Here is a 55,475-nt window from a genome sequence, read left to right as displayed (position 1 = left end):
CCCCGGCACCTCCACCGCGTCCGCGGCATCGGCGCCCCACGCGGCGAAGAAGATCACGGTGTCCAGTCCGGCCTTCGACGCCGGCGGGACCATCCCGCGCCGCTACACCTGCGACGGCGAGAACGTGTCGCCGCCGCTGGACTTCTCCGGTGTGCCGGGCGACGCCGCCGAGCTGGTGGTCCTGGTCGAGGATCCGGACGCCCCGCGCGGCACCTTCGTGCACTGGGTCGTATGGGGCATCGATCCCCACGCGACGGCGCTCGGTGCGGGTGAGGTGCCGAGCGGGGTCGTGGAGGGCCGTAACGGCTTCGGGAAACGCGGCTACGGCGGGCCCTGCCCGCCCAAGGGCACGCCTCACCGCTATGTCTTCTCGGTGTTCGCCGCCGACGGGAGACCGGCCCTCTCCGAGGACGCCTCGGCCGACGAGGTGAAGCACGCGCTCGCCGGACATGTCACCGGATCCGGCACGCTGGTCGGCCGCTACGGGCGGTGAGCGGCGCGGATCACCGGCTTCGTGTGACGCGCGTCGAACGGCATCGTCGAATGACGGCGTCGAATGGCCGGAGATGACCCTGGCCGCCCCGGACGCGCGTACGTACGATTCGGGCACCCCCGGTCTTCACGGCTCCTTCACATCCGGGGGTGAGATGCGCATGTCTGCTTGTCATGCGCATGCATAAACGAGCCACGCTTGATCCAACGCACTGGTCTGCGACGGCTCCCCGCCCACGCGGGGAACCGCACCCCCCATTTCACGGCGGCACACGCCCTGTGCTGCCGCCGGAACACCAACGCAACGGATTGGAGCACCATGGCTGGTGGGCTGCTTCTGGGTGGCGCGATCGCCGCCCTGTTCGCCTCAGCGTTCCCGGCTCAGGACCCGTCCTCCGGGTTCGTCGACCCGCCCCCGGACAAGATCGTCATCAAGGTCGCCACGGTGAACGGATCCGGCTGTCCCCAGGGGACCGCCGCTGTCGCGGTCTCCCCGGACAACACGGCCTTCACGGTGACCTACAGCGAGTACCTCGCCCAGGTCGGAGGCAATTCCGACCCCACCGCGTTCCGCAAGAACTGCCAGCTCAACCTGATCGTCCATGTCCCGCAGGGCTTCACGTACGCCATCGCCAGCGCGGACTACCGCGGCTTCGCCGCACTCCAGCGGGGCGCGAGCAGCACCGAGAAGGCCTCGTACTACTTCCAGGGCTCCCCGAACACGGCCGCCATCACCCACCCCTTCAGCGGCCCGTACAACGACAACTGGCAGTCCACGGACACCACCGACTGGGCTCAACTGGTGTGGGCGCCCTGCGGGGTTCAGCGGAACTTCAACATCAACACGGAGCTCCGCGTCAACGCGGGCACCTCCGCTCCCGGGAGCACCAGCTTCATGACCATGGACTCGACGGACGGCGACATCAGCACCATCTACCACCTGGCCTGGAAGGAGTGCCCCAGCTCCTGATCCACCCTTCCTGACCTGCGGTTCTCGACCCGCAGGTCCTTGACCGGCTCCTCCGCATCGGAGCCGGTCAAGCTAGGGAAGCAGTTTGTCGAGGGCCGCCGGTCCCTCTTCCTTCAGCTTGCGCTCGGCCCAGGCGAGGTTCGCCGGAGTGATGTCGCGCCCTGCGGCTAGCACCAGGTCCTCGGCGGTGAACTCGCCGTTGGCACCGGTGTGCAGCAGCGCGTCGGGGGTCACCGTGTCGTCGGACGGCGCGGGCGAATCGGGTTGGCTGGTTGACATGATCTCTCCCTGTTCCACCTGACCTGTTCTCACGCTACGGGCATTCCGCACACCCCGCGCGACACACCCCGCGCGACGAGTCGTGTGCCCAGGTGGTGTGCCCAGGTGCAGCTCAGGGGGTGGTCCTCGGCATGAGGGGCCCCGTTCGGGCGTACAGCGATGTCGGTCGCCGCTCGCGGAGGTGAAGGTGGAGGAATTCGCACCCCTGCGACTGATCGGAGCTTGTAATGCGTGTTCGTCTGATGGCCGCCGCCGGGCTGGCGGGCGTGGCCCTTCTGGCCACCGCCGGGACCGCTGCCGCCGCCGACCCCGACCCGGTCGGTGTCGCCGTGGACAGTCCCGGATTCGTGTCCGGCAACGTCATCCAGATCCCCGTCGACGTCGACCTCAACGTCTGCGGCAACACCATCAACGTGGTGGGTCTGCTGAACCCGGCGACCGACAACTTCTGCCAGAGCGACTGACCGCCGAGTAGCGCCGGGCAGGGCCGCGCCCTGCCCGGCGAACGGCCGGGATCTTCGGGATCCCCGTGATCACGGGGCCTCCGGGACGACCCGGTCGCTCACTCGTCTTCCCCGGTGAGCGGTGTGTTCGAGGGCGGGATGATCCGGGCCGTGAGGTCCGGTTCGGCCATGTCCGGGTCGAACGGGAACATGGGGCGGCGGATACGGCGGTGGCCCAGCCGGACCAGGTCCTGGTCGACGCCGCCCGGAGTGAGCGCCAGCTTCCAGCCGACGGACATGCCGAACAGTTCCGGTTCCAGATAGCCGATCTTGACGAGGACGATGTCCGCGCCGCGCGGGTCGAGCGCCAGATCGGTGAAGTCGTGCTCGTGGTGGTACGGCTTGCGGAGCCTGGTGATGATCACGTGCACGCTGCCCACCCGCAGGACGACCTCGGTCTCCGCGTCCCGGTCGCCGTGCCGGACCGCGTGTACGACCCCGGTCATGGTGAGCGGCCCGGCATGCCGGTCGTCCACCGCGGCACCGGCCGTGACGGTGACGGTCGCGCCCACTCCCGCCTTCTCCGCGGCTTCCACCGCGTCCGGGCCCGGCACCGAGGCGTAGATGACCGTCGGACCGGACGCCTCCTTGAACTCCGGCCGGGCCAGCACCCGTTCGAGCCCCCAGGTGACATCGCCGGCGCCGCCCGCTGTCGGGTTGTCGCCGGTGTCGCTGATGAAGTACGGCCGGGCGTCCGAGGCCAGAGCCTCGTCGAGGCACTCGTCCAGTGATCCGGTCGGCGCGACGAACGCGAACGCGTGCCGTGCCTCCCAGAACCCGCGGGCCAGCCGTTCGGCACCTGCGGTGACGGCGGCCTCGGACGGTCCGGTGACGACGACGGCGGCGCGGTTGCGCGGCTCGTCCGCCCACGCGTATCCGACCCAGACCGCCGCGTCGGTGACGCCGTCCGTCGCCTCCACGTCGTCGACCGCCGCGTAGACGCTCCTGGCCGGTTCGATCCGCGTAGAGGTCTGCTCGCCGGCCAGCAGCACGGGCACCGGGATCCAGGCCTTGACCGGCCGGGGCGCACCGGTCGTGAGCAGGTCCACGAGATGGCGCGCGGCCCGCTCCTTGGTCTCCTTGTGGTCCTCGTGCGGGGCCGTCCGGTAGCAGGTGATCAGGTCACTCATGTGGGCGAGTTCGCGCGAGACGTTGCCGTGCAGATCCATGGAGGTGGACACGATCACGTCCGGGCCGACGGTCGCGCGGATCCGGGCGAGCAGGACCGCCTCGGCGTCGTCGACGCCCTCCACCGTCATGGCGCCGTGGATGTCGTACCAGAGGCCGTCGAGAGGTGGCATCGCAGCGAGCCGCCCGACGAGTTCGTCGGAGAGCTCGGCGAACGCGGCGGCGGTCACCGTGCCGCCGGGCAGCGCCTTGCCGACGAGCGCGCCGCGCCACTCGGCGGCGTCGAGCAGCGGCGTCCCGGGCGCGAGGAACGGACAGCGCGTCAGGACGCCCGCGCCGCGCAGCGGATGGAACGCGGGGGCCTCGGTTCGCGCCGGCGAGAACGTCGACGACTCGATGCCGAGTCCGGCGATGGCGATGAGGGGGCGGGCGACAGCTGTGCGGGATTGCGGCATGACTCCTCCTTGCGGCATGGCTGCTCGTCTTCTTCTTGGCGCCCGGCTCGGCAACGGTGCCGTCGCGCTCGGCGCGGCGTTCCGTGCGCGGACGGAACTCGGTGCGATGGCACCGGCGTAGGGGGACCGACCAGGTTGCCCGCTGGACGTCGGGCTGACGACTGACGTCCATTCATTGGTCTGTACATGACCACCGCGGCGGGCCAGACTGTGCGCCGAACAGACACCCCCCACCGAGGAGCAGACCTCATGCGCATGCTCGCACGGCAACGTTGTCACGCGGTCCTGGCCGGTCTCGTCACGCTCGCCACGGCCGCCGTCCTCTCCGTCTCCACCGCCGCGCCCGCCACGGCCGCCGACACCTGGAACGAGGTGGGCTCGGACCGCGCCGACCCGCTCACCGAGAGCCAGGGGCTGACCTCGGTCGAGGTGCCGGCGGGAAGCGCCAACCGCTACACGGGCATCGGCACGATCCCGTCCAGCGTCAGCAGCCGCGGCTGGAACCATGTCGGCGACCCCGACGCCTCCTACGACGGCTACTACATCGAGCCGTACCAGGCCGACTCCGGCAGCGCGAAGATGTTCCGGGTGCAGGCGCCCGGCGGCGGCTGGTCGGAGTACGTCCACGCGCTGAGTGCGGGAGAGGCGCTGAACAACTCGTTCGTCACCATCTCGCCCGGCGGTACGTGGATGGTGTCCGGCGAGTACGGCACGATGAGCCGGCTGCTGGTGTTCCCGACCCCTGGCGTGAACCCGAGCACCTCGCCCTCGGCGAACCTCCCGCAGGCGTCCACCATCAACCTCGACCACGCCGTCCGCGACGTGCAGGGCTGCGACTTCGTCACCGCGACGCGGCTGCTGTGCTCGTCCGACGACCCGGCGGGCACGCTCTTCGGCATCACCAAGCCGCTGTTGCAGATCGACCTGTCCGGCGAGCCGAACGGCACGGCGGACGTGTCCGGCCATGTCACGGCGCTGCGCCAGCTCCCGCTGCGCAGCTCCTGCTCGGGCACCTTCGAGGCGGAGGGCATCGACTACGACCGGCGCACCGGCACTCTGCGGGTGATCGTCGTGTCGCCCGGTTTCTGCGTCCTGACCGACAGCAAGACCTACCGGTTCACCAAGAGCTGAGCACAGGCACCGCGGCGCGTGACTCGGAGAGTGACAGGCGCGTAGGCGTCCGACGGGGGTGAGGTCTAAGGTCGGAAGCAGAACCAGAGATACGGGGAGGCGGCCGATAATGGTGCAGGACGATGCCGTGATCGGCTGTACGGGGGAGCTGCTCATCGGCACACGGGGAAGCGCCGGCCCCGGCGAGATCCTTGTGCGGGTCAGAGGCGGATCCGAGACCTTCCTTGCCTGGTCGCAGGAGCCCCTGCCCATGGGGGCGACCGTGCTCGTGGTCGAATCCCGCGGATGCCGTGAGGTCGACGTCATCCGCTGGGTCGACCCGTTGGACGCGTTGGACGGCGATCCCGTCGACGCCGGTTAAGGAGAATCAGAATGTTCGGTTACCGCGTTCCCGCCCCCGACGAGGCGATGCTGATATCGGGAGGCAGGCGGGGACTGGGGGGCGCGCCGTTCCGAGTGGTGACGGGTCACGGAAAGTTCGTGCTGCCCGTATTCCGTAAGACCCGTTTCCTCACCCTGTCAATGTGCGAGGCCGAGGTCACCGAGACCTGTGTGACCAGGCAGGGCATCGCGCTGCACGTCCGCGCCGTGATCGCGTTCAAGGTCGGCAACGACCACGAGAGCATCATCAACGCCGGTCAGCGCTTCCTCTCCGACCAGGACCAGATGTCGGTGCTGACCGGCCGGATCTTCGCCGGTCATCTGCGCGCCATCATCGGCTCCATGACCGTCGAGGAGATCGTCACCGAGCGGCAGAAGCTCGCCGCGGAGGTTCTGGACACCTCGAAGGTCGAGATGGCGAAGATCGGCCTGATCGTGGACTCGCTGCAGATCCAGTCGATCGACGACGGCGACGTCGGCTACATCGAGGCCATGTCCGCACCCCACAAGGCGGCCATCCAGCGGCAGGCCCAGATCGCGCAGGCCCAGGCCACCCAGGCCTCGGTCGAGGCGGAGCAGGTGGCCGCGCGCAACCAGGCCGAGTACGCCCGGCAGACCGCGGTCGTGAAGGCGGAGTACTCGGCCGAGGTGGACCGCGCCCAGGCGCAGGCCGCCCAGGCCGGACCGCTGGCCCAGGCCCACGCCCAGCAGGAGGTCCTCGCCGCCCAGACCGAACTCGCCCAGCGCGCGGCCCAGTTGCGCCAGCAGCAGCTGGTGGGCGAGATCGTGAAGCCCGCCGAGGCCGAGGCGGAGCGGATCAAGGTGCTCGCCATCGCCGAGGCGGAACGCATGAAGATCCAGGCCGAGGCCGCGGCGTCGCACGACCGCGTCGCACTCGACCGGATGCTGATCGAGCAGCTTCCGCAGATCGTGAAGGAAGCGGCGGGCGGTCTCGCCGGAGCCAACGTCAACGTCCTCAACGGCGCGGACGGCCTCGGCGAGATCGCGGCCGGACTGGTCGCCCAGGGCCTGACGATCCTGGACTCGGTCCGGCAGAACCTGAGCGGCCAGAACTCCGACGGCCGCCCCGAGAAGGCCGGCGGTCTGCTCGAACTGCCGGGGTACCTGAGCACTCCGAAGAAGGACACGGACGGGGACGAGCCGAAGGACGACCGCGTCGGCGAGTGAACCTTCCGATGCGCGGTCCGGTAGTCCGCCCGAAGGATCCGGCGGACGGCCGGACCGCGCACCCGGTGGTCCGCATTCCGCAACACATGTCACTGCTGTGCCACGGCCCCTCGGGGCACCACAACTCCCTTGGCACGTCTCGTGTCGAACTGGGCGCAGGTGAAAGCAACTTGGCGTTTTCGCCGCATTCACCGACAAGCCCGGCTTTCGAGCTGACACGACACATCACCAACGGGGAGCACCACCATGACCAGCACCACTCGTTCGCGCCGCAGGACCGCCTCCGCCGCACTGGCCGCCGCCTCCTTCCTGCTGCTGGCAGGCCTCGGTATCGCCGCCGCGCCCGCCTCCTACGCGGGTACTCCCGGCGGCACATCTGCCCGTGACCGCAACTCCGACTTCGACGGCGACGGTTACGACGACATCCTCATCGGCGCGCCGGACGGCACCGTCGGCGGCAAGAAGGGTGCCGGATTCGTCACCGTCCAGTACGGAGCGCCCCACGGCATCGGCACCAACAACAGCGTCCCCAAGGGCCGCACCGCCCTCTTCAGCCAGAACACCGCCGGTGTCCCCGGCACCGCGCAGACCGGCGACTCCTTCGGCGCGGCCGTTGCCACGGGAGACCTCGACGGCGACGGCTACGACGACGCGGTCATCGGGGCGCCCGGCAAGGAGGCCGGTGCCCTGGAGGACGCCGGTCAGGTGACCGTCCTGTACGGCTCCAAGAACGGACTCGGTGCCGCCCGCAGTGCCGCCTTCGCGTCCGCCGCCCCGGCAGCCGGCGCCCGGTTCGGCCTCGCCGTCACCGCGGCGCGGCTGACGGGGGAGACCCCCGCCGACGTCGTCGCCGTACTCGACCAGCGCGGCGCGGAGTTGTTCACCTACAGTGGCGGCGCCCTGCGGCACACGGGCTCCCTGGACACCACCGCGCACCCCGCCGGCCGCGCCATCCAGCCCGCCTACCTGACCACGGGCGACTACGACGCCGACGGCTACGCCGACCTGGTCGTCTCCGGTTACAGCCCCGACGACGACTACGCCCAGGGCTGGTCGGCGGTCTACTCGGGCGGGGAACACGGTCTCACCCACCTGCGCGACCTGCGCGGCGGCATCTCCACCGCATCCGGCGACATCAACAAGGACGGCTACGACGACCTCGTCACCGGCCAGAACAGCAGCCCCGACGCCGAGGCGGAAGGCCTGACCGGCGGCCTGGTCGGCGTCTACTACGGCGGCGAGGAAGGCCCCAAGGGCCTGGAGAGCGAGGACGGCACACCTCAGTGGTGGACGCAGAACTCCCCGGGAGTGCCGGGCACCGGCGAGCACGGTGACGCCTGGGGCTCCGAGCTCTCCGTCGGTGACGTCGACGGCGACGGCTACGCGGATCTGGCGATCGGCGCTCCGGGCGAGAACATCGGTACGGTCGCGGACGCCGGCGCGGTGTGGCTGCTGCGCGGCTCGGCGGACGGCCTGACCGCGACGGGCGCGCAGTCCTTCGACCAGAACACCGCAGGCGTCCCCGGCACCGCCGAGTCCGGCGACCTGTGGGGCGCACAGGTCCGGCTCGCCGACACGGATCGCGACGGGCACGCCGAACTGCTGGCCGCCGCACCGGGCGAGGACACCCAGGACGGGGTGGTCTGGCAGCTGCCCGCGAGCACCAAGGGCCTGGTCGCGGACGGCTCCTGGCTCTACGGCGCGGGAGCGCTGGGCAACTCGGCCGGCACCGCCCGCTTCGGCGCCGCCATCGACGAGTGACCGCGCCGTGTCGGCGTGAAGACTCCCACGAGCAATGCGTGCCGCGTCGGTGTGAAGACGCCCCACGAGTGATCCGCGCCGCGCAGGCGTGAAGTCGGCCGCCGTCCCGCCCGGGCGGCGGCCGCACTCGCCGCGCCGCACTCGCCGCACCGCGCACGGCAGCGGCGGAACACGACCGTCGGTTCGCCATCACCGCGGTTCCGCTCCGCTCTCGAGAACCCTTCGCCACCACCGTGTCCCGCCCGGCTCACCGGAACCAACTGCCCTACACTCGGCGAACGTTGATCGCTTCATCCGGTCCGCCCCAGGAGGAGCGCATGCCCCGCACACCGTCGCGACGTACCGCACTGCACGGCATTGCCGCCGCCGGCGCCGCGGTGATCGGGTTCGATCCGTTCACCCGCAGCTGGGCGGCCACCGCGTCCGACCGTCCGCTCACCGGCCTTCCGCCGCTGGACGGAACCCTCCACACCGACGCGGCAGCGCTCGACGCCGACGCCGACGATTTCGGTCACATCGTCCACCGGCGTCCGGCCGCGGTCCTGCGACCCGGTTCCGTCAACGACATCGCCGCGATGATCCGCTTCTGCGCCGCGCACGGGCTGCGGGTCGCCCCCCGAGGTCAGGGCCACGCCACTCAAGGTCAGGCACAGGTCGACGGCGGCCTGATCATCGAGACCGCACCGCTCGCGGCCATCGGCCCCGTCGATTCACGGAGTGCGACGGTCACGGTCGGGGCGGGTGCCAAGTGGAGCGACGTCGCCAAGGCCACCCTGGCCCACGGCCTCACACCGCCCACGCTCACCGACTATCTCGAACTCTCCGTCGGCGGCACCCTGTCGGTCGGCGGTCTCGGCGGCCAGACCCACCGGCACGGTGCCCAGGTCGACAACGTCACGGAACTGCACGTCGTCACCGGCGCGGGCGAGTTCGTCCGCTGCTCGCCGACGCGCCACCGCGACCTGTTCCGCGCCGTACTCGCCGGTCTCGGCCAGTGCGCCGTCATCGTCGGAGCCACCCTGCGGCTGGTCCCCGCGCCCGAGACCGTACGCCACTACCTCCTCCCGTACGACGACCTGCGGACGTTCCTCGACGACCAGCGACTGCTGGTGCGCGAAGGCCGCTTCGCCTACGTCGAGGGCCAAGTCACCGCCGATACCGACGGAGCGTTCCGCGGCTACCTCCTCGAAGCCGTCGCCTACGGCCCGCCCGTCGGTCCCATCCCCGACGACAGCACCCTGCTGCGCGGACTGCGCCACGAACCGTCCGGTGTGCAGACGTCCGACCTCGCGTACTACGACTTCCTCGACCGGCTCGCCCCCGGCGTGGCCGCCCTGAAGGAAGCGGGCCTCTGGGCGTACGCCCACCCCTGGCTCAACCTGCTGCTGCCCGGCCGCTCCGTGGTCTCCGTCGCCGGATCCCTGCTGGACGACCTCACCGCGGCCGACCTCGGCCCGGGCGTCGTCCTTCTCTACCCGCTGCTGCGCGAGCGCCTTCACACGCCGCTGCTGCGCACTCCCGACGACCCCGTGCCCTACCTGCTGGCAGTCCTGCGCACCACCCCGCCCGACGACACCGCGACCATCGACCGTCTTCTGGCCGCCAACCGCACCGCCTACGACACCGTCCACGCGGCCGGCGGCACCCACTACCCGGTCGGCTCCGTCCCCTTCGGCCCGTCGGACTGGCGCGACCACTTCGGCTCCAGCTGGCGCCAACTGGCCACCGCCAGACACACCTACGACCCGCACGGCATCCTGGTACCGGGACAGGGCATCTTCTGACGGCGCTCCGATCCTGCCCCGCCGTCTACCAGCGCTGCGGTTCGCTGCCCACGATCGGCACCGACGGCTTGCCGTCCACCCCTTCCGGGACGTCGCCGGCGAGCATCACACGGTGCATGACCCGGGGGTGGTCGACATGCGCCGTGTCGCTGGGCGCCAGATGGATCGTGGCCCGGTTGTCCCAGAAGGCCACGCTGCCCGGCTCCCACCGGAACCGGACCGTGTACTCCGGCCGGGTCGCCTGCTCCAGCAGCATCTCCAGGAGTGCCCGGCTCTCCATCCGGGACACCCCCAGGATCTGCTCGATGTAGTAGCCGTTGACGAACAGCACCCGCTCACCCGTCTCCGGGTGCACCCGTACCAGCGGATGCTCGGAGGCGACCTGATGGTCCAGCAGATGCCGTACGTAGGCGTCGTCACCGGGCCGCGCCTGGTACCCGACTCCCAGCCGGTGTTCCGCGCGCAGCCCGTCGACGAAGTCCCGTACGGGCTGGGAGAGTCCCGCGTAGGCAACGGCCAGATTGGACCAGGTCGTGTCACCGCCGTACGGCGGCACGGTCTCGGCACGCAGGATCGTCGCGGCCGGCGGATCCACCCGCGCCCCGTGGTCGCAGTGCCACCCCCGCAGCAGCGAATGGCGGCGCCGGCGCAGCCACTCCTCGTGGTCCATGCCGTAGCGCCCGCCGAGCTCCAGCCGGTCGGCCGTCGTCTCGACCTCGGGGAAGTCCCGGGGCGACGCACTGCCGCGCGACCTCAGCCGGATCGGTTCGCCGAAGTGCCGCGCGAACGCGACATGCGAGGAGTGGTCCAGCCGCTGTTCGCGGAAGAACACCACCTTCCAGCGCAGCACCGCCGCCCGGATCTGGTCAACGACCTCGTCCTTCAACTCCTCGGCCAGGTCGACTCCCGTGATCTCGGCGCCGATATGGCCGGCGACCGGCTTCACTTCGAGACGGGTGACCTGGTCTGTCATGTGGGCTCCGTTGATCGTGCGGTCGGCTCGTCGGGGTCCAGCATGGCCGTTGGGCCCGCCTCACGACAGGGCGCATCGCTGCGGGTGACGCGGATCTTCGACTGGCCGTGCGGCAGTTCCTCCCAGTCGGCCATGAAACGCGCCGTCAGACCATGCTTCTCTGCGAGGTCGACGAGCGTCTCGGTGCGGTAGTAGAAGTCCTCCCGCAGGACGTGGTGCTCCTTGCCCTCGGTGCGGTCGAAGGTGAAGTCGAACCAGCCGCCGGGTGCCAGCACCCGGCCGATGTTGGCCAGACACTCCTCGATGACGGGCAGCGGGGAGTGGGAGAAGACGCTGTGCGCGTGCACCACGTCGAAGTGGGCGTCGGGCAGGAAGCGCAGGGTCAGATCGTGGACCGGGGTGAGCGTGGGGAGCCGTTTCTGCAACCCCATGCGCACCATTGTGTCCTGCGCGGCGATGAGGATGTCCGGGGAGATGTCGATGCCGTAGTAGTGCCCCGGGTCCAGATGCCGGATGAACCGCCAGCCCGCCCGCAGGTTGCCGCACCCGATCTCCAGCATCCGGTGCTCGGGGCGCAGACCGTGGCCGAGCAGATAGTCGAACTGCATGGCCCCCAGCGCCAGCCACCGCTCATGCGTACGGCTGCCGACCGCCGCGTCCGGGTCGGTACGGGTGTCGGACCGCATCACCGCGCGGTAGTACGCGATGTGGTCCGGCCAGCGGTGACGAAGCCACGCGTCCCGAGTGGCGCGGACCAGATGGCGGGGCACCCGCCCGGGATGACGCAGCGCGTAGGCGATGCGGTGCCCGAGGGCGGACCGGTTGACGGTGACGTTCTTGGCAGGCACGCGGATCTGTCCTCCTCGTTCGGCGAGGGCGCCGCGGCCGGGCCGCCGCGCCTCGCGGGTCTGGCCCCCAGCCTCGGCGCACGAGCGGGGGCCCGACGTGGCCGACCGGCCCCGATGCGGAGGCGGTTCGGGGGACGCCGATGTCAACCGATCGGATGATGCGCCGCCGCGCCGGGGACGCTGGACTGTCGAACGAGAAGAGGCCGGTTGGGGCGAGCGAGGGGGCCGTCGGTGCGACAGGGTGAACGGTCACGCGGGGGCGTGCGCCCTGTGACGGCGGCGATCGGGCGGGGGGACGCGCTGGACGGCGAGCGGTGTGAGCGGGACGGGCGCGGTCGGGTGGAGGGGCAGCTGGGCCATCGGGACGGGCACGACCTGCTGGAGGGCGAGCTGGGCCATCGGGACAGGGGCGACCAGCGGGAGGCCGAGCTGGACGATTGCGTCGGGCGCGACCGGGTGGAGGGTGATCCGGACGGGCGCGAAGCGCGCGACCAGCGCAAGGGCGAATTGGGCGATCCGGGTCGGCGCCACCGGGGCGACGGTCAGTCGGCCGATCCGGACGGGCGGTGGCTGGCGGTGGTCATGCACGCCGCGTTCTTCCTGCTGCTCGGTTCCTCGCTCGCCCGCTTCCTGACCCGGGACCAGAGCGGCACGCGCACCGCCTGGGTCATGGCGTTGTTCGCCCTCTTCTGGCTGTTCTACGTCCTCGGGCGGTGGTGGGCCCCCGCGCCGCGTCCGGGCGGCCGGCCCACCGCCCGGCACCTGGCGTGGCTGGGGTCGGTCTCGGCCGTCTGGATCGTGCTGCTCGCCCTGGCGCCGAGCGCCACCTGGTGTGCCATGCCGTTGCTGTTCGCCGGACTGCACACGCTGCCCGCACGGATCGCCGTGCCCGTGGTGGCCGGGCTCACCGCGCTGGTCGTAGTCTCCGAGATACGGGTGTCGCACGGCACGCTCAACCCCAACATGGTGGTCGCCCCACCGGCCATCGCCGCGGTCGCCACCGCCGTACTGGTCCATCTGCAACGGCAGGCGGCCCGACAGCGCGTCCTCATCGACGACTTGGTCCGCACCCGACGGGACCTGGCCGCCACCGAGCGGCGCGCGGGCATCCTCGCGGAGCGACAGCGGCTGTCCACGGAGATCCACGACACGCTCGCCCAGAGCCTGTCCAGCCAGCAGATGTTGCTGCAGGCCGCCGACCGCATGTGGCAGGCGGATCCCGACGCGGCCCGCGGACACATGAGGGACGCGGCCGAGATCACCTCCCGCAGTCTCGTCGAGGCGCGCCGCTTCGTGCACGACCTGGCCCCGGCCGACCTCGCCGAGTGTTCGCTGGCCGAGGCGTTGAGCGTGCTCGCCGACCGGGAGAGCGGTACGGGGCTGGCCGTGGCCTTCCGGCTCGACGGCACCCCGGGCCCGTTGCCGGAGCGGGTCGAGGCGGCGCTGCTGCGCATCGCGCAGGGCGCGTTGGCCAATGTGCGCGAGCACGCCGCGGCGACACGGGCCGCGCTGACCCTGACGTGTCTGGACGATCAGATCTCGCTCGACATCGCCGACAACGGCCGCGGCTTCGACCCGGCCGCACTGGCTGCCCCCGAAGCGGACCGGTCGCGCGGACACGGGCTGCCGGCCATGGACATCCGGGCACGACAGTCGGGCGGCACACTCACCGTGGAATCCACGCCGGGCGAGGGCACGGTGGTCTCGGCGGCGATTCCCCTCACCTTTCTCGCCTCCAACACCCCGACGGAGACCGGCCCGTGAGCCCCCAGGAATCCCCCGCGCCGATCCGGCTGCTGCTGTGCGACGACCATGCGATGGTGCGTGCCGGGCTGCGCGCGCTGCTGGCCAGTACCGAGGGCATCGAGGTGGTCGGCGAGGCGGGCAGCGGAGAGGAGGCTCTCGCCGTGGCCGCCCGCGTCCGGCCCGACGTCGTCCTGATGGACCTTCAGCTCGGCGGCGGCATGGACGGCGTGACGGCCACCCGGCACCTGGTGTCGGGCGACGGCGAAGAACCCGGCGCGCCGGGACCCCGTGTGTTGGTGCTCACGATGTTCGACACCGACGCCGACATCTCCCGGGCCATCGAGGCCGGCGCCACCGGCTATCTGCTCAAGGCCGAGCGCCCGGAAGAACTCTTCGCGGCGATCCACAGCGCGGCATCCGGCCGCACCGCCCTGTCGGCTCCGGTCGCCGACCGGGTGCTGGCCCAGCTGCGCAGCCCGCGCCCCGCCCTGTCCGAACGCGAGTGCGACATCCTTGAGCAGCTGGCCCGCGGCCTGGGCAACCGGGAGATCGCCCGGACCCTGTTCATCAGCGAGGCCACGGTCAAGACCCACCTGGGCCGGATCTACGCCAAGCTCGGGGTGGACACCCGAGCGGGCGCGGTGGCCGTCGCCAAGGAGCAGCGACTGCTGCCCTGATCGCGAACCGCGGTGCGGTGGCGGCAATCTGACGCACGATCATCTCGATCCCACGCGGGACGAGCACGATCCCCGTGCGGTGACCGGTAGCCGTTCGCACGGGATGCGCGGCGCCCACACCGGGTACGCGCCGCGTTGCGGACATGCCCGGTCGTGCGCCCTGCCCGGGGCCCTGGGAGCCGCCGAAAATGAGGCGCAGTGAACGGGTCCCGCCCACCATCCGCAATGGGGCGGGGCCTGTTCACGTGGGCATGCCCCCGCGCCGCCGGGGATTCAGCTCTTGTGCTCGCGCAGGACGGCGAGAGCGCGGTCGGCGTGCGCGCTCATCCGGATTTCGCTGCGGACCACTTCCAAGACCGTGCGGTCCTGTGCGATGACGAAGGTGACCCGCTTGGTGGGGGCCAGGGAGAAGCCGCGCTTCACCCCGAACCGCTCGCGGACGGTCCCGTCGGTGTCGGACAGCAGTGGGAATCCAAGGGTGTGGCGCCCGGCGAACTCCTGCTGCCGGTCGACGGAATCGCCGCTGATGCCCACCGGCCGCGCGCCGGCGGCGGCGAACTCGGCGGCCAGATCACGGAAGTGGCAGGCCTCGGCGGTGCAGCCGGCGGTGAGGGCGGCGGGATAGAAGAACAGCACCACCGGCCCGTCGCCGAGCAGTTCGGACAGGCTCCGGCTCGCCCCGGTCTCGTCCGGCAGCGCGAAGTCCTCGACCGTGTCGCCCACGTTCACCCGAGACGTCATGACCGTCCCTCCCCGCTCCGGGCGACACCGCGCGCCCACAGCACGAGCGGCACCTGCAGCGGGAGCCGGGCGAGAGCCGCGGCCCTGAGGGGTGCGGGCCGGTTGCGCCAGTCCACGGCCATCTTGACGTTGGCGGGGAACACGCCGGCGAAGAAGGCGGCGGTGGCAAGCCCCGCGACACGCCGTGTACGGGGCAGCGCCACCCCGGCAGCCAGCGCCAGCTCGGCGGCACCGCTCGCGTAGGTCCAGGTCCGCGGCGTACCCGGCAGAGCCCGCGGGATGGTGGCGTCGTACTGGCGTGGCGCGACGAAGTGGGTGATGCCCGCGGTGGCCAATAGGCCGGCGAGCAACAAGGGCGAGCGTTCCGACCGTGGCACGGTTCCTCCTCTGGGGGCCTGTCGCGCGACATTACCGGACGGTAAGTGTCAATGGGGCGGGCGGGTGTGTCGATTACTGGTCATGGATGACCGAGTGCCCGTACGGGGAGCGCCGACGGCTCAGGCCGACGGGGGAGCGGCGGTGGTGCCGCGCGTGACGAGGTGCGGCTCGACGACGATCTCCTGCCCCGGCCCCTCGGATGCCGCTTCGCCTTCCAGCCGTGCCACGGCCCGGCCGACCGCCAGCTGCGCGAGGCGCGAGATGTCCTGACCGACGGTCGTGAGGTCGACATGGCTGAGCCGGGCCAGGCGGCTGTCGTCGAAGCCGACGACGGAGATCCGGCCGGGTACGGGTACGCCGGCGCGCAGAAGGGTGTCCAGGACGCCGGTGGCGCAGCGGTCGTTGAACGCGAGGACAGCGGTGGGTGCGCGGTCGGCGTCGAGGAGGACGCGGGCAGCCGCGGCGCCGTCCTCCTCAGTCAGTCCGCCGGGCAGGACCTGGACGCGGTCGCCGAGACCGTGGCGGTTCATGGCCGTACGGTAGCCGCGGCGCCGGTCGGCGGCGCCGGGCGCCCGGCCGCCGTCGATATGGGCGATGTCGCGGTGGCCGAGGGCCACGAGGTGGTCGACGGCCTGGCGGGCGCCCTCGTCGTCGGCGGTCCGTACGACATCCACGCCCGCGGCGGGGGGACGCAGCCGCCGGGCCACGGACACGACCGGCAGCTGCGCCGCGAGTTCCGCCAGCCGTGCGGCGGGGGCCTGCGGACCGAGCAGGATCAGGGCCTCGCAGCGGTCGCCGAGCAGTGCCTCCACGGCCTGCCGCTCGCTGCGGCTGGGGGCGACGGCGCTGAGGGCGATCTGGTAGCCGAGGGGCTCGGCAGCGGCGTACAGGAACTCCACCAGGTCGGTGTGGAACGGCTGTTGGAGTCCGAACTGCACCCCGAGCAGGCGTGAGCGGCTGCTGCGCAGGAGGCGCGCCCGGGAGTCGGGCCGGTAGCCGATCTCCTTCGCCGCCCGGAGCACCCGCTCGCGGGTGGCGGCTCCGGCTCCCTTGGCCCCGCGCATCACCACGGAGACCAGGGCGACGGAGACACCCGCCCGCGCCGCGACATCGGCGAGAGTCGGCCGTTTTCCGCTCGGGACCGCGGGAGTGGGTGGCACGGAGGCCCTTCCTGGTCGAAGTGTTCTTCCCGCCGAGGATCGTAGACCAGACGCGAACACACTGGTCGGCATTACTGCAACGTTCTAGCTCGAAGGCCTTCGCGGAGCCTTGACAAGGCGCTCGGCGGCTGGCGTACTGCTGCTCCGGGACTAGAACGTTCTAGAAGCCCGGCCACCGGAAAGCGGGTGATGGGCGATGTACACGTTGGCGGTCTGCGCCGAGATGGTCTTCCGGGATCTGCCGGTCGAGGACCGGGCACGGCGTATCCACGACGCCGGCTTCCAGGTCGAGATCTGGGACTGGACCCGGCACGACCTGACCGCACTGGAGCGGAGCGGGGCGGTCTTCTCCTCGATGACCGGATACCTGCGCGGCAGTCTGACCGACGAGGACGGAGCGGCCGAACTGCTGCGCACCGCCGAGGAGTCGGTCAAGGCGGCCGCGCGGCTGCGCTGCCCCCGGCTGAACCTGCATGGCACCGGCCTGGACTCCGAGGGGCTCCCGGTCACCGCCGTCACCGGCGACGCCACCGGCCCGATGTGGATCGCCGCCCACCGCACGCTCACCCGCATCGCCGCACTGGGGGAGAGCGCCGGGGTGGTCTTCACCCTGGAGAACCTCAACACCGCCGTCGACCACCCCGGAGTGCCGTTCGCGAAGGCCGCCGACACCCTGGCCCTGGTCGAGGCCGTGGACCGCCCCGGACTGCGGATGAACCTCGACCTCTACCACGCGCAGATCGGCGAGGGGAACCTGATCGAGCTGCTCCGCCGCGCCCACGGCCGGGGCCTGATCGGCGAGATCCAGGTGGCCGACGTCCCCGGCCGCCGCGAACCCGGAACCGGGGAGATCAACTACCCCGCCGTCGCACGCGCCCTCGCGGACCTCGGCTACGACGGCACGGTCGCCATGGAGGCATGGGCCTCGGGCGACAGCGACCTCGCCCTGGAGCGCTTCCGCTCCGCGTTCACCATCTGACGGCGACCGCCCCGCACTCGCTCACCGACGAAGACCTCCCACGCACCCCCTCACCCAGGTATGGAGAACTCGCATGGCCACGCAACAACCGCTCGCCGTCGGTCTCATAGGCGCCGGACGGATGGGCTCCTTCCACGCCGAGACCCTCGCTCACCGCCTGCCCGGCGTCCGCCTCGCCGCTGTCGCCGACCCCGCCCCGGGCGCCGCGGAGCGCCTCGCCGCCCCGCTCGGCTGTGCCACGGTGTACACCGACATCGGCGACCTGCTGGCCGACCCGCAGGTCGACGCGGTGGTGATCGCCACCCCGGCCCGCACCCACGCCGACCTGGTGGAGGCATCGGCACGGGCGGGCAAGGCGGTCTACTGCGAGAAGCCCATGGCGATCGGTCTCGCCGAGGCCGACCGCGCGATCGCCGCCGCCCATGAGGCCGGCGTGGCTCTCCAGGTGGGCTTCAACCGGCGTTACGACCCGGCCTTCCGCGCCGCCCACGACAAGGTCGCCGCCGGTGCCGTCGGCACCCCCCAACTGCTCCGTTCCCTCACCCGTGACCCGAGGCTGGCGGACCCGGCCCGTATCCCGCCGTGGACGATCTTCCTGGAGACCTTGATCCACGACTTCGACACCCTGCGCTTCCTCAACCACGGCGCCGAGCCCGTCGAGGTCTTCGCCATGGCCGACGCGCTGGTCCGCCCCGACTTCAAGGACCGCGGGCTGCTCGACACCGCCGTCGTCACGATCCGCTTCGACAACGGCGCGCTCGCCACCGCCGAGGCCAACTTCCAGGCCGTGTACGGCTATGACGTCCGCGGCGAGGTGTTCGGCTCGGCGGGCATGCTCACCATGGGCGACATCCGCCGCACCCCTCTGACCTCCTACGGTCCGGACGGCATCACCGCCGAATCCGTCCGGTACGACCAGGACCTCTTCCACGACGCCTACGTGGCCGAACTCGCCGACTTCACCGAATGCGTCCGCGCCGGCCGGGCCCCCGCCGTCACCGGCGAGGACGCCCGCGCCGCCCTGGCCGTCGCCCTCGCCGCCATCCAGTCGGTGACCACCGGCGGACCCGCCCGCATCGACGAACTCAAGGACCACTGACAGCGGGCTCTCGGTTCGCACCAGGGCCGGGTACGACGCTGCCGCCCCGTCGGCCGCTCGTGCCCGGCCCCTGCGCCGGGCCGCCCGGCTTTCTGCTTGCCCCCTCTTGACCTTCCCTTTCCCGAAATACCTCTGACACAGAGCTATTCTCGAAGAGTGGAGTCAGAGAGTTTTCCCGACGCCCTGGCCGACACCCTGGCCGGAGTGCAGCGGCTGATCCGGCGGCAGCTGCGCCGCGGTATGACCGCCCCGCGGCTGCGTGGCGCCGAGGTCGAGCTGCTGCGCCTGGTCGTGGCCCGCCCGGGCATCGGCGTGTCGGAAGCCGCCAAGGAGCTCTACCTGGCGGGCAATTCGGTCTCGACGCTGGTCAACCAACTGGTGCGGGACGGCTATCTGATCCGCGAGACGGACCCGGCCGACCGGCGGGCCGCGCGACTGCTGCCCACACCGGCGGCCGACGCACGGCTGCGCGACTGGCGCGCGCGGCGCGCGGCACTCGTACGGCGCCAGGTGGCCCGTCTCGACGAGGCGGACCGCGCGGCCCTGGAGGCGGCCCTTCCGGCCCTGCGCAAGCTGGCGGCGAACCTGCACGAGGAGGCCGAGGAGACATGACGCGGAACACGACCGGAGGGGGAGACCCCGCCCGGCGGGGGAGCCCGGCCGCCGAGGGGAAGGACGCCGCTGAGGGACAGGCCCCGGCGGTCGACAGTGGCGCGGATGCCGCTGAGGGACAGGCCCCGGCGGTCGACAGCGGCACGGACGTCGCTGAGGGACAGGCCCTGGCGACCGATGGCGGCACGGATGCCGCTGGCGGACCGGCCGCGCGGGCAAGCCATGGGCCGGACGCGGCCGGCGCCCGGGCGGCGGCGGCCGATGCCGGGACGGACGCCGTCACCTGTGCCGGGCTCGCGTACGCCTTCGGTGAGACCACCGCGGTCGACGGGCTCGAACTCTCCGTCCGCGACGGCGAGGTGTTCGGACTGCTCGGGCCCAACGGCGCGGGCAAGACCACGGCGATCCGCTGCATCACCACGCTGCTGCCCGTACCCGCCGGCATGGTCCGGGTCTTCGGGCACGACGCCACACGCGAACGCATGGCGGTACGCCGCCTGTTGGGTTACGTACCGCAGCAGCTCTCCGCCGACTCCGGACTCACCGGCCGGGAGAACGTGGCCCTGTTCGCCCGCGTCTTCGACGTCTCCCGCCGGGAGCGCGCGGCGCGCGTCGGCCAGGCGCTCGCGGCGGTCGACCTGACCGACGCCGCAGACCGGCTTGCCAAGACGTACTCCGGAGGCATGGTCCGCCGCCTCGAACTCGCCCAGGCACTGGTGAGCGCGCCCCGGCTGCTGATCCTCGACGAGCCGACCATCGGGCTCGACCCGATCGCCCGGACGAGCGTGTGGGAACACATCAACGCCGTGCGCGCGGCCACCGGTATGACCGTCCTGGTGACGACCCACTACATGGACGAGGCCGACCAGTACTGCGACCGGGTCGCGCTCATGCACCGGGGCCGCGTCCGCGCCCTCGGTACCCCCGACGAGCTGAGGACCGGCCTCGGTGAGCGGCGCGGCACCGCGAAGAACGGTGAACTGCCCACGCTGGAAGACGTCTTCCGCGACATCGCCGGCAGCGGCCTCGACGACCAGTCAGGAGACTTCAGCGATGTCCGAAGCACCCGCCGTACCGCGTCCCGTGTCGGCTGACCGCGTCCACCCGGCCGGCCTCGACCTGCTCGTCGTGCCGCCCCTCGCCCGCAGCGGCTGGAAGGTGCTGCCCGCCCGGGTCGGCGCGATGTGCGCGGTCGAGCTGCAGAAGCTGCGCCACGACCGCACCGAGTTGTACACCCGGGCCGTCCAGCCGGCGCTCTGGCTGCTGATCTTCGGCGAGACCTTCACCCGGATCAAGGCGATACCCACCGGCGGCATCCCCTACCTCGACTACCTCGCGCCCGGCATCATCGCCCAGTCCGCGATGTTCATCGCCATCTTCTACGGCATCCAGATCATCTGGGAGCGGGACGCCGGGATCCTCACCAAGCTCCTCGTCACACCGACTCCGCGCTCGGCGCTCATCACCGGCAAGGCCTTCGCCTCCGGGGTGAAGGCGGTGATCCAGGCGGTCGTGGTCGTCGTCATCGCCGCGCTGCTCGGGGTGGCGATGACCTGGAATCCGCTGCGGTTGCTCGGCGTCGCGGTGGCCGTCGTCCTCGGCTCGGCCTTCTTCTCCTGCCTCTCGATGACGATCGCCGGCATCGTGCTCACCCGCGACCGTCTGATGGGCATCGGCCAGGCCATCACCATGCCGCTGTTCTTCGGCTCCAACGCCCTCTATCCGGTGGCCGTCATGCCGGGCTGGCTCCAGACCGTCAGCAAGTTCAACCCCCTCAGCTACCAGGTGGACGCGCTGCGCGGCCTGCTGCTCGGCACACCCGCCCATCTGGCCCTCGACTACGGGGTTCTTGTCCTGGCCGCGGCCCTCGGCATCCTGTCCGCCTCGTCCTTGCTCGGCCGCCTCGCCCGCTGAGCCCCGCCCGTCCCATCGCCTTCCCACCGGGACCCTTTGATCGATTGGAAGGGCAGGGCGCTCAGGCTTAACGTCGATGTAGTGAACGTCTGCGTTCACTGCTGACCCCGGACGCGGGGCCCTCCGATGACGGCCGCTCACCCGACACCTTCCGCACCTGCCGAGTCCCCGGAGCGGGGCCGAGGCAGTCGTATCGCGCTCCTCGTCATCGCTTCCTGCCAGCTGATGGTGGTCCTCGACATCACCATCGTGAACATCGCGCTGCCGCACATCCAGACCTCGCTCGGCTTCTCGACCGAGAACCTGTCCTGGGTGATCAACGCCTACACGCTGACCTTCGGCGGGCTGCTCCTGCTCGGCGGACGTTCCGGCGACATCCTCGGCCGGCGCCGGGTCTTCATGTTCGGCCCATCCAGGTGCGCCCCTCCGACCTGGAACGCCTCCAGGGCGGCGCCCAGTCCCTCGTACCGGCGAGGGATGCCCCGGTCGAGGTCGGCGAGACGGCTCACGCGGCGCCGGGGCCGGTGGCGGAGGTGGACGCCGGCGAGGGGCCGCCGTCCGCGCCCGGCTGAGCGCGTACGCCCCGCACCAGGCTCAGGAGACGGCGGCTGCCCGGCTCGGGCTCAGGGCAGCGGCTGCTCGGCCCAGATCACCTTGCCGGCGGGGTTGTAGCGGGTGCCCCAGCGCTCGGCGAGCTGGGCGACCAGGAACAGGCCGCGTCCGCCCTCGTCCGTGGTGGCCGCGTAGCGCAGGTGGGGTGAGGTGCTGCTGCCGTCGAAGACCTCGCAGATCAGGGTGCGGTCGCGCAGCACACGGACGCGGATGGGGCCGCTGCCGTAACGGATCGCGTTGGTGACCAGCTCGCTGAGGATCAGCTCCGTGGTGAACGCCATCTCGTCCAGCCCCCAATCCGCCAGCTGCCGGGTGACCGAGGCGCGCACCTCGCCGACTGCCGCCGGGTCGGACGGCACCTGCCACTCGGCGATCCGCCCGGGACCGAGCGCGTGGGTGCGGGCGACGATCAGGGCGATGTCGTCGCTCGGCCGGGCCGGCAGCAGGGCGTCGAGTACGGCACGGCAGGTGTCCTCCGGCGACCGGTCGGCCCCGGCCAGGGCGGTGCGCAGCAGGTCAAGGCCGGTGTCGATGTCCCGTTCCCGGTCCTCGACGAGCCCGTCCGTGTAGAGCACCAGGCGGCTGCCCTCCGCCAGCTCGAGCTCGGCCGTCTCGAACGGGAGGCCGCCCACGCCGAGCGGGGGACCGGCCGGCACCTCGGGGAAGTCGACGCTGCCGTCGGGGCCGACCAGCGCCGGCGGCGGGTGTCCGGCCCGCGCGACCGTGCAGCGCCGGGAGGCCGGGTCGTAGATGGCGTACAGACAGGTGGCGCCGGTGACGGCGGCTCCGCTGTCCTCCGCGACCTCGTCCTGGTCGATACGGCCGACCAGCTCGTCCAGGAGCCCGAGGAGCTCGTCGGGAGGCAGGTCGAGGGCGGAGAAGTTGTGGACCGCCGTACGCAGCCGGCCCATCGTCGCCGCCGCGTGCAGCCCGTGGCCGACGACGTCGCCCACGACGACCGCGACACGGGCGCCGGGCAGCGGCAGGACGTCGAACCAGTCGCCGCCGACTCCCGCCTGGGCGGGAAGGTAGCGGTAGGCGATGTCCAGGGCGCTCTGCTCGGGCAGGTTGCGGGGCAGCAGACTGCGCTGCAGTGTCACGGCCATGGTGTGCTCGCGGGTGTAGCGGCGCGCGTTGTCGATGGAGACCGCCGCACGGGCCACCAGCTCCTCGGCGAGGGCCAGATCCTCCATGTCGAAGGGCTCGGGCTTCTCGGAGCGCCAGAAGTTGGCCACGCCCATCACCAGGGGGCCCACCCGCAGGGGGACCGTGATCAGGGAGTGGATTCCGTAGTTCACGACCTGGGCGGTGCGCTGGAGGTCCTGTGCCAGCCATCCCGGGGACCCGCCGAGGTCGGGTTCGATGACGGCCCGGCCGGTGCGGAGGCTGTGGGCCTGTGGTGTGGAGGAGGCGAATCCGATGTGCTCGCCGACCGGATACAGCGGAGCGTCCTTGCGGATTCCGCCGGACGCCGTGCGGCGCAGATCGGTGCCCGCGTCCGGCTCCTGCCCGTTCAGCACGGCGTCGGCGAGGTCCACGGTGACGAAGTCCGCGAACCGCGGGACAGCCACCTCCGCGAGTTCCTCGGCGGTGCGGGTCACGTCCAGGCTCGTACCGATGCCCACCCCTGCGTCGTACAACAGTTTGAGTCGCTCGCGTGCCACGTCGGCCCGGCCGGAGAGCGCGCGCAGTTCGGTCGAGTCGCGGAGCGTCGCGACGCTGCCGGCCGGGCCGCCCTGAAGGTCCGTGGGCCGTTGGTTGATGGCCAGCAGCCGGTCGCCGACCAGATGCACCTCGTCGGTGGCGACCCGTCCCGAGGCCAGCAGGCCGGCGGTGTCCGAGTCGAGGTCGAGGTCGAGGACCTGCTGCCCTTCGGCGTCGTCGGGCAGGTCGAGCAGCCGGCTCGCCTCGTCGTTGGCGAGCAGCAGCTGCCCCTCTCCGCCGACGATGATTACTCCCTCCCGTACGGCGTGCAGCACGGCGTCATGGTGCTCGTACATGCGGGTCATCTCGTACGGGCCCAGGCCACGGGTCTGGCGCAGCAGCCGTCTGCTCACGAGCGCTGTCCCCGCCGTGGCCAGGGCGAGGGCGACGCCCGCGGCGGCCAGCACGATCGGCAGCTGCCGGTCCGCGACGCCGCCGACGTTCGCGGTGGTGATCCCGGCCGACACCATGCCCACGACCTTGCCGTCGGGCGCCTTGATGGGAACCGTGGCCTGCACCAGTGGCCCGATGGTGCCCGTGATCTGCTCGGTGATGGAGTGGCCGGCCAGTACGGGGGCGGTGGTTCCGACGAACTTCTTTCCGATCCGGTCGGGCTTGGGGTGGGTGTAGCGGATCGCGTCGGTGTTCATCACGACGATGAAGTCCACCTTCGACGCCTTGCGGGCTGCCTCCGCCCGTGGCTGAAGGATGGCCGTGGGGTCGGGGGCGCTGAGCGCCGCGCGGGTGCCCGGTGCGTTGGCGAAGGTCTCGGCGACGGCGAGCGAACGGTTGCGGGCCTCCTGTGTGCTGTCGTGCCGGACCTGCAGCACCAGGGCCACGACCGCGGACACGACCAGGAGCACCACGATCACCACTTGCAGGACGAAAACCTGTCCGGCGACGCTGCGCCCGCTCAGCGCCGACCGTGGCCCGGCGGACGGGCTGCGTCGGTGCCTGCCTCCGTGTGGCTCACGCTGACCGAGCGCTGTCTTGAGGCGGCGGGTCGACTGAGCCCGGGATCGACCCAATAGTCCGACCATGTGCTATGTCTACACTGCCCGGCGCCGGGTGGCGAGGGGCGTCACACATGGTGAGCCACGGTGGCCTCGGGCCCGTGGCCGGTCCGCGGCGTTCACCGTCGGCGCGTGCTGCTGCCGAGGGGATCTGGCCGCATCATGGAGGGGTATCTATTTGCCCGCATTTGTCTCCCGCACATGGGAGGTCGTCATGAAGACCCAGGACCAGTACCGGCTGACCTTCACCCATCCCGGATCGGGCACCAGCGTCGTGACGGACGAGGTGATCGTCGAACGGACCGACGCCCTCGGACCGGGCGGCAACCCGGTGTACTGCGATCCCACCGGCATCCTCCGCGCCGAGATCAGCCCGGCGGGGGAGGTGCGCATGCTGGCCAGTGGCGCCTACCAGTCGCCGATCAACCCCTCCGTCGAACCGATCCCCTGACGGCCGACGCACCTTCCGACGCCGCCTCGCCGATGTCCCGCAGCTCCCGGACGAAGCGGATGCCTGGGCGACCGCTCAGACGGATGTCACCGACGGGCCGGAATCCCGTACGGGCCAGGACGGCTCGCGAACCGGCGTTGTCGACGGTCGTGACGGCCCGCAGCGTCCTCAGGCCGTACTCCGAGACAGCCAGGGCGAACACCTCGCGCACGGCGGCCGTGGCGACTCCCCGCCCCGCGGCCCGCTCGGCGATCCGGTATCCGAGCTCGGCCGAACCGTCCGCCACATCGACCAAGTTGACCCGCCCCAGCACCGCCCCGCTGTCGTCCACCACGACATGGAAGCGGCACAGCCCGGCTGCTTGCTCGGCCAGCAGCTCATCAAGCCGGGCGTCGAAGTGGGCGAAGTACGCGTCGCCGCGGTCGGGAATCGACGCCGCGAAGTAGTCCCGATTCTCCCGCTCGAACTCAAGGAGAACCGGGGCGTGGTCGAGACGCAGGCGCTGGAGTCTAGGCATCCGGCCATGCTAGGCACCCTCGCGCCGGGGAAGGTGCGGTACCGGCGCGTTCTTTGCTGACGTACGGACCAAGTTGCCTTGCTGGGTGCGGTGTTCGTGCACGAGCCGGACGGCGATGGCGCCCTCGCCGCTGTCGGATCTCCTTGTGTTGCGTCGGCAGCCCCATCCAGCCGTCGAGCCGTACAGCCGTCGGGGCCCGACGGTGAGTTCGGAGCGCCCGGGGTGTTCGCCGTGCAGGGCGCCCTGTTCGCTGTGGAGGTCCTGGTGGGCCGTTCTGACGTCTGTGACGCCGGCTGCGTTGACGCGAGTTTCGGACATGGTGTCCTCCAAGCAACATTGCTGTAATGAGGAAATCATCAGCTTTGACTCATCGATCGTCAATGGCTGCTCTCTGGAAAGACGACGAACTCGTCAGAGGTGTACTGATCGATTCATCAGAACTGTGGTGTTGGAGGCCTCGTTGCTAGACTCGCGCGTATGCCGACGTCAGCCCCGCCCCGCAACCGCTTCGAACGGCGCCGCGCCGAGACCCGCCAGGCTCTCGTCCGAGCGGCCCGGCAGATACTCGCCGAGACGGGGGACACCGGCGCGAGCATCCAGGCGATCGCGGAGCGCGCGGATGTGGGGTTCGGTTCCTTCTACAACCACTTCGAGTCGAAGACGGAACTGTTCGACGCGGCGGTGGCGGACGCCCTAGAAGAGCTCGGCCAGACCTTCGACGAGCACCTTGAGGGCATCGACGACCCGGCGGAACTCGTCGCGGCGGGCTTCCGCCTCGGCGCCCGCCTGGCCGACTCCCAACCCGAACTGATGCAGGTCCTGCGCCACCGCGGTCTCGGCCACATTCACTCCGGCTCGGGCCTGGCCCCGCGCGCCCTGCGCGATCTGGAGGTCGGCATCGCCTCCGGCCGGTTCACGATCGCCGACCCGACCGTCGCGCTGACCGCCCTGGGCGGCTCTTTGCTGGCGCTGGTGGAGCTGCGATTCACCCGCCCGGATCTCGACGGCGACGAGGCGGCCTCGAACCTGGCAGAGATGTTGCTGCGTATGCTGGGCGTCCCGCCGGAGGAGGCCCGCGACGTCGCCCGGCGCCCGCTGCCGACCTTGACTGACTGAGGGGCAGAGCGCCGTGTCCAAGCCCGTGATCCGCGAACCGATGCGCAGCAACTCGCGCTCCAACCGGGCCCGCATCCTCGCCACGGCCCGTCAGGAACTCGGCCGGAACCCCGACGTGACCCTGGAGGAGATCGCTCGGGCCGCCGGTGTGGTCCGCCGGACGCTCTTCGGGCATTTCCCGGGACGCGCGGCCCTGTTGGACGCTCTCGCCGAGGAGGCGTCCGAGGCCCTGCGCGGCAGCGCGGCCCGAACACCCGACGCCGAGGAGGCACCCCGGCGCGCCCTGGCGCGGTTCGTCCTGTCGATCTGGCCCGTCGGCGACCGTTACCGGCTGCTCCTCGCGCTCGCCCGCCAGGACCTGGGTACGGAACGGGTCTCCGAGATCCTCACCCCCGCCCGCAACGAGGCCACCGCCATCCTTGAGCGAGGTCAGCGTGCGGGTGTGTTCCACGACCGCCTGCCGGCAACTGTGCTCAGTGTCGCCCTCGAAGCCCTGACCCTCTCCCTGCTGGAGAGCGTCAACACGGGGGCGTGGGAGGACGACGGCACGCGAGCCGCCGTCGCCACGCTGGTCGCGGCGGGCGTGGCGGAAAAGGAAGCGACCGCGATCGTCGAGGGTGTGGCGTCGGAGATGCGAGCCGTGACCTCCGACGGCTGATCGCGTACGAGACAGGCCGGAGAGATCACGCGGATGTCGCACTCGGCCGGAAGGTAACCGACTTGCCGGTGAAGCGGGCGCTGATCCCGCTCGCCGTGGTGGTGACGGACCGCAGGTGCAGCCCCTCCGGGATGTTCTGCAGGGCGATGGGGTCTTTCAGGCCCTTGTTGAGCAGAGCCTTCGCGGGAGGAATCAGCTCGCCCTGAGTGATGCGGACGTCCGTGAAGGCGATGCGGTTGCCCGAGGCCGCCGAGACGGCCGCACTCACCGTCACGTCGCCCACGAGCGGCAGGCTGACCGTCGCGTCGACCCGGCCCGGCTCGGTGCCCTGCGAGACGTCCAGGCCGAGCGCGTCGGACACGTCCTCGTACGACAGGAAGGCGGTCGCCGCGACGCTGCTCGCATGGGCTTCGTCGGCGCTCCCCGAGGTCTTGAGTCCGTCGAGGCCGACCGTCAGCTTCGTCACCGGTAGCGGTCGGGTCGTTCCGCGGGCGGGTATGTCGTGGGCCGTGATGTCGACGTGCCGCAGGCTGCCACTCGCCAGCTGCGTCAGTACGGGAAAGCCGCTGACGTGCACCGAAGGCCGCTCCGAGGTCCCCATACCCTCCTGGAACGCCGTGGCCGTACGGCTCTCCGCGTGGGCTGCGGCAACACGGTCGACGACGACGGCGCCGACCAGCAACGCTGCGACGGCCGCGACCGCGACGATCCAGCGCCGCCTCCTCGCGGTCGGTGAACTCACGAACGAGGCGGCGTCAGCGTCATACGGCTCACCCACGGGGTAATACGGCTCGCCCACGGGCTCCTTGTCGTACTGGGACTGGTACATGGCTTTCCTCTCGGGAAGTTCGGGAAGTTCGGGCAGTGATCTCCGGTCGCGGGCATGACCCACCGGAGTTGGACTTCGACGGGGGGTCTACGCGCCGACACGCTGGGGACGGACGAGCCGAGGGGCCCGGGCGACGGCGAGATCGCGGTCCGCGCCGACCGCGATCAGGGCGGCCGTCGCGGTACGCGTGCCGTCGTCGCCGTAGGTCCCGGCGTTCACGCACTCCAGGAGCGCCAGCATCAGCCCTTCGAGTGCCCGGCTGAGCGGCCCGGGCGGGATGCTGGTGTGGAACACGCCCTGCCGCTGCCCCTGCTCGATGATCGCCGTTGCCATGTCACGGGCGGGGGCGAGGATTTCGTTCACGCGTTCCGCCCGCAGGTCCTGAGGCGTGAGTCTCAGCAGCGTGCGATAGCGGTCGCCCACGGGCCACAGGGCCAGGACGAAGCGCGCCATGGCGGTGACGGCGTCGGGGCCGGGTGCCGTCACGGTCGCCAGTGCGCGCCGCAGCGACTCCGCCGCGTCCGCGACGATCCCCTCCACCAGTGCGGACCGCCCGGCGAAATGGTCATAAACGGTACGACGCACCACGCCGGCCGCCTCGGCGATGTCGCTGAGGCTGCTGTCGGGATCGCGGCCGAGTTGCTCCCTCGCCGCTTCGAGGATGCGGGCCCGGGTGAGCTGTGACTGGCGGCGTGCGCTGCCCGTCACGCGGGGGCTGGTCATGTCGTGGCTCCGGTCGACGGTGGGCGGTCGGCTCGATATTTGCACATCAATGGGCAACAAACTAGTCTGCACATCGTTGGGCAAATAACTACTCGCAATGCCGTGGCCAAGCCCGCACTGCTCTTGCCGATCCGCGAATCCCCCTACCTGCCGCTTCGCCCTGAGGAGCTTTGATGCCGCTCTTTGTCACCACACCCGCCGAGAAGATGACCGGGCCCTATCCACGGCGCTGGTGGGCCCTGCTGGTGCTGTGCCTGAGTTTGCTGATCGTGGTCATGGCGAACACCTCGCTGATCGTGGCCGCCCCCGACATGACCACCGACCTGGGCCTGTCCAGCAGCGACCTGCAGTGGGTCATCGACGGCTACACCGTCCCGTACGCCGCGCTGATGCTTGTCCTGGGCTCGATCGGCGACAAGTACAGCCGCCGCGGCGCGCTGGTCCTGGGCCTGCTGATCTTCGCGGGCGGCTCGGTGATGGGCGGACTGGTCGACCAGACCGACCTCGTCATCACCGCCCGCGCGATCATGGGCGTCGGCGCCGCCGTGGTCATGCCGGCCACCCTGTCCCTGCTCGTCGCGATCTTCCCGAGGGCGGAACGCGCCAAGGCCATCACGGCCTGGAGCGCCACCTCCGGCCTCGCCATCGCCGCCGGCCCCCTGGCAGCCGGCTGGCTGCTGGAGAACCACGCCTGGGGCTCGACCTTCCTGATGAACGTCCCCCTCGCGATCCTCGGCGTCGTCGGCGCACTGCTCCTGGTGCCGCCGTCGAAGGCGGAGAAGATGGGCGGGATCGACTACATCGGCGGTCTGCTCTCGATCGTCACCGTCGGCAGCCTGGTCTACGCGACCATCGAGGGCCCGCACTTCGGCTGGGGCACCGGTCCGATCGCCGCCGCCGTGGTCGCCGCCGTCGGTCTGCCGGCCTTTGTCGCCTGGGAGCTGCGCCACCCCCACCCCATGCTGGACGTGCGCAAGTTCAGGGAGCGCCCCTTCAGCGGCTCCATGCTCTCGGTGCTGTTCTTCTTCTTCGGCACCTTCGGCTCGATCTACTACGCCACCCAGTTCCTCCAGTTCGTCCTCGGCTACAACGCGCTGGACACCGGCATACGACTGCTGCCGCTGGCCGGAGCCGTCTTCGTCGGCGCCGTGGTGACCGGGCGAGTGGCGCCCAAGCTGGGCGTGAAGCCGGTGGTGGGAACCGGCATGGTGATCGGCACGGCGGGCGTCTTCCTGCTGACGCAGATCGAGTCGGGCTCGACGTACACCGACTTCCTGACGCCTTTGCTGATGCTCGGCTTCGCGATAGGTCTGAGCCTGTCCCCGGCCACCGACACCATCATGGGCTCCTTCCCCGAGTCGGAGCTGGGCGTCGGCGGCGGTGCCAACGACACCGCGCTGGAACTCGGCGCCTCCCTGGGCATCGCCATCCTCGGCTCGCTTCTCGCCACGTCCTACAAGGACAAGCTGACCGACCTGGTCGGCGGTCACCTCCCGGCCGCCGCGATGGACACGGCCAAGGACTCGGTGGGCGGTGGCCTCGCGGTCGCCGAACAGGTTGCGAAGACCCCGGGCGGCGGACCCCAGCAGGCCCAGGCCCTGGTCGAGGCGGTCCATGAGTCCTTCGCCCACGCCATCGCCCACACCAGCCTCATCGGCGGCATCATCATGGCCGCCGGAACCATGATCGTCCTGGCGGTCCTGCCCGGCCGCAAGGCCGCAGGCAAGCACCGCCAGGAGGAGCCGGTGGCGGCCGACGCCGACCAGGGCGAGGAGTACGCCGACTCCGTCGGGTGATGCGGCCCGGCCCCCGGGGAATCCTGCCCGGCCTCGTCTCGTCGAGGCCGGACAGCGGGCGTCCGTCGACGTCGCGGGCGTCGACCGGCGGACGGGGGGCACTGCCGCCGGGACGCCCGGGCGTCGCCCGTCTCCAGGCGATGCGTACTCGCCTGTTCGGCGTAACGTCGTCCTTGTGGACGTCACCGCGGACAGCCTTGTGCGCCGTGCCGCGCATGAGCTCGGCGTCAGCGCGGACGGGCTGATCGCCGACGTGGAGCGCTGCCTGCGGGGTGAAGTCCCGGTGCTGTGGGAAGACCCGGGTATCGCCCGCATGACGTTGGAGAACATCGCCGAGCACATCGTCGGCGCGTTGGCCGGCATCGAGCACGGTGTCGAGTCCGGCCGGATCGAACCGCCCGTAGCCGACGTCGAACGCGTCCGTCGGCTGGCCCGGCACGGGATACCCGTCAGCGCGATGCTGCGGGCTCGCCGGCTCGCACAGGGCGTCGCTCTCGACAGGCTGCTCGAAGAGTTGCCCCGGCTGACCAGCGACCCCGAGCTGATCAACGCGGCGGCACGCAAACTGATCGCGACGACGACCGGATACGTGGACCGGACCTCCGAGCAGGGCGTCGTGACGTTCCAGGAAGAGCGGGACCGTCGGCTGCGGTGGCGGTTGTCGGTGGTGAACGAGGCCGGCATGCGCATCGGCACCACCCTGGACATCACCCGTACGACCCAGGAACTGGCGGACCTCGCCACCGAGCACTTCGCCGACCTCGCCACCGTCGACCTGCTCGACTCCGCTCTTCACGGACAGGACATCCCGGCGGAGAAACCGTTGGTACTTCGCCGGGTCGCCCAGCGGTCGGTGACCGAGGGCTGCCCGGAGGCGATGATCACGCAGCAGCAGCTTCACACCTACCCGGACGGATCGCCGCCGGACCGCGCCCTGACCACCGGACAGCCCTCACGTCACCACTTCGACGGGCCTCCCGACCGATCGGCGGCGAACGGGGGACCCAGCCACGGCGTCGACGCCCACCAGGCCCACTCGACGCTGGTCGTCCCCCTGCGCGCCCGCGGCACCACCCTGGGCGTCGCGCAGTTCTCCCGCCACCGCAATCCCGGCCTCTACGACGGCGAGGACCTGCTGCTCGCCCAGGAGATCGCCGCCAGGGCAGCCGTCGCCGTCGACAACGCCCGCCGCTACACGCACGCCCGCGCCACCGCCCTCAGCCTCCAGCGCAGCCTGCTCCCGTCGCGTACACCACAGCAGTCCGCCGTGGAGGTCGCCTGCCGCTATCGGCCTGCCGGCGCCCAGGTCGGCGTGGGCGGCGACTGGTACGACGTCATCCCGCTGTCCGGATCCCGAGTCGCCCTCGTGGTGGGCGACGTGGTCGGCCACGGCATCCACGCGGCCGCCACCATGGGTCGCCTGCGGACCGCGGTACGCACCCTGGCCGACATCGACCTGCCGCCCGACGAACTCCTCACGCACCTGGACGACGTCGTCCTCCGCGTGTCCGCAGAAGCCTCCACCGTCCCGGACGCAGAAGCCTCCACTGTCCCGGACGCCGAAGCCGGCGGGGACATCGGCGCCACCTGCCTGTACGCGGTCTACAACCCCGTCAGCAGTCGCTGCACCCTCGCCCGCGCGGGCCACGTGCCGCCTGTCGTGGTGACCCCGGACGGCACCGTCGACATCCTCGACCTTCCGCCGGGCCCGCCGCTCGGCCTGGGTGGCCTGCCGTTCGAAGCGGCCGAGGTCGACTTGCCCGAAGGCAGCCTCCTCGCCCTCTACACCGATGGCCTGCTCGCGGCCCGCGACCACGACATCGAGGCCGGCCTCACCCTGCTGCGCCAGGTCCTCGCCCGGCCCGCTCCCTCCCTGGAGGCCACCTGCGACACCGTGCTCGAAACCCTGCTGCCGGCTCGCCCGGACGACGACGTCGCCCTGCTCCTGGCCCGCACTCATGCTCTCGGGAGCCTCCAGGTCGCCAGCTGGGACCTGGAGGCCGACCCTGCCGCAGTCGCCGGGGCCCGGTCGAGAGCCTCCCAGCAGCTGAGCACCTGGGGGCTGGAAGACCTCGAATTCACCACCGAACTGGTGGTCAGTGAACTGGTCACCAACGCCATCCGCTACGGCACGCCCCCCATCCGGCTGCGCCTCATCCACGACCGCGCGCTCCTCTGCGAGGTCTCCGACGCCAGCGGTACCACTCCGCACCAGCGCCGCGCCCGTGTCTACGACGAGGGCGGGCGCGGTCTGCACCTGGTAGCCCAACTCGCCGAGCGCTGGGGCACGCGTCACGCCCGGCACGGCAAGACGGTCTGGGCGGCGCTGAACGAGTCCGCCGGATTCCCGGCGCTCGAACGGGTGTAGTCCTGCTGGGCCTGAACACGGCCCGGCGCCAAGCGGTTCCTGCGCCGCGCCTCTACGAGCACCCGGACGTCGTGGAGGCGGCCGTCGTCCTGACCCCGGACGCCCAGGTGACCGTCGAGGACCTGCGGGTGTACGTCAAGGAATGTGTGGCCCCCTGCAAGTACCCCCGCACGGTGTGGTTCCTGCCCTGGTGCCGGGCCCGAATGGTGCGGAGGATCTCCGTGTCAGAATGGGTGGTTGTTCATCCCGCCCCGTCGTTCTCCGCAATGCACCGAGGTTTTCCATGACCAAGCCCGTGGGCCGCGTTCCACAGCGACGCAATGCGCGGTCCAACCGGGCGCGGATCCTGGCCACGGCCCGCCAGGAGCTCGGACGGAACCCGGACGTCACCCTGGAGGAGATCGCGCGGGCCTCCGGTGTGGTGCGGCGCACCCTTTTCGGGCATTTCCCGGGACGCCAGGCGCTGTTGGAAGCCCTTGCCGACGAAGCCTCCGAGGCCCTTCGGGACGCGCTCGCAGCCGGTGCGAAGCCGGATGAGTCGGCGGAGCGGGCGCTCGCGCACTTCGTGTTCTCGATGTGGACGGTGGGGGACCGCTACCGGTTTCTCCTGGCCATGGCCAGGCGGGACCTGGGCGTGGACCGCGTGACCGAAATCCTGGCTCCTGCTCGTGACGAGGCCGCGGCCATCCTGGAGCGGGGGCAGCGGGACGGTGTTTTCCACACCCATCTGCCCCCCGGCGTGCTGAGTGCCGGGCTGGAAGCGATGACGGTCGCGCTGCTGGAGGAGGTCAACTCCGGTGCGCTGGAGGACGACGGGACCCATACGGCCGTCGCCACGCTTGTCGCGGCCGGAGTGTTGGAAAGGCGGGCGTGTGTCGTGGTCGACGACGTCGCGTCGACGATCGTCGTGGAGTCCGCTGCGGACGACTGAGTCCGCGAGAGGTCATGCTCCACGGTTTTCCTCTGCCCCGGCGCTTCACGCCGGGGCGGAGTCGTTTGGGTCCGGCCGAGGTGCACCTCGCGCACGACGCCCGGCTCGACCGCAGTGCCGCTGTGAAGACGGTGCGCGCCGCGGCGATCATGAGGGGTGCCTCAATCAGTGCCGGGTTGGACGAGCTTGAAGAAGAGGCGGGCGGCGGCCCGTTGGGCGGCCTGGCGCAGGCGTATCGGGGCCGGGCGGGCAGGAGTGGGTGCGGGGGAGGTGGCCAGGCGAGGGAAGAGCGCTGCGGCATTGGTGCGGTTGACGGCCGTCAGGGTGCCGGTGTCGACGCCGGTGTCCAGTCCGTTGGCGAAGTACTGGCCGGCCGCGGTGGGGGCGAACGGCCAGTCGCTGCCGAAGAGGACGTGCCCGGGGCGGGCGAAGGCGAGCAGCGTGGGCAGGGCGGCGGGGCTGGAGGACAGGGCGGTGTCGTAGTAGAAGCCGCGCAGGTCGTCGAGGATGTCGAGGGGGCTGCGTCCGGTGTCGGATGCGATGGCGACGGCCATGCGATGGGAGGCGTAGGGCACGAAGCCGCCTGCGTGGCTGAGGATGAACCGGATGTCCGGGTAGCGCCGGACGATGCCGTTGCGGACGAGTAGGTAGGCGGCCCGGGTGGTGTCGAGGAGGAAGTCGGCGGCGAACGGCGGGATGTTCTCGACGGCCGGTGCGGGCAGCTCGTCGGGGTGGACGAACACGACGGCGCCCCGTTCGTTGAGGGCCTGCCACAGTGCGTCCTGGCCGCTCGCGCCCAGGTAGGTTCCCTGGTTGTTGGCCAGCAGAGTGACTCCGTCGGCTCCCAGGCTGTCCAGGACCCGCTCGGCCTCGATCGCGGAGGCGGCGGCATCGGGCATGGGCAGGGTGGCGAAGTATCCGAAACGGCCCGGGTGTTCGGCGGCGAGGGATGCGGAGAAGTCGTTGAGCCGGCGGGCCAGGTCCGTGGCCTCGCCCGGGTCGGTGAGGAAGCCGGTGCCGGGCGTCGAGACGGACACGATGGCCGTGGCGGTGCCCAGGAGGTCCATCAGCTCCAGGGCTGCTTCGGGGCTCCAGTCGGGCAGGGCGCGGCCACCGGCCTCGGCGATGCCCGCCTTGGCGAGCAGGTCGCGGTAGAAAGGCGGGATGAGGTGGTGGTGGACGTCGATGCGTCCTGCAGTGGCGGTCATGCGGCAGCCTCCTGGGCGATGAGCAGGTCGAGGGCCACGTCGGTGATCACGTCTTCCTGACCGCCGACCTCGCCGCGCAGGCCGACCACGACGAGCAGGCTCCGGTCGTCGACGGCCTGGCGGGCCGAGGTGGCCTCGGCATGGTGCACGGTGGCGGAGTGGACGTCGGCGTGGTCGTGGGTCTCGCGGTTCACCTGGACGAGGCGATGCCGCAGTGGTCGTAGGAGATGGTCGGCAGGGGCCCGCAGGGCGAACAGGTCGCAGCCGTCGACACGGATGGCGCCGCGGTCCTCCGTGGGCTTGCCCGACCGAGCGAGGTTCGCCGGCCCGGTCCTGCGGCTCGGCATGCTGGCAGCGCGGGCGCCCATGACGGCGACCGGCGACGGGGCGGGAGCAGGAGACACGCGAGGACTCCTCGGGTGAGTCAGGTGGATCGGACGCATCAGACGAAGGTCACCGACACCGGGCCGAGAGCGCCGAAGCGGGCCTCGATCTTCTGGCCGGCGCTGACGAAGGGGGCAGTGGTCATGGCGCCGGGCAGCACCAGTTGTCCGGGCTCCAGGGCGGTACCGAAGGCGGCAAGGGTGTTGGCGAGCCAGGCGACGGTGGCAGCCGGATGGCCGAGCACCTCGCGTCCGCTGCCCGAGGCGACGCGCTCGCCGTCGACGAGCAGGTCTACGGCGACGGTGGCGAGGTCGGGCACGTCGGCCAGGGGTGTCCAGGCGCCGCAGACCAGTCCGGCGGAGCTGGCGTTGTCGGCGACCGTGTCGAGCAGGGTGATCCGCCAGTCGCGGATCCGGCTGTCCACGATCTCCAGCGCGGGTGCGACCGACTCCGTCGCGTCGAGGACGTCATCGACGGTGATGCCGGGGCCGTGCAGGGGCTCGGCGAGGCGGAAGCAGATCTCCGGTTCGACGCGCGGTCGGCAGTAGCGCGACGCGAGGACCGTCGCGCCGTCGCGGTGGACCATGTCGTCCGTCAGATGGCCGAAGTCGGGCTCGTCGACGCCGAGGAGCTGCTGCATCGCGGCCGCGGTCAGGCCGACCTTGTGTCCGACGACGGATGCCCCGTCGGCCAGCCGCCGGGCGATGTTGTCCTGCTGGACGGCGTAGGCGTCGGCCAGGTCCAGGCCGGGCAGCAGAGTCGACAGAGGGTCGATCGGTGCCGCGCGATGCTCGGCATGGCGCAGCAGTCGTGCGGCCTCCGCGCGCTGTTCGGCCGTCAGGGTCATTCCTCGCTCCTTGCCGCCATCCCGACCGCCGCCTCGTAGACCAGCCGTGCGTGCAGCTGGAACATCGCCACCAGGTCGACGGCGTCGCCGGCGATCTCCCGCTGTACGAACAGGCCGTCGGCGCCGGCGACGGCGTAGGTGGTGAGGGTGCGCACGGCGTCGTCGTCCAGGCCCGGGATCAGGGTGCGGACCACGTTGGCGATTTTCTGGGCGGCGATGTCGCGGACCTGGAGGAACACCGTCCGGCCCCGGGGCTCCACCGGTCGTCGCTCCAGGGCGAGCATGAGGCCGAGGCGCAGGAAGTCGGGAGCGTCGATCAGGGACTTCGCCACGTTCGCCGCCATGGTGGCGATCCGCTGCTGTGGCGTACCGGTCTCTTCGCCCGGCAGCTCGACGGCCGTCAGCCAGGTCTCGAAGCTGCGCTCGATGACCGCGGCGATCAGGTCGTCCTTGTCCTTGAAGTGCCAGTAGATCGAGCTGGCGGGCAGTCCGCACTTGGCGCTGACGGCCGCGATGGACGTGCCCTCGTATCCGCGCTCGCCCGCGATCTCGACGGTGGCGTCGAGGATGCGCTGCCGCGATTCCACCCCGTTCGCACGCTTCTTGCGCGCCGTCACTGGCTTGGTCATGAAGTCGCCCTTCCTGTCGTGCCGGCTCTTGACCGTCTCCAGCACCCAGCTTACCGTAGCGGCTATTCCAATTGGAGTAAACGCTACAACAAGAGCCGTAGCAACAGGGACGACAGTGAGGTGGCCTGGTGAGTGAAATCAGCGCCAAGGGCAGAGCCGAAGACAGTGCCTATGACGTGGCGGTGATCGGCTACGGGCCCACGGGGGTGACCGCGGCGAACCTGCTGGGGGCGATGGGACTGCGGGTCGTCGTGCTCGAACGCGACGCCGAGATATTCGCCCGCGCCCGGGCGATCTCCACGGACGAGGAGGTCGTGCGGATCTGGCAGCGCATCGGTCTGGCCGACCGGCTGAAGCGCGACATGCTGGCCGAGCGGCCGCTCGACTTCGTCGACGCCGATGGCCGCACTTTCCTCAGCGCCTGCCCCACCCCGCGCGGCCACGGGCATCCGCCGCAGATGTTCATCTACCAGCCGGCCCTGGAACAGGTCCTGCGCGACGGGGTGGACCGGCACCCGAACGTGGAGATCCTGCTGCGGCACGAGTGCCTGCGGCTGCGGCAGTCCGCAGACGGGGCGGGCGTGGAGCTGACAGTGCTCGGGACCGCCGACGACTCCGTCCACCGGGTGCGCGCGTCGTACGTGATCGCGGCCGACGGCGGGTCCAGCCTCACCCGCGCGCAGCTGAACATCGGCTATGAGGGCAAGACGTACGAGGACCGCTGGGTGGTCATCGACACCAAGATGCTCAAGCCGTGGCCGGACCACGACCGCCTGCGGTTCCGCTGCGATCCGGCCCGCCCGGCGGTGGACTGTCCGACCCCGCTCGGGCACCACCGCTGGGAGTTCCCGATCCTGCCGGGCGACGACGAGGCGTACCTGACCACCGACGAGGCCGTGTACCGGATGGTCTCCCGGTACGGAATCAGCCGGGACAGCATCAAGATCCTGCGGGCCACCGTCTACAGCCACCACGTCCGCTTCGCGTCCCGGTTCCGGATGGGCCGGGTCTTCCTCGCCGGGGACGCCGCCCATGCGATGCCGCCGTGGATCGGCCAGGGCATGGCCGCCGGCGTACGTGACGTGGCGAACCTGTGCTGGAAGCTCGACGCCGTGTTGCGCGGCGAGCTGCCCGAGACGGTGCTGGACAGCTACGAGGCCGAACGCAAGCCGCACGTCACGGAGATCACCAAGCGGGCGGTCTTCGTCGGACGGATCATCACCGAACGACGCTCGGCGGTCACGCGCGTTCGCAACTCCGGGCTGCGCGCCCTGGGCCGCGTACCAGGCTTCGGCAACTGGCTCCAGGACTCCCAGTGGATCCCCGTGGCCCACTATTCCGCGGGCTTCCAGGCCCGCCCGCGCACGAAGGCGTCCGGGCGCCAGATACCGCAGCCCTGGGTGACCGGCCCGGACGGAGAACGCGTACGACTGGACGACGCGCTCGGCGGCCGGTGGCTGCTCCTGCACGGCGGACTGCCCGCACCCCAGCCGGCGTGGGAGCGCCTGGACGTCCCCTCGCTCACCGTGACACCCGCCGGAACCCGGCCGGCCGAGGGCACCGTCGTCGACAGCGACGGTGTGCTGCTCGCGTGGATGGCCGAGCACCGGGTGACCACCCTCGCCCTGCGCCCGGACGCCTACGTCTACGCCGCCGCGGCTGCCGGCGCCCAACTGCCGCCGCCCCCGGCCGGATTCGCCCCCGTGCTGCGCAACACCGTCTCGACGACCCCGTGAGGACCACCATGACCACCCACAACGAACTGCCGTCGATGCGGGAGTCCCTGCTCGACATCGCGGGCAAGAAGATCTTCGTCGCCGAGACGGGGGACGGTCCCCCCGTCCTGCTGCTGCACGGCGGCGGCCCCGGCGCCTCCGGCGTCGCCAACTACTCCCGCAACATCGCGGCGCTGGCCAAGGAGTACCGGGTCATCGTGCCCGACCTGCCCGGCTACGGACGCAGCACCAAGGGCGTCGACGGTGCCGACCCGTTCGGCTGCCTCGCCGACGGCATCCGCGGCGTGCTCGACCAACTCGGCCTGGACAAAGCCCACTTCGTCGGCAACTCCTACGGCGGCGCCTGCGCCCTGCGTCTTGCCCTGGACACCCCCGACCGGGTGGACCGCATGGTGCTGATGGGCCCCGGCGGCATCGGCACCACCCGCGCCCTGCCCACCCCGGGTCTCAGCAACCTGCTCAACTTCTACTCCGGTGACGGTCCCTCGCGGCCGAAGCTGGAGAAGTTCATCCGCGACTACCTCGTCTTCAACGCCGCCGATGTGCCCGACTCGGTCATCGACGCGCGCTACCAGGACAGCATCGACCCCGAAGTCGTCGCCGACCCGCCGCTGCGCCGCCCGTCCGGCCCGAACGCGCTGCGCACCGTCCTGAAGATGGACTTCACCCGCGACAAGCGCCTCTCCCGGCTGCCTGTGCCCACCCTCGTGCTGTGGGGCGCCGCGGACAAGGTCAACCGGCCGAGCGGTGGGCCCATGCTGGCCGACCGCATGCCCAACTGCGACCTGTACATGGTGGCCAACACCGGCCACTGGGTGCAGTTCGAACGTGCCCAGCTCTTCAACCGGCTGTGCGCCGACTTCCTGGCGGGCCGTCGATGACCGCCGTGAACCCCGCTCCGTCCGTCTTCGGTGCCGTCCACCTCGGCTACATCGTCATCGAGTCCAACCGCCTCGCCGACTGGCGCCGCTTCGGCACCGACGCGATCGGCATGCACCATGACGCCCTTTCCCGCGACCTCATGCGTTTCCGCCTCGACGACCAGGAGTGCCGCTTCCTGATCCGGCGTGGCTCCGCCGAGGACGTCGTGGCCACCGGCTGGCACATCGACGACCATGTCAGTTTCGAGCGGATCGAGGCCCGCGTCCGCGCCCATGGCGTCCCGGTCGTGCACGGCAGCGACGAGGAGGCCGCCCTGCGCGGCGTCGAGCGTCTCCTGCGCTTTCCCGGACCCAAGGGCATCACCCAGGAGATCTACACGACTCCGGTGACGTCGGCGCAGCCGCTGCGGATGCTCGCCTCCGGCTGGGTCACCGGCGACTCCGGCATGGGCCACGTCGCCATCACCTCGGCCAAGCCGACGCAGCTGCGCGGCTACTTCAACACCGTTTTCGATGCCCGGCTGACCGACTACATCGACGAGACGATCAGCGGCGTCAAGCTCAAGATCCGCTTCCTGCGCGTCAACGAACGCCACCACTCCATCGCCATCGCTGCGGTCCGGGGTCTGCCCGTCGATCCGGTCCGCACCCGCGTCCAGCACCTCAACATCCAGGCCGCCAGTCTCGACGACGTCGCCCAGAGCTACCAGCGCGTGCACGAACTCGGCTTCGACATGGCCCTGTCCGTCGGCCAGCACACCAACGACAAGGAACTCTCCTACTACGCCCGCACACCCTCGGGCTTCGAGTGGGAGGTGGGCTGGAATCCCCTCGTCGTCGACGAGACCACCTGGCAGCCCAGCACCCACCAGGGCATCAGCATCTGGGGTCACACCCCGGTGGGCCAGACGATCGTCGACAAACTCGGCCAGTTCCGGCTGGGCGTCCGTTCCCTGGCCCGCTCGGAGAACACCGTCCCCGCCCTCAGCGGCGCCGGCATCCCCGACGACTGACGGACGGGGCGGGCCGGAGCGGCTTCCCACCGGTCCGGCCCGCCCGTTCTCTCTGTTGGCCCGCCCGTTCTCTCTGTCAAAAGGGGCCGCGCAGGCGACAGCGGCTACGTTTCGACCACGGGAGCCCCGACAAAGCGGTGAGCCCCGGCCGTCGGCCGGGGCTCACCGCTTTGTCGTCCGGGTTCAGGACCCGCTCTCCGCGCGGGCCACCAGGTCCAGCGCGATGTCGGTGATCATGTCCTCCTGGCCGCCGACCATGCCGCGTCGGCCGACCTCCACCAGGATGCTGCGGGTGTCGAGGCCGTACCGGGCGGCCGCCGTCTCGGCATGGCGCAGGAAGCTGGAGTACACGCCCGCGTAGCCGAGGCTGAGGGTCTCGCGGTCCACCCGGACCTCACGGTCCTGCAGCGGTCGTACGAGATCGTCGGCGGCGTCCATGAGCGGGAACAGGTCGCACGCGTGCTTCCACCCCATCAGGTCGGCCACCGCGATGAACGCCTCCAGCGGACAGTTGCCCGCCCCCGCGCCCTGCCCCGCGAGGGAGGCGTCGACGCGTATCGCGCCGCTCTCCACGGCGACCACGGTGTTGGCGACGCCGAGGGCGAGGTTGTGGTGGGCGTGGATGCCGAGTTCGGTGGCGGGGTCGAGTACGTCGCGGTAGGCGCGGAAGCGGTCGCGGACGCCGTCCATGGTGAGGCGGCCGCCGGAGTCGGTGACGTAGACGCACGTGGCGCCGTACGACTCCATCAGCTGGGCCTGGCGGGCCAGTTCGGCCGGTTCGGCCATGTGGGACATCATCAGGAACCCGGCGACGTCCATGCCCAGCTCGCGGGCGGCGGCGATGTGCTGGGCGGAGATGTCGGCCTCGGTGCAGTGGGTGGCGACGCGGACCGAGCGAATGCCGAGCGCGTGGGCCTGCTTGAGGTCGTGCAGGGTGCCGATGCCGGGGAGCAGCAGCGTGGTGGGTACGGCGTGCTGTGTGACGTCGGTGACGGCCTCGATCCACTCCCAGTCGGTGTGGGCGCCGACACCGTAGTTGATGCTGGAGCCGGCCAGACCGTCACCATGGGCGATCTCGATGGCGGCCACGCCGGCGGCGTCCAGGGCGGCGGCGATCGCGCGGGCCTGGTCGACGGTGTAGCGGTGCCGGACGGCGTGCATACCGTCCCGCAGGGTGACGTCCTGGACATACAGGCGGGTGGGCCCGGCGGCCGTCTGCGTCCCGTTGGTCTCCGTCGTGGTCATCGTGCGGCCCCCTCGGTGGAGCGGTGGGCGGCCATGCGTTCCGCGGTGCGCAGCGCGGCCGAAGTCATGATGTCGAGGTTTCCGGCGTAGGCCGGGAGGTAGTGGGCGGCGCCCTCGACCTCCAGGAAGACGGACACCTTCAGGGCTTCGCCCGCACCGGGGGCGAGGGTGCGCAAGGGGTCGTCCGCCTTCACGCGGTCGAACTGCACCTTCTGCTTGAGCCGGTAGCCGGGCACGTACGCCTGGACGCGGCCGACCATCTCCTCGATGGACGCCGTGACGGCCTCGGTCGTGCAGTCGGACACCAGGCAGTGCACGGTGTCCCGCATGATCAGCGGGGGTTCGGCCGGGTTGAGGACGATGATCGCCTTGCCGCGGGCGGCGCCGCCCACCTGCTCGATCGCGGAGGAGGTGGTCTCGGTGAACTCGTCGATGTTCGCCCGGGTGCCGGGGCCCGCGGAGCGGGAGGCGATGGACGCGACGATCTCCCCGTAGTGGACCGGGGTGACGGCGTTGACCGCGGCGACGATCGGGATCGTGGCCTGGCCGCCGCAGGTGACCATGTTGACGTTCGGGGCGCCGAGGTGGGCGTCGCCGTTGACCGGGGGGACCGCGTAGGGGCCGATGGCCGCCGGGGTGAGGTCGACGAGGGTGCGGCCCAGCGGACGAAGCACCTCCTCGTGATGGCGGTGGGCGCCGGCCGAGGTGGCGTCGAAGACGATCTCCACATCGGCGAACTCGTCCAGCCGCACGAGACCTTCCACCCCTTCATGGGTGGTGGACACCTTCAGACAGCGCGCCCGGGCCAGGCCGTCGGAGTCCGGGTCGATCCCCGCCATCACGGCGATCTCCAGGCTCTCCGACAGCCGCAGCACCTTGATCATGAGGTCGGTGCCGATGTTGCCCGACCCGATGACGGCGACTTTGGTCCTGCTGCTCACTGGTGGTCTCCTTCTGCCGTGCCTGCTGCGGCGAATCCGACGCGTACGGAGCCCAGTTCGGAGATGTGGGCCTCGAAGTAGTCACCCGGGGCGGCGGGAGCCATCGGGCCCAGGGCCCCGGTCAGCACGAGGTCACCCGCGCGCAGCGGGTCGCCGCGCTCCGCGAGGGCCGAGGCCAGCCAGGCCGCCGCGGTGAGGGGGCTGCCGAGACAGTCGGCGCCGGTGCCCTCGGAGGCGGTCACCCCGTTGCGGGCCATGGTCATCGTCACGGCACGGAGGTCGACCGCGGTGAGCGGTACGGGCGTGGCGCCCAGGACGTACAGACCGCAGGAGGCGTTGTCGGCGACCGTGTCGACGAGGGAGATGTCCCACCCCCGCACCCGGCTGTCGACGATCTCCAGAGCGGGCAGCGCGAAGTCGACCGCCCGCAGCACATCGACGACCGTGCACGCGCGGTCCGGCAGATCCCTGCCCAGCACGAGCGCGACCTCGGCCTCCACCTTGGGCTGGAGCAGCCGCCCGGCCGCCACCTCGCCGCCGTCGGGCACGGCCATGTCGGCGAACAGGGCACCGAAGTCGGGCCGGTCCACGCCGAGTTGCCGCTGCACGGCCACGGAGGTCAGGCCGATCTTGCGGCCGACGATCCGGCGCCCGGCGTCCAGGCCGCGCCGGACGTTCAGCTGCTGCACGGCGTACGCGGTCTCCAGATCGCCGCCGTCGTCGAACAGGTTCCGTACCGGGTGACAGGCGGCCCCGGTACGGGCGGCCTCCACCAGCAGGTCGGCGGCCTTGGCCACGGCCGGTGGGGTGGCGTCCGGGTGGACGCCGTCGAGCACGGTCGACACGGGTTACCTCCAGAGGGGGAGTGGTGTACCGCTATCGATATAGACAGCACTCCCTCGGTGGAACAAACTTTGTTCCGTGAAACGGAATATCGCTGGCGGCAGCATGCTGGAAAAAGCCGCGAACATCCTTGAATCCTTCAGTCCGAGCGGCGGATCGTACCGCCTGTCGGAACTTTCCGAGCGCACCGGACTGCCCAAGCCGACGGTGCACCGGCTGGCGGCGGACCTCGTTCGGCTGGGTTGGCTGGAGCGCTCGGGCCCCCAGTACCGCCTCGGCGCGAAGCTGTTCGAGCTCGGCTCGCTGGTGCCGCACCGGCTCGATCTGCGGGAGACGGCCCTGCCCTTCCTCCAGGACCTGTTCGAGGCCACCCGCGAGACCGTCCACCTGGGAGTCCGTGAGGGCCTGGAGGTGGTCTACCTCGAACGCATCCACGGCCACGAGGCGCTGCAACTGCCCTCCCGCATCGGCGGCAGCCTGCCCCTCACCTGCACCGGAGTCGGCAAAGCCCTGCTCGCCTTCTCCGGCCCCGAGCTGACCGACGACGTGCTGTCCCGGCCGCTGCCGAGCCTCACCCCGTACTCGATCACCGACCCCGCCCGTCTGCGCATGGCCCTGGAGAAGATCCAGGTCTCCGGCCTCGCCTACGAGGAGCAGGAGGCCGCCCTCGGCGTGAGCTGCATCGCGGCCCCCGTGTTCGCCGGCGGCACCACGGTCGCCGCCCTCTCGGTGGCCGTACCACGTTCACGCTTCAGCCCCGCCCAGATCGCCCCCGCCGTACGGACAGCGGCCCTCGGGCTGTCCCGAGTCCTGCGCGGGACGGCTCGGGGGTGAACCGAGTGAGGGCCGCGTGCGGGGGTGTGACCACCGCCATTCAATAATTGCTCGTGAACGTGCAATTATCTTTCCAGCGCCACAGGGTGCGCATGGGAGCCGCACCCATCGTTTCCGTGCGCCAGTGACCGGGCCGGGTGGGCGCGGGCAGCCGCCGTGAGGGCGGAGGGCTGCCCCCTGTCCAGGCCCCCGCGTGGGCTGCCACCGCACACCGGCCCCTTCTCCCCCGGAGGCCGGGGCGGCCTGCGCGTCAGGCGCCCGGGGTCCGGCCGAAAGGGTGGCTCGGCAGGCCCCGGGCGCGCTTCAGCTCATGGCCGCTGGACGAGCAGGGAGCTCGACCGGGTTCCGGGACGCCTCCGTGTCCCGCGCCGGAACGGCCCTGCTCGCGCTCTGTGGCTGTTGCCCCTCCCCATCCACCGCGTGGATGACCCGGATCCGGGATTCGGATTGCGCAAGGGATGGCGACGGGCGCCTCGGCACCCCATAGTCGTCGCTACCCGCACGCCGCTGTCGGATCCGTCGCCGGCGTGCGGCTTTCCCCGGTATGCCCGTGCGCCGTCGGCGCCAGTGAGGCATGCCCGCTCCCGTACGCCGTCCCCTGGAGTCGCCATGCCCGGTTCCGTTCCGTCGCTGCCTCCCGCCGCGGTCGCCGACACCGCTCCGTCACCCGTGGCCGTGTCGGGCCCGGCCCATCTGCTGCGGGTGACCCTGCTGATGGCGGGGAGTTGTCTGCCGATCCTGGGCGCGGTGCTGATCGCCCCGGTGCTGCCGAAGATGCAGGACCACTTCGAGTCGGTCCCGGGGGCCAAGGCTTTGGTGCCCCTCGCATTGACCGTTCCGGCGCTGGCGCTGGCGCTGCTGGCTCCGTTCGCCGGGGTGATCGTGGACCGGCTGGGCCGCAAGCGCCTGCTGATCGTGGCGACCCTGCTGTACGCCGTGTTCGGCACCGCTCCACTCTGGCTGGAGTCGCTGGGCGCGATCATCGCCAGCCGCGCCCTGGTCGGTGTCACCGAGGCCGCCATCATGACCTGCTGCACCACGCTGATCGGCGACTACTACTCCGGCCACCGGCGCGTGAAGTACCTCGCCCTTCAGACCATGTGCGCGTCCGCGTCGGCCACCGTCTTCTTCGTGCTCGGCGGTGCCGCCGGATCGGCGGGCTGGCGTGTTCCTTTCTGGGTGTACGCCGTGAGCCTGGCGCTCGCCCCGCTGATGGTCTCCGCCCTGCCCGGCCCGGCGGCCCGCGCGGCCGCAGACGAGGTCCCGGCCGAGGTGGAGGCGCGACGCCCGTTCCCCTGGCGGCAGTTGGCGGGTATCTGTGCCCTCACCTTCTTCGGGGCGATGGTCTTCTACACCGTCCCGGTGGAGATGTCGTACCTGCTCGACGACCTCGGGGTGGAGAACTCCGGTGTGATCGGCCTGGCCACCGCGGCCGCCAGTGCCGCCACTGTGGGCGGAGCGGTCACCTTCGCCCGGCTCAAGCGCTCCCCGGACCCGATGCTGCCCGCCGTTCTCGCGCTCTGCGCGGTCGGTTTCGCAGTGATGTTCCTCGCGGGAAACGCCCCGCTGCTGGTCGTCGGGGCGGTGATCAACTGCGTGGGTACGGGCCTGTTGCTGCCCGCCCTCCTCACCAGTGCCATGTCCAGGCTGGGGTTCGAGGACCGTGGCCGTGGCACCGGACTGTGGATGGCGGCCTTCTTCGGCGGCGAGTTCGTCTGCCCGCTCGTGCTGCTCGCCGGAGAGTCGGCGGTCGGCAGTCTGGCCGGTGCGGTGGGCGTGCTGGGGCTGGCCGCCGCGGTCGTCGCGGCCGGGTTGTGGGCGTCCCGGCGCCGGGCGGGCACGGTCGATGCCCGACCGCTGCCGGAGCAGCTGGCCTGAGACCACAGGGATACGGCAGGGCAGCCAACCCCAGGGGCGCGGAGCCGCACATCAGTACAGCCCCGCGCCCCTTACGGGACGCTCAGGTGCCGTTGTCCATGAGCGTCGCCCCCACCTCCTCAGCCTTCCGGCGGAGCCAGATGTGGGCCGCGTCCTGGGCGTGCACCGGGTGCCACCACATCGCCTCCCGCACCGGTACCGCCTCGAAGGGGCAGGGCAGGACGCGCACCGCGGCGGAGCGGACCGCTCTGCGCGCCAGGCGCTCCTGGATCATCGCGACCCGGCGGGTGCCCTCGACCATGTGGGGCAGCAGCTGGAAGGTCTGCACGGAGACCTCCACCCGCGGGCTGATGCCGATCATGCTGAGCTGGCGGGCGGCCGGGGCGTCGTAGGGGCGCTGGTAGACGGCCCAGGGCAGGCGAGCCAGCTGGTCGAGGGTGAGGTCGTCGCCGACCTCGGGGTTGTCGTCGGCGATCATGCACAGCCACCGGTCCTGGTGGAGGTCGACCGCGGGGAAGCCGTCGATGACGCCGTGCGGCATCAACAGTCCGTCGACGGTGCTCAGCACGGTGGCCGTGTTCTCCACGACAGAGGGTGCCGGGTGCTGGAAGGTGAGCCGGATTCCGGGGGCCTCCTGGTGCAGGTCGCGGGCGAGCGCGGCGCCGAACACGGCGGCTCCGTAGTCGGAGGCGAGCAGGGTGAACTCGCGTGTCTCGGCGGCGGGATCGAAGTCCGCCTGGCTGGCGAAGACCCGCTCCAGCAGATCGCACGCGGTGGCGCTGCGGTCGCGCAACGCGACGCCGAGCGGGGTCAGCTCGTAGGCGTTGCCGGTGCGGGCGAGCAATTCGTCGTCGAAATGGCGCCGCAGCCGGGCCAGCGCCGCGCTCATCGCGGGCTGGCTCAGCCCGACGCGCTCGCCGGCCCGGGTGACGTTGCGCTCCTCCAGCAGCGCGCGCAGGGCGAGGACCAGGTTCAGGTCGAGTCGGGACAGGTTCACCGGGCACCGCCAAGTCCGCCGAAGGCTATCCATGTCATGGATTTGCCCCATCCACAGGATTGATTTCCGTGATCTCTCGATCGGGTTCAGAGTAGACCGCAACCCAGCAGGAGGAAATCTGATGGCAACGCTTGCGCAACCTGCCGGCCCGTTCGCGCTCGGCACGTTCTCCGCTCAGGACGGGGATCCGTTTCCCGGCCTCGTGGCGAAGGACCAGGTGCTCGACCTGAGCAGAGCTCTGGCCTGGGCGCCGTCCGGCGTGCGCGCCGTGGTGGAGCGGTGGGAGGAGACCCTCCCCGTCCTGCACGCCCTGGCGGACGACGACGCCCTCGACTGGCGGCCGCTGGAGGGCCTGCGGGTGCACGCCCCGCTGGAGCCCCGCCAGGTCTTCCAGTCCGGTGCCAACTACCGGCAGCACGTCATCGACCTGGAGGTCGCCCACCGCGCCCCCGACGACCCGCGCACGGTCGAGGAGGCACGGGCGGAGATTGCCGCGGTCATGGACCGGCGTGCGGCCGAGGACCTGCCGTACGTGTTCATCGGTCTGCCGAGCGCCATCACCGGCCCGTACGACGACGTCGTCCTGCCCGCCTGGGCCGAACAGCCGGACTGGGAGCTGGAGTTGGCGGCCGTCATCGCCAGGCCCGCGTATCGGGTGTCCGTCGAGGAGGCCCTGGAGTACGTCGCCGGTTACACGATCGCCAACGATCTGACCGACCGGGCCACCGTCTTCCGCCGGGACATGAAGGCCATCGGCACCGACTGGCTGCGCAGCAAGAACGCCCCCGGCTTCACCCCGCTCGGCCCGTGGCTCGTCCCGGCCGAGTCGATCGCGGACCCCGGCGACCTGCGGGTCACCCTCAAGCTGAACGGCGAGACCATGCAGGACGAGTCCACCAAGGACATGCTCTTCGGTGTCGCGCGGCTCGTGTCGTACATCTCCCGGACCGCACAACTCCTCCCCGGGGACCTGGTGTTGACCGGCAGCCCGGCCGGCAACGGAATGCACTGGGGGCGGCTGCTGCGCGAGGGCGACGTGATGGAGGGCTCCATCACCGGGCTGGGCGTGCAGCGCACTCGCTGTGTCGAGGAGGGCGTGTGAACCGCTCCGACCCCGAGGGCGCGATCGCCGAAGCCGCCAAGTCCTTCTCCAACTGGGGCCGCTGGGGGGACGAGGACGTCCTCGGCACCCTCAACTTCCTCGACGCGGCCAAGCGCCGCGAGGGAGCCGCACTCGTCCGGCGGGGCGTGAGTTTCTCGCTGTCTCAGAGGTTCGACATGGACGGCCCGCAGAAAGGCTGGCGGCGCCGCACCAACCCCGTCCACACCATGCTCGACACCGGCACGGACGCGGCCCTCGGCAACCAGGGCTTCCCGCACGGCATCGGCGGCGCCGACGACGTGATCGCGATGCCGCTGCAGTGCTCCACCCAGTGGGACGGCCTGGGGCACATCTTCGACCACGGCAAGGCGTGGAACGGGCGGGCGGCCGAGAAGGTCGTCACCTCGGACGGCGACCTGGTCACCGGCATCGAGCACATGGCTCCGTACGTCGCCGGACGCGGAGTCCTCCTCGACGTCGGCCGTGTGGTCGGCGACGTACTCGGGGAACTGCCGGACGGGTTCGCGATCACGGAGGAGCACCTGACCGCGACCGCCGAGGCGCACGGCGTGGCGGTCGGCCGCGGGGACATCGTCGCCGTACGAACCGGGCGGCTGGCCCGCGCCCGGCGTGAGGGCTGGGGCGACTACGCGGGTGGCGACTCGCCCGGCCTGTCCTTCGCCACGGCGGGCTGGCTGCACGCAAGCGAGATAGCGGCGATCGCCACCGACACCTGGGGTTTCGAGGTACGGCCCAACGAGTTCGACAGCGCCTTCCAGCCGCTGCACCAGGTCGCCATCCCCAACATGGGTCTGCTCATCGGCGAGATGTGGGACCTCGACGCGCTCGCGGACGACTGCGCACACGACGGCGTATACGAGTTCTGGCTCACCGCCGCACCCCTGCCCATCACCGGAGCCGTCGGCTCCCCCGTCAACCCGGTCGCCGTCAAGTGACCCGCGGAACAAGGAAGCTTCCCATGACCGAACCCCGCACGGTCCTCGTGGTCGGCGGCGGCGCCTCCGGCAACGCCCTCACCGTCCTGCTGCGCCGCGCCGGCCTCGCCGTCGACCTGATCGAGGCCCGGCCGGACTGGAACGCCACCACCGGCTCCGGCATCACCCTCCAGGGCAACGCCTTGCGCGTCCTGCGCGAACTCGGGGTCTGGGACCAGGTGAGCGCCTCCGGATTCGCCTTCGGCTCGCTCGGTGTCATCGCACCCGACGGCACCCTGCTCCACCAGGCCGAGGACATCCAGACCGGCGGCGACGACCTGCCCGCCACCCTTGGCATGCAACGGCCCCAGCTCCAGCGGATCCTCATCGACGCCGTCCGCGCCACCGGCGCCACGGTCCGCCTGGGCGCCACCGCCGAGTCCCTGGACCAGGACGACGACGGCGTTTCGGTGCGCTTCAGCGACGGCACGACCGGCCGCTACGACCTGGTGATCGCCGCCGACGGCCTCAACTCGGCCACCCGCGCCGCGATCGGCGTCACCGTCAAACCCGAGCCCACCGGCATGGCCATCTGGCGCACGCCCGCCCCGCGGCCCGCCGGCATGGTGCGCACGGACCTCGCCTACGGCGGCCCGGCCTATATCGCCGGTTACTGCCCCACCAGCGAGAACACCATCTACGCCTACGTCGTCGAGAGGTGCCGTGACCGCGCCTCCATCGACCCGGCCTCGTATGCGGACGAGATGCGGCGGCTCACGCAGGGATACGGCGGTTACTGGAACGAGATCACCCCGCACATCACCGACCCCGCGAAGGTCAACTACACCTGGTTCGACCGGCTGCTGGTCGAGGGCTCCTGGCACCGGGGCCGGGTCGTGCTCATCGGCGACGCCGCCCACTGCTGCCCGCCCACCCTTGCCCAGGGTGCGGCCATGTCCCTGGAGGACGCCTCCGTCCTCGCCGAGCTGCTCACCAGCGGCCGGGCCTGGGACGACGACCTTTTCCAGGCGTACTACGAGCGCCGCATCCCACGGGTACGGGCCGTCGTCGAGGCGTCCGTCCAGCTCGGACAGTGGCAGCTGGACGGTGTGCGTGACGCCGACGTCCCCGGCCTGATCGGCCGCACGATGACGATGCTCAAGGAACTGCCGTGACAGCACCCACCGTGGACGTGCACGCGCACGTCCTGCTCCCCGAGGTCGAGGCCCTGGTGGCCGACACGCCAGGCCACGCCGAGGCCAGGGCGCAGGACGCCCGACGCAACGGTCCGGCCTCCCTGGCCGTCAGCGGCCCCATGGTGCGCGAGCGCATCCCGCGGCTCACCGACGTCGCCGTACGTCTGGCCTCCATGGACCAGCAGGGCGTCGACGTCCAGCTGGTCAGCCCGTCCCCGTCGCACTACCACTACTGGGCCGACGAGGACACGGCCGAGAAGATCTACCGGCTCGCCAATGAGGCCACTGCCGCGCACTGCGCCCAGGCACCCGCCCGGCTGAAGGGACTCGGGCTCGTCCCCCTCCAGCACCCGGCCCAGGCCGTGCGCGCCCTCGAACACGCCCTCGACCAGGGCCTGTTGGGCATCGAGATCTCCAGTCATGCACCAGGACGAGAGCTGTCCGATCCGGAGTACGAGCCGTTCTGGGCCCGGGCCGAGAAGACGGGCGCGATCCTCTTCCTGCACCCCTTCGGATGCACACTCGACGAGCGGCTGGACCGGTGGTACCTGTCCAACACGGTCGGCCAGCCCACCGAGAACGCCGTCGCGCTGTCCCATCTGATCTTCTCAGGCGTCCTGGACCGCCATCCGGAACTGAAGCTGATAGCGGCACACGGCGGCGGCTATCTGCCCACCCACATCGGACGCTCCGACCACGCGTGGTCCACCCGCTCCGACGCGGGCGCCGGCTGCGCCCACCTGCCCAGCAGCTACCTCAAGCGCCTGTACTTCGATTCCCTCGTCCACGATCCGTACGTGCTGGGGGAGTTGATCCGCGTGGCGGGCGCCGACCGCGTCCTGCTCGGCTCCGACTTCCCCTTCGACATGGGCACCGAGGACCCGGTCGCCGCCTTGCGCGCCGCCCGGCTGCCCGACGCCGACTTCCACGCCGTTCGCGGCGGCAACGCGGCCGCCCTCCTCCGGAAAGGCTGACACCATGCGCCTGCTCACCCATCTGAGGCACGTCGACCTGGCGGTGCCCGACTACGACAAGCAGCTCGACTTCTACTCCGGAGTCTGGGGCCTGACCAAGGTCGCCGAGGACTCCGGGATCTCCTTCCTGGCCGCCGAGGGCTCGCCCGAGCAGTACGTCGTACGGCTGCGGAAGGCCGACGAGAAGCGGCTGGACCTGGTGTCCTACGGCGCCGCGAGCGCCGAGGACGCCGACACCCTTGCCGAGCAACTGCTTGCCGGGGGAGTGCAGTTGATCTCACAGCCCGGGAAGGTGGACACCCCGGGCGGCGGTTACGGCTTCCGCTTCTTCGACGTCGACGGCCGCACCATCGAGGTCTCGGCCGACGTCGAGGTACGGCAGCACCGCAAGATCGAGGAGAAGGAGGCCATCCCGGTCAAGCTGTCGCACGTCGTCCTCAACTCCCCGGATCTGAACCGCACTCGCCAGTGGTACGAGCGGCACCTCGGCTTCCGCCTCTCCGACACCCTCATGCATCCGAGGATGGGCGAGGCGATGCACTTCATGCGGATCAGCAACCAGCACCACTCCATGGCCATAGCCCAGGGTCCGCACACCGCCCTGCACCACGTCTCCTTCGAGATGCGCGGCCTCGACGAGTACATGCGCGGCTCGGGCCGCGTGATCCGGGCCGGCTTCCGCAAGCTCTGGGGGCCGGGACGGCACATGGCGGGCGACAACACGTTCACGTACTTCCTGGACCCGCAGGGCAACACGGTCGAATACACGACGGAGCTTGAGGTCCTCGACGAGGACACCTGGCACCCGCACGTCTACGACTTCTCCCAGCCGGAGGTCACCGACCAGTGGGGCACCGCGAACGCGATGAACGAGCTGGTCGCCAAGGAGTCGTTCAACGACGTGGACCGCGGCGTGTTCGTCGCCCCGCCGGTGTAAGGGGCGCCGCCATGCGTATCGCCACTTACCTGTACGAGGGCCGTCGCCACTGCGGCGTCGTGGAGGGGACTGTCGTACGGGCCCTGCCGGACGGCACGTCACCACTCGACGCCCCCGGGATCGGTCCCGTGGGCCCGGCCCTCCCGCTCGCGGACGTACGCCTGCTGCCGCCGCTGGAGCCGCCGACCATCCGGGACTTCGTGACCTTCGAGGAACACGTCGAAGGCGTACGGCGATCCGTCGACGGCGCCGGCGGGGTACCCGAAGCCTGGTACGACGCCCCGACCTTCTATTTCACCAACCCGTACGCGGTCATCGGCCCGTACGACGACATCCCTGTGCCGCCAGGTTCGCAGGCTCTGGACTTCGAGCTGGAGGTCGCCGCCGTCATCGGCCGGGAGGGCCGCGACCTCACGCCCGAGCAGGCCCGGGACCACATCATCGGCTACACGATCCTCAACGACTGGTCCGCGCGAGATCTCCAGTCCCGCGAGATGCAGGTCCGCCTCGGCCCCTGCAAGGGCAAGGACACCGCCGCCACCCTCGGCCCGTACCTCGTCACCGCCGACGAACTGGAGCCCTACCGCGACCCGGACGGTTTCCTGCGCCTGGCGCTCACCGCAGAGGTGAACGGCGATGTCGTCGGCAAGGATCTCCTGTCCAACATGAGCTGGACCTTCGAAGAGATGGTCGCCTACGCCTCGCGGGGCACCGTCGTGCGCCCTGGCGACGTGCTGGGCTCGGGCACCTGCGGCAATGGCGGCTGCCTGGCGGAGCTGTGGGGCGTCCGAGGCGAGTCGGCCCCGCCGCCACTGAAGCCCGGCGACACCGTGAAACTGACGGTCGAGGGCATCGGATCCGTCACCAACACGGTGGTCGCGGGCGCCGATCCGGTGCCGCTGCCGACCGCCCGTCGCCGCACCCGGGAACGGCCGTGAACGACCTGCAACCCAAGCGGCTACTGGGCAAGGTCGTGGTCGTCACGGGCGCGGCCCGAGGCCAGGGCGCCGCCGAGGCCGAGGCGCTGACCCGTGAGGGCGCAAGGGTCATCGCCACCGACGCCAACCCGGAGGGCGACTGCCGCCACCTCGACGTCACCAGCGAACAGGAATGGGCCGAACTGGCCGCGGAACTGCGGGAGTGGTACGGCCAGGTCCACGGCCTGGTCAACAATGCGGGCATCACGTGGCGCGCCCGCCTCGACGACGTACGGCCCGACGACTTCGCCCGCGTCCACGCCGTCAACGTCACCGGCCCGCTGCTGGGCATCCAGCACCTCGCCCCGCTGATGCCGCCCGGCTCGTCCATCGTCAACGTCGGCTCGTCCGCCGCCCTCACCGGCCACTACCCGGTCGCGTACACGTCCAGCAAGTGGGCCCTGCGCGGCCTGTCGAAGGCCGCTGCCACGGAGCTCGGGCCACGTGGCATCCGCGTGAACACCATCCACCCCGGCTTCATCGAGACGGAGATGACCGCCTCCGCGCACCCCGCCTTCCGTGCGGCGAACCTCCGCGAGACCCTGCTCGGCCGCACCGGCACCGTGGAGGAGGTCGCCCCGCTGGTGGTGTTCCTGCTGTCCGACGACGCCTCCTTCATCACCGGCGCCGAGATCCCGGTCGACGGGGGCCTCACCGCGCACGGCGGCGTCAAGTCCATCTCGGACGCCTTGCACGCGGAGACATCATGAGGCGGCTCGACGGCAAGGTGGCCCTGATCTCGGGAACGGCCCGTGGCCAAGGCCGGGCGGCGGCGCTGCGCTTCGCGGCCGAGGGAGCGCTCGTCGTCGGCGGCGACCTGCTGCACGAGGCCGCTCTGGAAACCCAGCGGCTCATCGCGGAGGCAGGCGGCACGGCCCTCACCCCCGGCCCACTGGACGTCACCCGAGAGGACTCCGTCCGGGCGTGGGTCGAGGAGGCCGTGGACGCCTACGGCGGCATCGACATCCTCTACGCCAATGCCGGCGCCGTCCGATTCGGAGCCGTCGACACCCAGCCGTACGAAGACTTCACCTTCACGATGCGTGCCGAGCTGGACTCGGCGTGGCTGGCCGCGCACGCGGCCTGGCCGCACCTGGTCCGCAGCCGCGGTTGCATCCTCACCGTCGGCTCCACGGCAGGCCTCACCGGCTCCCTCACCAACCGCCGCACCGCACACTCCGCCTCCAAGGGCGCAGTGATCGCGCTGACCCGCCAACTCGCCGCCGAGGGCGCCCCATACGGCATCCGGGCCAACTGCATCAGCCCCGGAATGATCGACACCGAGGCCACCCGCGGCGACCTGCTCGCGGACGACCACCCCATGCGCACCATCGCCCGCCACATCCCGCTCGGCCGCGTAGGTGTCCCCGACGAGGTGGTCAACGCGGCCGTCTTCCTCGCCTCCGACGAGGCCTCCTACATCACCGGCGCCAATCTCGTCGTCGACGGCGGCTGGTCCTCCGTACTCCCCGGCGCCGTCGACTGAAAGGCAATTCCCTTATGGACAAGGTCAGTTCCGGCGCCGCGGAGGCGGTCGCCGACATCCCCGACGGCGCGTCGCTGGCCGTCGGCGGCTTCGGCCTCAGCGGCGTACCCGAAGTCCTCATCCGGGCCCTCCACGAGCAGGGCGCCACGGACCTGGAGGTCGTCTCGAACAACTGCGGCGTCGACGGCCGCGGTCTGGGCATCCTGCTGGCCGTCGGCCGCATCACCCGCGTGACGGGCTCCTACGTCGGCGAGAACAAGGAGTTCGCCCGCCAGTACCTGTCCGGCGAACTGGAGGTCGAGCTGGTCCCGCAGGGCACCCTCGCCGAACGCCTGCGCGCGGGCGGCGCGGGCATCCCCGCCTTCTACACCCCGGCAGGCGTGGGGACGCAGGTGGCCAACGGCGGACTGCCCTGGCGGTATGCCGCCGACGGCTCGGTCGCCGTTGCCTCGCCGCCCAAGGAGACCCGCGACTTCCACGGACGCCCGCACGTCCTGGAGCACGGCCTCACCACC

The 55,475-nt window shown here is 71.2% G+C and carries 56 protein-coding genes and 1 pseudogene (2 of these 57 running past the window's edge); 36 read left to right on the top strand and 21 right to left on the bottom strand.

The annotated features are described in order from the left end of the window. Window positions 1-493 carry the 3' portion of a YbhB/YbcL family Raf kinase inhibitor-like protein gene (locus tag AB5J50_RS03965; RefSeq protein WP_369254914.1) on the top strand. The gene continues 113 nt to the left of window position 1, outside the view, so 493 of the gene's 606 nt are visible here — the last part of the coding sequence; the start codon falls outside the window, past its left edge; it ends in the stop codon at window positions 491-493. A 318-nt stretch (window positions 494-811) separates the two neighbouring features. Next, window positions 812-1,462, top strand: a complete 651-nt coding sequence (locus AB5J50_RS03960; protein ID WP_327426213.1) for a DUF4360 domain-containing protein — start codon at window positions 812-814, stop codon at window positions 1,460-1,462. 72 nt (window positions 1,463-1,534) lie between these two features. Here the strand turns inward: AB5J50_RS03960 and AB5J50_RS03955 are convergent, their stop codons facing one another. After that, on the bottom strand, window positions 1,535-1,741 hold the full coding sequence (locus AB5J50_RS03955; protein WP_327426212.1) for a hypothetical protein: 207 nt from the start codon (window positions 1,739-1,741) through the stop codon (window positions 1,535-1,537). A gap of 227 nt (window positions 1,742-1,968) precedes the next feature. Between AB5J50_RS03955 and AB5J50_RS03950 the strand changes: the two genes are divergently transcribed. Beyond that, complete coding sequence (locus AB5J50_RS03950) at window positions 1,969-2,205, top strand: chaplin (RefSeq protein WP_369254912.1); 237 nt, start codon at window positions 1,969-1,971, stop codon at window positions 2,203-2,205. A 98-nt stretch (window positions 2,206-2,303) separates the two neighbouring features. Here the strand turns inward: AB5J50_RS03950 and AB5J50_RS03945 are convergent, their stop codons facing one another. Further along, window positions 2,304-3,827, bottom strand: coding sequence for a M81 family metallopeptidase (locus AB5J50_RS03945; protein ID WP_369254910.1), 1,524 nt, complete (start codon window positions 3,825-3,827; stop codon window positions 2,304-2,306). A 249-nt stretch (window positions 3,828-4,076) separates the two neighbouring features. On the opposite strand from AB5J50_RS03945, the gene AB5J50_RS03940 reads away from it, so the two are divergent. From AB5J50_RS03940 to AB5J50_RS03920, 5 genes are all read left to right on the top strand, one after another. Continuing rightward, a complete protein-coding gene (locus AB5J50_RS03940; RefSeq protein WP_369254908.1) occupies window positions 4,077-4,958 on the top strand; it encodes a hypothetical protein in 882 nt (293 codons plus the stop codon). Between the two features lie 109 nt (window positions 4,959-5,067). After that, a complete protein-coding gene (locus AB5J50_RS03935) occupies window positions 5,068-5,319 on the top strand; it encodes a hypothetical protein (RefSeq protein WP_327426208.1) in 252 nt (83 codons plus the stop codon). Window positions 5,320-5,330: 11 nt separating this feature from the next. Further along, window positions 5,331-6,527: an SPFH domain-containing protein gene (locus AB5J50_RS03930; protein WP_369254905.1), complete on the top strand. Its 1,197-nt coding sequence runs from the start codon at window positions 5,331-5,333 to the stop codon at window positions 6,525-6,527. 246 nt (window positions 6,528-6,773) lie between these two features. Then, a complete protein-coding gene (locus AB5J50_RS03925; protein ID WP_369254903.1) occupies window positions 6,774-8,288 on the top strand; it encodes an integrin alpha in 1,515 nt (504 codons plus the stop codon). A gap of 317 nt (window positions 8,289-8,605) precedes the next feature. Then, window positions 8,606-10,072 carry an FAD-binding protein gene (locus AB5J50_RS03920; RefSeq protein ID WP_369254901.1) on the top strand — a complete coding sequence of 489 codons (1,467 nt, stop codon included), beginning with the start codon at window positions 8,606-8,608 and terminating at the stop codon, window positions 10,070-10,072. A 25-nt stretch (window positions 10,073-10,097) separates the two neighbouring features. Here AB5J50_RS03920 and AB5J50_RS03915 read toward each other — a convergent pair whose 3' ends face one another. The 3 genes from AB5J50_RS03915 to AB5J50_RS03905 all read right to left on the bottom strand — a co-directional run bounded on the left by AB5J50_RS03915 (window position 10,098) and on the right by AB5J50_RS03905 (window position 12,481). Further along, a complete protein-coding gene (locus tag AB5J50_RS03915; RefSeq protein ID WP_369254899.1) occupies window positions 10,098-11,045 on the bottom strand; it encodes a TauD/TfdA dioxygenase family protein in 948 nt (315 codons plus the stop codon). Next, complete coding sequence (locus tag AB5J50_RS03910) at window positions 11,042-11,893, bottom strand: class I SAM-dependent methyltransferase (RefSeq protein ID WP_369254897.1); 852 nt, start codon at window positions 11,891-11,893, stop codon at window positions 11,042-11,044. Before AB5J50_RS03910 ends, AB5J50_RS03915 begins: the two co-directional genes overlap by 4 nt. Before the next feature lie 249 nt (window positions 11,894-12,142). Continuing rightward, on the bottom strand, window positions 12,143-12,481 hold the full coding sequence (locus AB5J50_RS03905) for a hypothetical protein (RefSeq protein ID WP_369254896.1): 339 nt from the start codon (window positions 12,479-12,481) through the stop codon (window positions 12,143-12,145). Here AB5J50_RS03905 and AB5J50_RS03900 point away from each other — a divergent pair. Beyond that, complete coding sequence (locus AB5J50_RS03900; protein ID WP_369265299.1) at window positions 12,476-13,657, top strand: sensor histidine kinase; 1,182 nt, start codon at window positions 12,476-12,478, stop codon at window positions 13,655-13,657. The genes AB5J50_RS03905 and AB5J50_RS03900 overlap by 6 nt on opposite strands. Beyond that, complete coding sequence (locus tag AB5J50_RS03895; RefSeq protein ID WP_369254894.1) at window positions 13,654-14,316, top strand: response regulator; 663 nt, start codon at window positions 13,654-13,656, stop codon at window positions 14,314-14,316. Before AB5J50_RS03900 ends, AB5J50_RS03895 begins: the two co-directional genes overlap by 4 nt. Before the next feature lie 273 nt (window positions 14,317-14,589). Here AB5J50_RS03895 and AB5J50_RS03890 read toward each other — a convergent pair whose 3' ends face one another. The 3 genes from AB5J50_RS03890 to AB5J50_RS03880 all read right to left on the bottom strand — a co-directional run bounded on the left by AB5J50_RS03890 (window position 14,590) and on the right by AB5J50_RS03880 (window position 16,595). Then, window positions 14,590-15,057 (bottom strand): peroxiredoxin, encoded by a 468-nt coding sequence (locus tag AB5J50_RS03890; RefSeq protein WP_369254892.1) that lies wholly within the window; start codon window positions 15,055-15,057, stop codon window positions 14,590-14,592. Further along, a complete protein-coding gene (locus AB5J50_RS03885) occupies window positions 15,054-15,434 on the bottom strand; it encodes a hypothetical protein (protein WP_369254890.1) in 381 nt (126 codons plus the stop codon). Before AB5J50_RS03885 ends, AB5J50_RS03890 begins: the two co-directional genes overlap by 4 nt. A 120-nt stretch (window positions 15,435-15,554) precedes the next feature. Then, a complete protein-coding gene (locus AB5J50_RS03880) occupies window positions 15,555-16,595 on the bottom strand; it encodes a LacI family DNA-binding transcriptional regulator (RefSeq protein ID WP_369254888.1) in 1,041 nt (346 codons plus the stop codon). Window positions 16,596-16,791: 196 nt separating this feature from the next. Between AB5J50_RS03880 and AB5J50_RS03875 the strand changes: the two genes are divergently transcribed. From AB5J50_RS03875 to AB5J50_RS03850, 6 genes and pseudogenes are all read left to right on the top strand, one after another. Beyond that, window positions 16,792-17,574 carry a TIM barrel protein gene (locus tag AB5J50_RS03875; RefSeq protein WP_369254886.1) on the top strand — a complete coding sequence of 261 codons (783 nt, stop codon included), beginning with the start codon at window positions 16,792-16,794 and terminating at the stop codon, window positions 17,572-17,574. A gap of 73 nt (window positions 17,575-17,647) precedes the next feature. Then, window positions 17,648-18,673 (top strand): Gfo/Idh/MocA family oxidoreductase, encoded by a 1,026-nt coding sequence (locus AB5J50_RS03870; RefSeq protein WP_369254884.1) that lies wholly within the window; start codon window positions 17,648-17,650, stop codon window positions 18,671-18,673. A gap of 156 nt (window positions 18,674-18,829) precedes the next feature. Continuing rightward, window positions 18,830-19,285, top strand: coding sequence for a MarR family winged helix-turn-helix transcriptional regulator (locus tag AB5J50_RS03865; RefSeq protein WP_369254882.1), 456 nt, complete (start codon window positions 18,830-18,832; stop codon window positions 19,283-19,285). Window positions 19,286-19,452: 167 nt separating this feature from the next. Next, a complete protein-coding gene (locus AB5J50_RS03860) occupies window positions 19,453-20,379 on the top strand; it encodes an ATP-binding cassette domain-containing protein (protein ID WP_369265298.1) in 927 nt (308 codons plus the stop codon). Continuing rightward, window positions 20,339-21,199 carry an ABC transporter permease gene (locus tag AB5J50_RS03855; RefSeq protein WP_369254880.1) on the top strand — a complete coding sequence of 287 codons (861 nt, stop codon included), beginning with the start codon at window positions 20,339-20,341 and terminating at the stop codon, window positions 21,197-21,199. The genes AB5J50_RS03860 and AB5J50_RS03855 overlap by 41 nt, the downstream gene beginning before the upstream one ends. Before the next feature lie 126 nt (window positions 21,200-21,325). After that, a pseudogene (locus AB5J50_RS03850) lies at window positions 21,326-21,607 on the top strand (MFS transporter); the annotation flags it as partial. A 215-nt stretch (window positions 21,608-21,822) separates the two neighbouring features. On the opposite strand, the gene AB5J50_RS03845 reads toward AB5J50_RS03850, so the two are convergent. After that, window positions 21,823-24,555, bottom strand: coding sequence for a SpoIIE family protein phosphatase (locus AB5J50_RS03845; protein WP_369254878.1), 2,733 nt, complete (start codon window positions 24,553-24,555; stop codon window positions 21,823-21,825). Between the two features lie 187 nt (window positions 24,556-24,742). Between AB5J50_RS03845 and AB5J50_RS03840 the strand changes: the two genes are divergently transcribed. After that, window positions 24,743-24,979 carry a DUF6296 family protein gene (locus AB5J50_RS03840; protein WP_369254876.1) on the top strand — a complete coding sequence of 79 codons (237 nt, stop codon included), beginning with the start codon at window positions 24,743-24,745 and terminating at the stop codon, window positions 24,977-24,979. On the opposite strand, the gene AB5J50_RS03835 is transcribed toward AB5J50_RS03840, so the two are convergent. Beyond that, window positions 24,951-25,496 (bottom strand): GNAT family N-acetyltransferase, encoded by a 546-nt coding sequence (locus AB5J50_RS03835; protein WP_369254874.1) that lies wholly within the window; start codon window positions 25,494-25,496, stop codon window positions 24,951-24,953. The two genes, AB5J50_RS03840 and AB5J50_RS03835, sit on opposite strands and share 29 nt — an antisense overlap. A 9-nt stretch (window positions 25,497-25,505) precedes the next feature. Continuing rightward, the gene (locus AB5J50_RS03830; RefSeq protein ID WP_369265764.1) at window positions 25,506-25,814 is read right to left on the bottom strand and encodes a hypothetical protein; all 309 of its coding nucleotides are present in this window, start codon (window positions 25,812-25,814) and stop codon (window positions 25,506-25,508) included. A gap of 159 nt (window positions 25,815-25,973) precedes the next feature. Between AB5J50_RS03830 and AB5J50_RS03825 the strand changes: the two genes are divergently transcribed. Both AB5J50_RS03825 and AB5J50_RS03820 read left to right on the top strand, forming a co-directional pair. Further along, the gene (locus AB5J50_RS03825; protein ID WP_369254872.1) at window positions 25,974-26,612 is read left to right on the top strand and encodes a TetR/AcrR family transcriptional regulator; all 639 of its coding nucleotides are present in this window, start codon (window positions 25,974-25,976) and stop codon (window positions 26,610-26,612) included. A gap of 13 nt (window positions 26,613-26,625) precedes the next feature. Continuing rightward, a complete protein-coding gene (locus AB5J50_RS03820) occupies window positions 26,626-27,270 on the top strand; it encodes a TetR/AcrR family transcriptional regulator (RefSeq protein WP_369254870.1) in 645 nt (214 codons plus the stop codon). Window positions 27,271-27,295: 25 nt separating this feature from the next. Here AB5J50_RS03820 and AB5J50_RS03815 read toward each other — a convergent pair whose 3' ends face one another. Beyond that, a complete protein-coding gene (locus AB5J50_RS03815) occupies window positions 27,296-28,099 on the bottom strand; it encodes a DUF2993 domain-containing protein (RefSeq protein ID WP_369254868.1) in 804 nt (267 codons plus the stop codon). Between the two features lie 87 nt (window positions 28,100-28,186). Beyond that, window positions 28,187-28,822, bottom strand: coding sequence for a TetR/AcrR family transcriptional regulator (locus AB5J50_RS03810; protein WP_369254866.1), 636 nt, complete (start codon window positions 28,820-28,822; stop codon window positions 28,187-28,189). A gap of 173 nt (window positions 28,823-28,995) precedes the next feature. On the opposite strand from AB5J50_RS03810, the gene AB5J50_RS03805 reads away from it, so the two are divergent. The 3 genes from AB5J50_RS03805 (at window position 28,996) to AB5J50_RS03795 (ending at window position 33,917) form a co-directional block, all read left to right on the top strand. Continuing rightward, window positions 28,996-30,618, top strand: coding sequence for an MFS transporter (locus AB5J50_RS03805; protein WP_369254864.1), 1,623 nt, complete (start codon window positions 28,996-28,998; stop codon window positions 30,616-30,618). Between the two features lie 175 nt (window positions 30,619-30,793). Next, window positions 30,794-32,986: a SpoIIE family protein phosphatase gene (locus AB5J50_RS03800; RefSeq protein ID WP_369254862.1), complete on the top strand. Its 2,193-nt coding sequence runs from the start codon at window positions 30,794-30,796 to the stop codon at window positions 32,984-32,986. 283 nt (window positions 32,987-33,269) lie between these two features. Continuing rightward, window positions 33,270-33,917 carry a TetR/AcrR family transcriptional regulator gene (locus AB5J50_RS03795; protein ID WP_369254860.1) on the top strand — a complete coding sequence of 216 codons (648 nt, stop codon included), beginning with the start codon at window positions 33,270-33,272 and terminating at the stop codon, window positions 33,915-33,917. Between the two features lie 161 nt (window positions 33,918-34,078). Here AB5J50_RS03795 and AB5J50_RS03790 read toward each other — a convergent pair whose 3' ends face one another. From AB5J50_RS03790 to AB5J50_RS03775, 4 genes are read right to left on the bottom strand one after another with little or no spacing between them, the layout of a single operon-like run. After that, window positions 34,079-35,125, bottom strand: coding sequence for an amidohydrolase family protein (locus tag AB5J50_RS03790; RefSeq protein WP_369254858.1), 1,047 nt, complete (start codon window positions 35,123-35,125; stop codon window positions 34,079-34,081). Further along, on the bottom strand, window positions 35,122-35,529 hold the full coding sequence (locus tag AB5J50_RS03785) for a hypothetical protein (RefSeq protein WP_369254856.1): 408 nt from the start codon (window positions 35,527-35,529) through the stop codon (window positions 35,122-35,124). The genes AB5J50_RS03790 and AB5J50_RS03785 overlap by 4 nt, the downstream gene beginning before the upstream one ends. Window positions 35,530-35,567: 38 nt before the next feature. Further along, on the bottom strand, window positions 35,568-36,356 hold the full coding sequence (locus tag AB5J50_RS03780; protein ID WP_369254854.1) for a 2-keto-4-pentenoate hydratase: 789 nt from the start codon (window positions 36,354-36,356) through the stop codon (window positions 35,568-35,570). Next, complete coding sequence (locus AB5J50_RS03775; protein WP_369265297.1) at window positions 36,353-36,985, bottom strand: TetR/AcrR family transcriptional regulator; 633 nt, start codon at window positions 36,983-36,985, stop codon at window positions 36,353-36,355. The genes AB5J50_RS03780 and AB5J50_RS03775 overlap by 4 nt, the downstream gene beginning before the upstream one ends. A gap of 128 nt (window positions 36,986-37,113) precedes the next feature. On the opposite strand from AB5J50_RS03775, the gene AB5J50_RS03770 reads away from it, so the two are divergent. Genes AB5J50_RS03770 through AB5J50_RS03760 form a run of 3 tightly spaced genes read left to right on the top strand, consistent with a single transcriptional unit; the run spans window position 37,114 to window position 40,615 of the window. Continuing rightward, entirely contained in the window at window positions 37,114-38,721 is a 1,608-nt protein-coding gene (locus AB5J50_RS03770; protein ID WP_369254852.1) for a bifunctional 3-(3-hydroxy-phenyl)propionate/3-hydroxycinnamic acid hydroxylase, read from the top strand. 8 nt (window positions 38,722-38,729) lie between these two features. Then, on the top strand, window positions 38,730-39,602 hold the full coding sequence (locus tag AB5J50_RS03765; RefSeq protein WP_369254850.1) for an alpha/beta fold hydrolase: 873 nt from the start codon (window positions 38,730-38,732) through the stop codon (window positions 39,600-39,602). Further along, complete coding sequence (locus AB5J50_RS03760) at window positions 39,599-40,615, top strand: VOC family protein (RefSeq protein WP_369254848.1); 1,017 nt, start codon at window positions 39,599-39,601, stop codon at window positions 40,613-40,615. The genes AB5J50_RS03765 and AB5J50_RS03760 overlap by 4 nt, the downstream gene beginning before the upstream one ends. 183 nt (window positions 40,616-40,798) lie before the next feature. On the opposite strand, the gene dmpG is transcribed toward AB5J50_RS03760, so the two are convergent. From dmpG to AB5J50_RS03745, 3 genes are read right to left on the bottom strand one after another with little or no spacing between them, the layout of a single operon-like run. After that, window positions 40,799-41,860, bottom strand: a complete 1,062-nt coding sequence (gene dmpG, locus AB5J50_RS03755; protein ID WP_369254846.1) for a 4-hydroxy-2-oxovalerate aldolase — start codon at window positions 41,858-41,860, stop codon at window positions 40,799-40,801. Beyond that, window positions 41,857-42,801, bottom strand: coding sequence for an acetaldehyde dehydrogenase (acetylating) (locus AB5J50_RS03750; protein ID WP_369254844.1), 945 nt, complete (start codon window positions 42,799-42,801; stop codon window positions 41,857-41,859). Before AB5J50_RS03750 ends, dmpG begins: the two co-directional genes overlap by 4 nt. Next, window positions 42,798-43,646 (bottom strand): 2-keto-4-pentenoate hydratase, encoded by an 849-nt coding sequence (locus AB5J50_RS03745; protein WP_369254842.1) that lies wholly within the window; start codon window positions 43,644-43,646, stop codon window positions 42,798-42,800. Before AB5J50_RS03745 ends, AB5J50_RS03750 begins: the two co-directional genes overlap by 4 nt. A 103-nt stretch (window positions 43,647-43,749) precedes the next feature. On the opposite strand from AB5J50_RS03745, the gene AB5J50_RS03740 reads away from it, so the two are divergent. Both AB5J50_RS03740 and AB5J50_RS03735 read left to right on the top strand, forming a co-directional pair. Further along, entirely contained in the window at window positions 43,750-44,478 is a 729-nt protein-coding gene (locus AB5J50_RS03740; RefSeq protein WP_369265296.1) for an IclR family transcriptional regulator, read from the top strand. A 609-nt stretch (window positions 44,479-45,087) separates the two neighbouring features. Next, window positions 45,088-46,356 carry an MFS transporter gene (locus AB5J50_RS03735; protein ID WP_369254840.1) on the top strand — a complete coding sequence of 423 codons (1,269 nt, stop codon included), beginning with the start codon at window positions 45,088-45,090 and terminating at the stop codon, window positions 46,354-46,356. 82 nt (window positions 46,357-46,438) lie between these two features. On the opposite strand, the gene AB5J50_RS03730 is transcribed toward AB5J50_RS03735, so the two are convergent. After that, window positions 46,439-47,353: a LysR family transcriptional regulator gene (locus tag AB5J50_RS03730; RefSeq protein ID WP_369254838.1), complete on the bottom strand. Its 915-nt coding sequence runs from the start codon at window positions 47,351-47,353 to the stop codon at window positions 46,439-46,441. Window positions 47,354-47,474: 121 nt separating this feature from the next. Here AB5J50_RS03730 and AB5J50_RS03725 point away from each other — a divergent pair, with 121 nt between their 5' ends. The 9 genes in view from AB5J50_RS03725 to AB5J50_RS03685 are tightly spaced (at most 23 nt apart) and all read left to right on the top strand, a layout consistent with a single transcriptional unit that may run on beyond the window. Then, window positions 47,475-48,455 carry a fumarylacetoacetate hydrolase family protein gene (locus AB5J50_RS03725; RefSeq protein WP_369254836.1) on the top strand — a complete coding sequence of 327 codons (981 nt, stop codon included), beginning with the start codon at window positions 47,475-47,477 and terminating at the stop codon, window positions 48,453-48,455. Further along, window positions 48,452-49,411 (top strand): cyclase family protein, encoded by a 960-nt coding sequence (locus tag AB5J50_RS03720; protein ID WP_369254834.1) that lies wholly within the window; start codon window positions 48,452-48,454, stop codon window positions 49,409-49,411. The genes AB5J50_RS03725 and AB5J50_RS03720 overlap by 4 nt, the downstream gene beginning before the upstream one ends. A gap of 23 nt (window positions 49,412-49,434) precedes the next feature. Next, entirely contained in the window at window positions 49,435-50,565 is a 1,131-nt protein-coding gene (locus AB5J50_RS03715; RefSeq protein WP_369254832.1) for an FAD-dependent oxidoreductase, read from the top strand. Then, window positions 50,562-51,560 carry an amidohydrolase family protein gene (locus tag AB5J50_RS03710; protein WP_369254830.1) on the top strand — a complete coding sequence of 333 codons (999 nt, stop codon included), beginning with the start codon at window positions 50,562-50,564 and terminating at the stop codon, window positions 51,558-51,560. The genes AB5J50_RS03715 and AB5J50_RS03710 overlap by 4 nt, the downstream gene beginning before the upstream one ends. A gap of 4 nt (window positions 51,561-51,564) precedes the next feature. After that, entirely contained in the window at window positions 51,565-52,497 is a 933-nt protein-coding gene (locus AB5J50_RS03705; protein WP_369254828.1) for a VOC family protein, read from the top strand. An 11-nt stretch (window positions 52,498-52,508) separates the two neighbouring features. After that, a complete protein-coding gene (locus tag AB5J50_RS03700) occupies window positions 52,509-53,435 on the top strand; it encodes a fumarylacetoacetate hydrolase family protein (RefSeq protein ID WP_369254826.1) in 927 nt (308 codons plus the stop codon). Further along, entirely contained in the window at window positions 53,432-54,184 is a 753-nt protein-coding gene (locus tag AB5J50_RS03695; RefSeq protein ID WP_369254824.1) for an SDR family NAD(P)-dependent oxidoreductase, read from the top strand. The genes AB5J50_RS03700 and AB5J50_RS03695 overlap by 4 nt, the downstream gene beginning before the upstream one ends. Beyond that, on the top strand, window positions 54,181-54,960 hold the full coding sequence (locus tag AB5J50_RS03690; RefSeq protein WP_369254822.1) for an SDR family NAD(P)-dependent oxidoreductase: 780 nt from the start codon (window positions 54,181-54,183) through the stop codon (window positions 54,958-54,960). Before AB5J50_RS03695 ends, AB5J50_RS03690 begins: the two co-directional genes overlap by 4 nt. Before the next feature lie 14 nt (window positions 54,961-54,974). Further along, window positions 54,975-55,475, top strand: the 5' portion of a protein-coding gene (locus tag AB5J50_RS03685; protein WP_369254820.1) for a CoA transferase subunit A. The gene runs 282 nt beyond the window's last position; 501 of the gene's 783 nt are visible here — the first part of the coding sequence; it begins with the start codon at window positions 54,975-54,977; its stop codon lies off the right edge, out of view.

Origin of the sequence: Streptomyces sp. R35 (assembly GCF_041053035.1) — a bacterium.
Classification (GTDB): Bacteria; Actinomycetota; Actinomycetes; order Streptomycetales; family Streptomycetaceae; genus Streptomyces; species Streptomyces lutosisoli.
Note: the sequence above shows the minus strand (reverse complement) of the source record. Positions and strands in the feature narration are given on the sequence as shown.

Coding starts and splice junctions, on each gene's coding strand:
- AB5J50_RS03960 (WP_327426213.1), top strand. CDS start 812: ATGGCTGGTGGGCTGCTTCTGGGTGGCGCGATCGCCGCCCTGTTCGCC.
- AB5J50_RS03955 (WP_327426212.1), bottom strand. CDS start 1,741: ATGTCAACCAGCCAACCCGATTCGCCCGCGCCGTCCGACGACACGGTG.
- AB5J50_RS03950 (WP_369254912.1), top strand. CDS start 1,969: ATGCGTGTTCGTCTGATGGCCGCCGCCGGGCTGGCGGGCGTGGCCCTT.
- AB5J50_RS03945 (WP_369254910.1), bottom strand. CDS start 3,827: ATGCCGCAATCCCGCACAGCTGTCGCCCGCCCCCTCATCGCCATCGCC.
- AB5J50_RS03940 (WP_369254908.1), top strand. CDS start 4,077: ATGCGCATGCTCGCACGGCAACGTTGTCACGCGGTCCTGGCCGGTCTC.
- AB5J50_RS03935 (WP_327426208.1), top strand. CDS start 5,068: ATGGTGCAGGACGATGCCGTGATCGGCTGTACGGGGGAGCTGCTCATC.
- AB5J50_RS03930 (WP_369254905.1), top strand. CDS start 5,331: ATGTTCGGTTACCGCGTTCCCGCCCCCGACGAGGCGATGCTGATATCG.
- AB5J50_RS03925 (WP_369254903.1), top strand. CDS start 6,774: ATGACCAGCACCACTCGTTCGCGCCGCAGGACCGCCTCCGCCGCACTG.
- AB5J50_RS03920 (WP_369254901.1), top strand. CDS start 8,606: ATGCCCCGCACACCGTCGCGACGTACCGCACTGCACGGCATTGCCGCC.
- AB5J50_RS03915 (WP_369254899.1), bottom strand. CDS start 11,045: ATGACAGACCAGGTCACCCGTCTCGAAGTGAAGCCGGTCGCCGGCCAT.
- AB5J50_RS03900 (WP_369265299.1), top strand. CDS start 12,476: ATGCACGCCGCGTTCTTCCTGCTGCTCGGTTCCTCGCTCGCCCGCTTC.
- AB5J50_RS03890 (WP_369254892.1), bottom strand. CDS start 15,057: ATGACGTCTCGGGTGAACGTGGGCGACACGGTCGAGGACTTCGCGCTG.
- AB5J50_RS03875 (WP_369254886.1), top strand. CDS start 16,792: ATGTACACGTTGGCGGTCTGCGCCGAGATGGTCTTCCGGGATCTGCCG.
- AB5J50_RS03870 (WP_369254884.1), top strand. CDS start 17,648: ATGGCCACGCAACAACCGCTCGCCGTCGGTCTCATAGGCGCCGGACGG.
- AB5J50_RS03855 (WP_369254880.1), top strand. CDS start 20,339: ATGTCCGAAGCACCCGCCGTACCGCGTCCCGTGTCGGCTGACCGCGTC.
- AB5J50_RS03845 (WP_369254878.1), bottom strand. CDS start 24,555: ATGGTCGGACTATTGGGTCGATCCCGGGCTCAGTCGACCCGCCGCCTC.
- AB5J50_RS03840 (WP_369254876.1), top strand. CDS start 24,743: ATGAAGACCCAGGACCAGTACCGGCTGACCTTCACCCATCCCGGATCG.
- AB5J50_RS03835 (WP_369254874.1), bottom strand. CDS start 25,496: ATGCCTAGACTCCAGCGCCTGCGTCTCGACCACGCCCCGGTTCTCCTT.
- AB5J50_RS03830 (WP_369265764.1), bottom strand. CDS start 25,814: ATGTCCGAAACTCGCGTCAACGCAGCCGGCGTCACAGACGTCAGAACG.
- AB5J50_RS03825 (WP_369254872.1), top strand. CDS start 25,974: ATGCCGACGTCAGCCCCGCCCCGCAACCGCTTCGAACGGCGCCGCGCC.
- AB5J50_RS03815 (WP_369254868.1), bottom strand. CDS start 28,099: ATGTACCAGTCCCAGTACGACAAGGAGCCCGTGGGCGAGCCGTATTAC.
- AB5J50_RS03810 (WP_369254866.1), bottom strand. CDS start 28,822: ATGACCAGCCCCCGCGTGACGGGCAGCGCACGCCGCCAGTCACAGCTC.
- AB5J50_RS03805 (WP_369254864.1), top strand. CDS start 28,996: ATGCCGCTCTTTGTCACCACACCCGCCGAGAAGATGACCGGGCCCTAT.
- AB5J50_RS03795 (WP_369254860.1), top strand. CDS start 33,270: ATGACCAAGCCCGTGGGCCGCGTTCCACAGCGACGCAATGCGCGGTCC.
- AB5J50_RS03790 (WP_369254858.1), bottom strand. CDS start 35,125: ATGACCGCCACTGCAGGACGCATCGACGTCCACCACCACCTCATCCCG.
- AB5J50_RS03780 (WP_369254854.1), bottom strand. CDS start 36,356: ATGACCCTGACGGCCGAACAGCGCGCGGAGGCCGCACGACTGCTGCGC.
- AB5J50_RS03775 (WP_369265297.1), bottom strand. CDS start 36,985: ATGACCAAGCCAGTGACGGCGCGCAAGAAGCGTGCGAACGGGGTGGAA.
- AB5J50_RS03765 (WP_369254850.1), top strand. CDS start 38,730: ATGACCACCCACAACGAACTGCCGTCGATGCGGGAGTCCCTGCTCGAC.
- AB5J50_RS03760 (WP_369254848.1), top strand. CDS start 39,599: ATGACCGCCGTGAACCCCGCTCCGTCCGTCTTCGGTGCCGTCCACCTC.
- dmpG (WP_369254846.1), bottom strand. CDS start 41,860: ATGACCACGACGGAGACCAACGGGACGCAGACGGCCGCCGGGCCCACC.
- AB5J50_RS03740 (WP_369265296.1), top strand. CDS start 43,750: ATGCTGGAAAAAGCCGCGAACATCCTTGAATCCTTCAGTCCGAGCGGC.
- AB5J50_RS03735 (WP_369254840.1), top strand. CDS start 45,088: ATGCCCGGTTCCGTTCCGTCGCTGCCTCCCGCCGCGGTCGCCGACACC.
- AB5J50_RS03725 (WP_369254836.1), top strand. CDS start 47,475: ATGGCAACGCTTGCGCAACCTGCCGGCCCGTTCGCGCTCGGCACGTTC.
- AB5J50_RS03715 (WP_369254832.1), top strand. CDS start 49,435: ATGACCGAACCCCGCACGGTCCTCGTGGTCGGCGGCGGCGCCTCCGGC.
- AB5J50_RS03705 (WP_369254828.1), top strand. CDS start 51,565: ATGCGCCTGCTCACCCATCTGAGGCACGTCGACCTGGCGGTGCCCGAC.
- AB5J50_RS03700 (WP_369254826.1), top strand. CDS start 52,509: ATGCGTATCGCCACTTACCTGTACGAGGGCCGTCGCCACTGCGGCGTC.
- AB5J50_RS03690 (WP_369254822.1), top strand. CDS start 54,181: ATGAGGCGGCTCGACGGCAAGGTGGCCCTGATCTCGGGAACGGCCCGT.